We start from the raw sequence: 57,671 nt of genomic DNA, 5'->3' as shown, positions 1-57,671 counted from the left end.
ATAGGCTCATAGCAGGATCTCCGCCGCCAGGGGTGCGTGGTCCGAAAGCTTGTCCCAGGGCTTGCGCGGCAGCGACAGGGGCGCATGCACGGCCGCGTTGCGCACGTAGATGCGGTCCAGCGCGAGCAGCGGCATGGACGCGGGGAAGGTGCGCACCGCCCGGCCGAAGGCCTGCACGAACACCTCCTGCAGGCCCGCGCCCCGCTGCAGGATGTCGTGCGCGCGGTGGCGCCAGTCATTGAAGTCGCCGGCCAGCACCACGGGCTCGCCGGGCGGGAAGGTCTTGAGCAGCTCGCACACCCGCTGCAGCTGGCGCTGGCGGTGGGCCTCCTGCAGCCCCAGGTGCACGCACACGGCATGCACGGGCAGGTGGTGGCCGGGCGGCTGCAGCACACAGTGCAGCATGCCGCGCCGCTCGGGCCCGCTGATCGAGATGTCATGGTTCTCGTAGTGCGTGATGGGGAACTTGGACAGCAGGGCGTTGCCGTGGTCGCCGTTGTCATACACGGCATTGCGCCCGTAGGCGTACTGCGACCAGATGGTGTCGGCCAGGAACTCGTAGTGCGGCACCTGCGGAAAGTTGGCGAGCCGGCTGGCATGGCGGTGGTGCGTGCCCTGCACCTCCTGCAGAAAGACCAGGTCCGCCGCCACGCTGCGCACCGCCTCGCGCAGCTCGTGCAGCATGAAGCGCCGGTTGAAGGTGGTGAAGCCCTTGTGCACGTTCACGGTGAGCACCTTGAACGCGATGGGTTGTGAGGGGAGGGTGTCCATGGGCAAACAATCGTTGTGGGGCCCTCCGGCGCGGGGCGCCGCCAGGGGCGGGCCGAAGGGTGAAACGATTGTTGGGGCCGCAGTGCGCCGCCGCTGTAGGACGGCTGGCCGTGGGTGTGTGCTGCGCTGGCCGAAAAAGGCTTTCGGCCCTGAACCCGTGCCTTGGCTACGTGCTGGGTTCAGGGCTGGCACCAGGGGCCGGCCGCCCCGCAGCACCTTGGAAACTGGCGCGCCCCAGGCCAGCGCACCCGTGGAACTGGCTCTGCCAGGCCACCGGGTGCGTCCCCCTGGGGGCTGAGACGCCGCGGCTCCAAGCCTGCCTGCGCAGGCTTGGACGGCATCGAAGAGACACCGCCTCTGGCGGTGGCACCAAGCGGTTGCGCCTCAGGGGGGCAACTTATGCAGGCAGGAACCCCTCCACCGACAGATAACGCTCGCCCGTGTCGTAGTTGAAGCCCAGCACCTTGGCGCCCGCAGGCAGCTCGGGCAGCTTCTGCGCAATGGCGGCGAGCGTGGCGCCCGACGAAATGCCCACCAGGATGCCTTCTTCACGCGCGCAGCGGCGTGCGTATTCGCGGGCGGGTTCGGCATCGACCTGGATCACGCCGTCGAGCAGGCTGGTGTCGAGGTTCTTGGGGATGAAACCCGCGCCAATGCCCTGGATGGGGTGGGGCGCCGGCGCGCCGCCCGAGATCACCGGCGATGCCGTGGGCTCCACCGCGAACACCTTGAGGTTCGCAAACCTGGCCTTGAGCACCCGCGCCACGCCCGTGATGTGGCCGCCCGTGCCCACGCCCGTGATCAGCACGTCGATGCCGTCGGGGAAGTCCGCCAGGATCTCCTGCGCGGTGGTGCGCACATGCACGTCGATGTTGGCGGGGTTCTCGAACTGCTGGGGAATCCACGAGCCCGGCGTCTGCGCCTGCAGCTCCTGTGCGCGGGCGATCGCGCCCTTCATGCCCTTTTCGCGCGGGGTCAGGTCGAACTGCGCGCCGTAGGCCAGCATCAGGCGGCGGCGCTCGATGCTCATGCTGTCGGGCATCACCAGGATGAGCTTGTAGCCCTTGACGGCCGCCACCAGCGCCAGGCCGATGCCGGTATTGCCCGAGGTGGGCTCGATGATGGTGCCGCCGGGCTGCAGGGCGCCGGACTTCTCGGCGTCTTCCACCATCGACAGCGCGATGCGGTCCTTGATGGAGCCGCCGGGGTTGCTGCGCTCGGACTTCACCCACACGTTGGCCGCCGGGCCAAACAGGCGGTTGATGCGTACGTGGGGCGTGTGGCCGATGGTTTGCAGAATGTTGTCAACTTTCATGGCGTCTCCTGTGAGGTGCAAAGAGGGGTGTGACGCGCATTCTGAACCACTTGTTCTGCTGTCTGGGTGATATGGATATGCCGGGCCCTGTGGTTTGCGGGCGGCCGGCAGGGGTTGTCCCCGGCCCCGGCCGCGCGGCGGGCTACGCCGGTGTGATCTCGACCCGCATGGCCCCGTCCACCGGCGTGGTCTGCACCCGCACCGGCAGGCCCAGCGCGATGGTCTGCGCATTGGTGGCCGTGTGCTGCGTCACCTCGGTGCAGGTGTAGCGCGCGGCTTGCCCGCTGCGCCACACCGCCAGGGCCAGCGGCAGCATCCACTGGTCCGCCAGGTGCGGGCCCAGGGCGCCCGCGCTGCGCTGGTAGGCGCGCACCTCGTCCACCAGCCGCTTGGCGACCTGCTCGGCCGACAGGCTGCGCGCGCCCAGCTGGCAGAACACCTCGGTGACGTGCTCGTACTCCAGCGTGGCGATCAGCGCATTGCCCGGCCCCTCGTTCTGGCGCGTGGGCGGCTGGCGCAACTGGCCTGCTTCAAAGGTCCAGCCCATCCGCTGGCCCAGGGTCTCCAGCTCCCGGTAGGGAATGTTGCGGGCCAGGCCGGGCGCCAGCGCATCGGCCCACCCGGTCTTCAGCGTGCCGCGCTCCAGCACGTCCACCGGGGCCAGGGTCTGGACTGGGGGCGTGATGTGCGCCAGCACCTCGCCGCCCCCGGCGGGGTAGAAGCCCCGCCGCTGCAGCTGCAGATCCAGCCCCACCCCCAGCCGCCGCACCAGCGGCGCAAACGCCCGTTCCAGAAAGTCAAACGGCGGCGCCATCGGGTTGTGCGTGCCGCCCGACAGCTGCACACGGCTCTCGCCGTCGGCCAGCATCAGCGCGGGCAAGACCGTTTGCAGCACCAGCAGGCAGCTGCCCGCCGTGGCGATCTGAAAGCGGTAGTCGCCCGCACGCACCGCGTCGGGTGTGAACCGCAGCGTCTGGGAGCCCAGCTCCGCCCCCTCGGCCTGCCCGCCGCACACGGCTGTGGCCGCCTGCACGCAGGCCAGGTGCTGTCGCATCAGTCCCGGCTTGGGCCGCCCGGCGCGGATGCGCGTGATGTGCAGCGGCCGGCCGGTGGCCATGGAAAGGGCCAGGCCGGTGCGCAGGATCTGGCCGCCGCCTTCGCCGGTGGAGCCGTCGAGGGTGAGTGAGTGCATCTTCGTGAGATAGTTTTTTGTTTTTCCATCAAGGATCGTTTGAAGCCGATCACGTTAAGTCGGCACATCCTTGCGGGCTTCATACGTAGCAAGTAAATAGATAGCTAGCGCGCCTGAGAGATTGACTGCCAGTTCTGCATGCCTCGCTGCAGGTCGAATGCCTACTTTCCCCTTTCCGTGGGCATCGCCCAAGCGATTCCGAAGCGCTGCTAGGCCCTCAACGACTGCCGTGCACCCCCCCAAGATTTGTTTGAAAACTTGTTCGGTGTGTTGGGATGGCGCTATTCGCAGCTCCTCTGCTGTGAGCCGATACAGCTTGTTCATGTCTGGGTTGTCGTCATGCGCAACGTTGCACTCGTCAAGAATTTGCTTACATACCGACTCAAGAAGTGTTCGAGCCAGTGTGATAGCACCCTCTGGATCGGCCGCCCTCCGATCAAGTGCCTTCGACCATATCGCTTGGGCGTACGCTGAGTTCATTTTTTCGACGGCTCCAGAGACCAATGAATCGGCGGGATAGTCCTGATCTGATTCAATCCTCTCCAAAAGGGGGCGAAACTCGCCCCATATGTAGTCTCTTCGCTCGGCATATTTGGCGTATTTGCCTTTTACAAATTGCCAAAACTGGGGCAGGCTTCGGCAGGTTCTCACGAAGCTTGGAACCAGTGAGTCAAATCGCGTCTCGGACAACACGACCTGTCTGAGCCTCACATAGTCGGCGTCGTTTTCGTCGTTGCCGGTTGCTCGTGAAATCATCAGGTTCTGGAGTGTTTCCACCTGCTCTTTGTAGACGTTCATGCTTTTCACCCCTTCACACACACCACCTGCTTGAGCGTGTACACCACCTCCACCAGGTCCTGCTGCGCCGCCATCACCGCGTCGATATCCTTGTAGGCCATCGGGATCTCGTCGATCACGTCGGCGTCCTTGCGGCATTCCACGCCCTGGGTCGCGGCGATCTGGTCGGCCACGGTGTACATCTTCTTGGCCTTGGTGCGGCTCATGGTGCGGCCCGCGCCGTGGCTGCAGCTGTTGAAGCTCTCGGGGTGGCCTTTTCCGCGCACGATGAAGCTCTTGGCCCCCATGCTCCCCGGGATGATCCCCAGCTTGCCCTGCTCGGCACTCACCGCGCCCTTGCGGGTCACGAACACGTCCTGCCCGAAGTGCGTTTCGCGCTGCACGTAGTTGTGGTGGCAGTTCACGGCTTCCACGTGCGTCTCGAACGGCTTGGTGATCACCTTGCGCAGCGCGGCAATCACCCGGCCCATCATCACTTCGCGGTTGGCGGCGGCGAACTTCTGCGCCCACCCCACGGCCTTCACGTAGTCGCCGAAGTACCGCGCGCCTTCCTCGAAGTACGCCAGGTCCTTGTCGGGCAGGTTGCGCTGGTTCATCTCGGCGTCCTTCTTGGCCAGCTCGATGAAGTGGGTGCCGATGGCGTTCCCCACCCCGCGCGAGCCCGAGTGCAGCATCACCCACACGGATTGGTGTTCGTCCAGGCAGATCTCGATGAAGTGGTTGCCCGTTCCCAGCGTTCCCAGGTGCTTGTAGTTGTTGGTGTTCTTGATGCGCGGGTGCGCCTCGCAGATTTCCTCGAACTCGTCCACCAGCGCAGCCCAGGCGCGATCTGTCTCGGCGGGCGGGGTATCCCAGCTGCCTTTGTCGCGGCCAAAGCGCTTGGGCGTCATCCCCACCGGCACGGCGCGCTCGATGGCGGCGCGCACACCGGCCAGGTTGTCGGGCAGGTCGCTGGCGGTCAGCGTGGTCTTGCATGCCATCATTCCGCACCCCAGGTCCACCCCCACCGCGGCGGGAATGATGGCCTTGAGCGTGGGCACCACCGAGCCGATGGTGGCACCGATTCCCAGGTGCACGTCGGGCATCACCGCCACGTGCTTGAACACGATGGGCAGGCGCGCGATGTTGCGCAGCTGGTTCCGGGCTTCTTCTTCCACGGGCACACCGTTCGTCCACATCTTCACGGGCACGCCGTTCGGCACTTCGTATTGTTCGTAGTTGTTGTTGGTCATATTGTTCTTTCGCATTTTGTTGTTCATTGCACCATTCCGCGCGCTGCGGCCTGGGCGTAGTTCTTCAGTTCGTCGTCGTTCTTCACCTGGCGGATGAAGGCGTCCATGTGCGCCTGCAGTTCCTTGGGCCGCTTCAGGCGCACGCCCTCGTGGCCGATCCCGTGCAATGCGGACTCCTGTGCGGCCCTGAACGGCATCGCCAGCATCTCGCAGAACACCTGCCACATCGCGTCGCGCCATTCAGGGATGTCCTTGGCGTTCCAGAACGTGGGCCACACGTCAAACCACATGTAGCTCACGAAGTAGAGGCGGTCGCTTCGGCTCCCGATGGGGCTCGGCCCGGTGTCCAGGCGCGGGCCGAGGCAGTCGCGCCACAAGGTGGGCAGGGCCCGCATCATGCGCATCGCGTCGGACAAGGGCACCGAGGGGTCGTTCGCCATGTGCGGGATGTCGCCCGCGTTGTTGCTCATCACATGGTTCAGGCCCATGCCCACCTGCTCGTCGCTGTAGGGCGCCAGGTCGGTGCCCGCGTTGGCGAACAGCACGGTCTGGATGTGTGTCCATTGCAGTGGCGTGGCGTCGAACTCCGGCTCGTCGATCAGCCAATACCACTCCTGCCCGCTCTTGTCGGGCACGGGGCGGTCGAAGAGGTAGCGCAAGGCCGCGCTGTACACCGCCGGGTCCAGGCCGACGGATGCGCAGGTGGCGGATGCGGTGTCCCGCTGCAGGCGCTTTGCTCTCGCTGTCAGTTTCTTGTTTTTCATGGCAGTTCCTGCTTTTCCATTTTTTCCATTTTTCTCAGCGCATCTTCACGAGGCCGTTCAGCACCTGGTCCAGGCCTCCGAACACCGAGATCTTGTCGATGCGCTCGGCCACGCGCTCCAGCGTCTCCAGTTCTTTCATGCGCAGGGCGACGGGGTTGTCCTCCATCACCTTCGCCGTGTTGAGCAGCGAGCGCGTGGCAGCCGTTTCCTCGCGGCGGCGTATCACGTTGGCCTCGGCCTGCTTCTGGGCCTGCACCACCTGGGTCAGGATGGCCTTCATCTCGCCGGGCAGCACGATGTCCTTCACGCCCACGCTCTCCAGCTGCATGCCGAAGGGCTGCAATTTGGCGGCCATGTGCGCGGTCACCACGTCGTCGATCACCGTCTTGCTCTCCAGCAGCTCATCGAGCGTGCGGGTGCCCACGGCGGCGCGCAGCGCGAACTGCAGCTCGCGGTACAGGTAGTCGGCGGGCTTTTGCAGCTGGGCGAAGGCGCGCAGCACATCGGTGGTGCGAAAGGTGGCAGACAGGTTCAGCCGCAGGCTCACCTTGTCGCGGGTCATGATGTCCTGGCCCGAGACCTCCACGGCCTGCAGGCGCAGGTCCACCAGCTCCACGGCGATGGTGCGGCCGTACTTCCAGAACGCGTAGGCGCCTGCAGGCAGCAGCCGATCCACTTTGCCGTCGATGGAGAGCAGCGCGCACTGGCCCTCGGGCACCTGCACCTGCAGCACGCCGGTCAATCCGGCCACGCTGCGCTGGCGCAGTTGCGTTTGCGTCAGGCGCGCCACCAGGGCGGCGGGCAGCTCGGGGCCTGCCTGCAGGTCGATCACCTGCACGCTCACCTCCACCAGGCCTTTCCAATAGAGGCGGCGCGTGCCGGGCGGCAGCACCTCGACCAGCACGCCGTTCTCGCTGCGCAGGCCTACTTGCTGTTCCGACAGGTTCACTTGCACAAACTCTGCCGCCACCACGGCGGGTTCCTGCGCCATCAGGTAGTCGGCCAGGCCGTGGGTGAAGGCGGGTTGCTCCAGGGCGAAGGTCTCCACGCGCAGCTGGTCCATGCCGGCAAACAGCCAGTGCGTGCCGCTGTGGAGCACGCGGTCAAAGCTGCCGTTGCGCAGCAGCAGGGCGCGTTCGTTCTTCTTCACGGTGGTGCGTTGGATCAACTTCGTCATTTTTCTTCTCCTTGTTCTGTCGTTGTCGTTACTTCGCTGTCATTGCAATCAGGGTGCCGTTACAGCGATGGCGGGGTGCCAGGGGGCACAACCTCGGGCCTTGCAGTGCGCCGTGGCTGCTGCCCTGCAAGCAGGGCGGCAGCGTGGCTGGCTGCGGGCGCGGGCCGTGCCGGGTGCTGGCACAAACCGCCACCGGCTGACGGGGCCTTGCCTTGCGGTTGCGTCCAAAAACGCCACCTTGGGGCAACTCCCCGCGTTCGGCGGGTGGTCTTTCGACCGGTACTTCCAAGTGCTGGCCTTGCGGCCATGGGCAGGAATCGAACCTGCGACAACCCCTTTCGGGGGGCTCTACCAGACTGAGCTACCAGTGGTGGCAAGCCGGGAGTCGAACCCGGCACGTCCTCTTGCGAGGCGTCACCCGACCTTGCCGTTACCCAGCGTTTGCGGCGTGCGGCATGCGGGGAATCGACAAGAGCCCTGAGGCTCCGGATTCCCTGCACCGGCGGGGCGAACGTGTGTCCTAACCCCGGCCTGTGAGCGGTCACCGCTTGCGCTGGATGTCTTCTTTATTGCCAGATGCGTGCCAGCCTGTGGCTTGTGGTTCGATTGCTTTCAAGTCGTTGATTTGTAAGGGGAAATTTCTTCGATTGTTTTTTGGTCTATTCGAGGTGCATGAAGTAACTAGAATGAAAGCTAGTTGAATAGATAAATGGAATGCGCAAAAACAAAGTCGTCATCGGTTTCCTGGGCACCCAGCTCGACGCCGGCAGGGGCGCGGGGCGGTGGGAAAAGTGGCGCCCCACGGTGTCGCTGGTGCAGCATGAGGACGTGGTGATCGAGCGGCTGGAGCTGCTCTACACGCCGCCCCATCAGGACCTGGCGCAGCAGGTGCGCGCCGACATGGCCATCGCCTCGCCCGAGACCACGGTGAATCTGGCGCCCCTGCCCATTGCCGACCCGTGGGACTTTGGCGAGGTGTATGCCAGGCTGTTTGACTGGGCGCAGGCCTACCGCTTCGACACCGGGCGCGAGGAGTACTGGACGCACATCACCACCGGCACCCACGTGGCGCAGATCTGCCTGTTCCTGCTGGTGGAATCGCGCCGCATTCCAGGCGTGCTGGCGCAGACCTCGCCGCCCAAACGCCAGCAGATGGGCGATCCGGGCAGCTACACGCTGATCGACCTGGACCTGTCGCGCTACGACGGGATCGCCCAGCGCTTCGGCGCCGAGCAGCAGGACGCGGTGCAGTTCCTCAAGAGCGGCATCGCCACGCGCAACGCGCGCTTCAACGCGCTGATCGACGAGGTGGAGCGCGTGGCGGTGCGCTCGCGTGCGCCCATCCTGCTCACCGGGCCCACGGGCGCGGGCAAGTCGCACCTGGCGCGGCGCATGTTCGAGCTGAAGAAGTCGCGCCACCAGGTGGAGGGCGAGTTCGTGGAAGTGAACTGCGCCACGCTGCATGGCGACGGCGCGGCGTCCACGCTGTTCGGCCACAAGAAAGGCGCCTTCACCGGTGCGGCGGCCGACCGCGCGGGCCTGCTGCGCACGGCGCACAAGGGCGTGCTGTTCCTCGACGAGATCGGCGAACTGGGCCTGGACGAGCAGGCCATGCTGCTCAAGGCGGTGGAGGAAAAGCGCTTCTACCCCCTGGGCAGCGACCGCGAGGTGGTCAGCGACTTCGAGCTGATCGCAGGCACCAACCGCGACCTGCGCACCGAGGTGGCGGCGGGGCGTTTTCGCGAAGACCTGTATGCGCGCATCAACCTCTGGAGCTATGTGCTGCCGGGCCTGGCGCAGCGGCCCGAGGACATCGAGCCCAATGTGGACCACCAGCTGGCCCGCGCAGGCGCCGAGCTGGGCCGCGGCGTGCGCTTTTCCAACGAGGCGCGCGCGGCCTACCTGCGCTATGCCCAGTCGCCCGAGGCGCTGTGGACGGGCAACTTCCGCGACCTCTCGGCCAGCGTCACGCGCCTGGCCACGCTGGCCGACAGCGGCCGCATCGGCCTGCTCCTGGTCGAGGCCGAGATCGCGCGCCTGCGCTGGCTGTGGCAGCCCGCCAGCGATGCGCGCAGCGGTCTGGCGTCCATGCCCGGCGCGGTGGGCCGCGGCGATCTGGCGGACCTGCTGGGCGAAGAAGCGGTGCACGCCCTGGACCTGTTCGACCAGCTGCAACTGGCGGCCGTGCTGCAGGTGTGCCGCCAGGCCCGCACCCTGTCGGACGCGGGGCGCCAGCTGTTCCAGGCCTCGCGCACGCAGCGCACGGTGGTCAACGATGCGGACCGGCTGCGCAAGTACCTGGCGCGTTTTGGCCTCGACTGGGAGCGCGCCGCTGCCGCTGGGCAGTAATCCTAGAAACGGCAGTTGACCGCTTGGTTTCCTTCAACTTGCCATCTGAAGTCAGGTATGTGCTGCTTCGATGGCGTTCACTGGTTGGATGGGCACGCTATACACCCGCCAGCACCGCGCTCGGCGTGCCATGCGGCGTTGCTCCTCCTTGCAGGCAAGAGCCTGCAGCGTCGTCTCGCCTTGCCTGACGCACCGATCACGGCACTGACGGGCGCATTCAACTGCCGTTTCTAGGATAATCCACCCCGTGAAGCGCGCCAGACCGCCGCTGGTGCAATCTGGGAAACCAGGCACTGGAGGAACGTCCGGACTGCACAGGACAGCGTAGCAGCTAACGGCTGCCCACCGTGAGGTGAGGATCAGAGCAACAGAGACGAGTCCGGGTGGAAACTACCTGCCACGGAGTGTTCTGTGAGGCGCCAGCGCAAGCTGGCGAGAGGACAGCGAGAGCTGTCCGAACCCGGCGCAAGCCGGGTCCGAACAGCCACCCCGAGCGGGCAAGCCCGCTCGGGGTGAAACGGGCAATCTCTACGCGCAGCAATACCAAGTAGGCCAGCGTTGATGTGGTTCCGCAGAGCTGGCGGGTAGGTAGCACCGAGCCGTGGTGGCGACACCCGGCCCAGATTAATGGCGGTCACACTGCGGGCAACCGTGGTGCACAGAATCCGGCTTATCGGCGCGCTTCACACTTTATTTCCCCCAGCCTCAGCCTGGTGTAGGCGCCGATGTGCCGGTCGTGCCCGGCGCGGAGCACGCCATGGCGCGCTCAGCCTTTCGCGCAGTGGGGCGCATGCCCCTTCTCCAGCTCCGTGGCCCGCTCCACGGTGTCGGGGTGGCTGCTGAGCAGCGACCAGACCGGGTGCGACGCCATGTCTTCCGCCATCTTGCGCTTGCGCGAGCGCTCCGGGCTGCTGGCGCCGGGTTCGGCCGCTGTGGCGGTGGCCGCCTGGTCCTGGCCTGCTTTCTCCTTCTTCTTGTTGTCTTCTTCCTCTTCTGCTTCATCCTTCGCGATGGCCAGCAGCAGCTGGCCCATGGGCGCCGTGGGCAGGGCTGCCTGGCCCATCACCGCGATGGCGTAGCAGTCGGCTTCGCGCTCGTGGCTGCGGCTGTAGGCCAGCCCCGTGAGCACCGAGGCACCGGTGGAGACAATGCCGGACACATCGCCCAGCGCCAGCCCCAGGCCCATGCTGAGCACGCCCTGCTGCACCACCATGCGCGTGGTGTGCCGCTGCACCACATGGCCGATTTCGTGCGCCAGCACGCCCACCAGCGCGTTGTCGTCCAGTCCCTTGTCGGCGGCCGCCTTCACGATGCCGTCGGTCATCACCACCTTGCCGCCCGGCAGCGCAAAGGCGTTGGCGCCCATGCCCGAGCGGAATTCCAGGCTCAAGGGAGGCTGGTAGCCGGGGTAGCGCCGCAGGCCGGGGGGTGTGTGCTGCACCAGGGCGTCAAAGCGCGCCTTGAGCTGCTCCTGCCGCTCCCTGGGGAGCTTGCTGGGCTTGAGCGTGCCGCTGTCCATCTGGCGCAGCACGTTCTCGGCCACGCTGGTTTCCCAGGACAGGGGCACAAAGCGCGTGAGCTGCGTGGCGGCCCAGGGGGTGCCGTAGCGGTAGAACAGCGTGAGGCCGATGGCCGCCACCGCCACCACGCCCAGCAGCACGGGCCAGCGGGTCTGCATGCGCTGGGCCAGGCCCGGGCGTTCGCCAGCGGCGGCCAGGGCGGCGCGCCAGTCGTTCACGGCATCGATCTCCAGGCTGCCGTGGTCCCGCAGGTCCACGACCACGCGGGGCTGGGGCTTGCGCTCGTTCCAGGCCTCCGGCCAGCCCACATCCTTGCAGGCGAACACGGCCGGCGCGGCGCCTGGCTGCGAGAGCGGGTGCAGCACCAGCGACGGGCCCCGCGGCGTGGGGCGCAGGCCCACCATCACGGGGCGGGCTCTGCTGCTCTGGCCGTCGAACCAGCGGCCAGGCACGAGGGATGCAGCGTGAAGGGGGTCGTTCATGTCAGTCATCCATCACGTTGTAGGTGGCCCGGGGCCGGTGAAACTGGCGGCGGCACGGGCGAGCGGCCGCCCTGGCCGGACGCACCGGGGCGCGAAGCGCCTCTGGGGGATGCCCTCTACCCGCTATCCAATCAGGTCCAGGCCCGCCGCATCGGCCAGCGCATCGCCCAGGCCGCCTTGCTGCTGGCGCACCATGGCGCCCGCCACCTGTTCCACGCCGCCCTTGACATGCAGGGTGACGGAGTCGCATTTCATGCGGTATTCGCTCACCCGCGCAAACGGACGGTACAGCCCCAGCGTGAGCAGGGTGAGCAGCATGTTCTTGATGCGCAGCCACACGTAGCGCCCGCTCTTCAGGTGGCACTTGAACCGTGCCACGTGGCTCACGCCGGTGTTGTTCCACATCAGCTGGAACATGCGCGCCTCGCGGTACGCGCGGGCGGGGGCCGAGGCCAGGATCAGCATGAAGATGCCCGCCACGATGGACACAATGATCACCACGAACAGCCACAGACCCATGCGGTCGCTCTGGCTGGCCACCAGCGCGATGGAGCTGCCCGCCAGGATGCCGATCAGCGCCGAGATGCCGACCACGCACAGGATAAACACGGCCACCGTGGCCAGCCACACCTTCACGAAATCCATGTACACCGGCTTCCAGCGGCCTTTTTCTGCGCCCACCTGGGCCTTGAGCACCAGCAGGCTCTTGTAGTTGTATTCGAGGCGGATGAAGCACAGCACCGTCAGCACCAGGCCCAGCAGCAGCAGGCCGCCCATGGCGGGGGTGAAGGCGGGCAGGGACCGCTTGGTGGTTTCTTCCTCGGCGGCCTGGAGCGCCTCGGCCAGTCCGGGCGACAGCACCTGCATGCCGAAGAACACGCCGAACCACACCAGCGCCAGCGCGAACATGGGCCAGCTGGCGATGTAGACCTCTTTCCAGCTGGCGGTGAACTGCAGGCGCAGGCCGCGCCAGCGCGTGGCCCCGAGCCGAAAGCGCATGGCGCTGCCCCAGATCAGGGGCGAGAGCACGGCGCCGGTCAGCAGGAACACGCCCACGGCCGCGTCCTGCCCGGTATTGGCGGCGATGTTGTAGGCCAGCGTGAGCAGCACCAGCAGCACGAAGCCCATCACCATCTTGCGCTGCTGCGCGGTGAATTCCAGGGGGCTGCCCGCCACCAGCGTGTGGCTGTAGAAGTACTGCGCGGTGCGGCGCCGGGCCCAGGGGGTGTAGATGCCCAGCGTGACGATGGACAGCAGCACGTTGACGATCCACACCCGGAAATACTCGCCGCCGCTGCCGGTGAATTCGAGCGGATGCGCGTCGATGTTCTGCGGCATGAACGTGGACATCGGCCCGGCGGCGCCGTCTCTGTCTGATGGAACTTGGCTCATGGACTCCCTCCTGTTTGTGGCGCAGTGTAGCAGCGGTCTGTGGAAAAAATCTCGAGCCAGATGGGCCTCTGGCGCCTTTCCATCAAGCGCTGATAGCTATGTTTTTGGTAGCAATCGTTCTGGCGGTGGTTCGGCCCGCCCCGCCCGCCGCCGGCAACTGGCACACCTCTGCCAGCGCACCCGTGGAACTGGCTTTGCCAGGCCACCGGGTGCGTCCCCCTTAGGGGGATGGCGCCAAAGGCGACTCAGGGGGAGTCAGAACTTCTCCCAGGGCTGCAGATAGCGCCACTGCCCCTCGGGCACCTTGGCCAGCGGCACGCGGCCGATGCGGATGCGCTTCAAGGCGACCACGGCCAGGCCCACGGCGTCGCACATGGCCGGGATCTGGCCGGGGCGGATGCCCTTGAGCGCAAAGCGCAGTTTCGTCTCGCTTTGCCAGCTCACCTTGATGGGCGGCAGCGGGCGGCCGTTGAACGACAGGCCGTGGCACAGGCGCTGCAGCCCGTTCGGTGCGATATCGCCCTTCACCTCGACGATGCATTCCTGCTCCAGCGACTCGATGTCTTCCGCCAGCTTGCGCGCGATGCGCTTGTCCTGGGTGTAGACCACCAGGCCGCTGGCCTCGGTGGGCAGCGGCGTGAAGCATTCGAGCTGCCTGAAATGGCGCAGCAGCACGCGGATGCCCGAGGCGTCCTCGGCCAGGTGGGATGCAGCGCCCAGCAGCGTGCTGGCGGCCGTGGCGCCCTGGCTGCGGCTGGCGTGCGCCGCTGGCCCGGCGGGCAGGCCCAGGCCCGCTTCAAACCCCACCGGCTTGTGCAGCAGCAAGGTCACCGGGGTCAGCTCCAGCAGGCTGGCGTCCTTGGCCACCGCCACGGCCTGGTCGGGGCGCACGCGCGCGCCCGGGGCTTCCACCACCTGGCCGTCCACGCTCACAAAGCCGCCTTCGATGAATTGCTCGGCCGTGCTGCGCGAGCAGTTCAGTTGCTCGGCCACGCGTTTGGCCAGGCGGATGTGGGTGGGGTCAGGGTTTTTGTCATTCATGGGTGGGGGCGGCTTTCTTTGTTGGATGGATTGTGTGGGCATGCCTCTTGTTGTTCGTGGCGCGTGCAGCGGGCGCTCTCTCCGCCAGGGACGCCAAGCGAGGGCCGCCCCGCAGCGAGGGCGTCGTCCCCCGGATGGGGGAAGGCGCCGCAGGCGACTCAGGGGGCGAGCATTCTTATTCGCTCTACATGCGCCAGCAGCGAGCGCTGGGCCACGGGCCACATGCGCGGGGGCACGTCGTCATACGCATGCTGCACCCAGTCGTCCACGCTGCCCTGGGGCAGCGCCTGCATGGCGGCCAGCACCTTGGCCTCGCGCGCCAGGCGGTGGGCCTTGAGCCTGGCGATCGCGCCGCGCGCGTCGCCCAGCACATAGCCGTGCGCGGGCAGGATGAACTCCACGCCATGTGCGGCGCAGACCGCATCGAGCTTGTCCAGAGAGTCGAGGTAGTCGGCCATGTTGCCGTCGGGTGGGTCCACCACGGTGGTGCTGCCGTTGAGGATGTGGTCGCCGCTGAACAGCAGGGCGTCTTCCACGAGCAGCAGGCACAGGTGGTTGGCCGCGTGGCCCGGGGTGTGGATCACCTGTAGGGTGTGGGTGATTTTGCCCTCTGGCGCTTGTCCTTCCAGCGTGAGCAGCTCATTGTTTTGTAGCAAGCGGTCGGGCGTGAATGCGCTGGCAGCGCGCGCCGTGGGGGCCGATGGCAGGCCCAGGATGGGGGGGGCGCTGCGCCCGGCCCGGGTGCACATCGCTTGCAGCGGCGCGGCGCCGGGCGAGTGGTCGGGATGCGAGTGGGTGCACACGATCGTGCGGATGTCGCCGCCGGCGGCGCGCCAGAGCCTGTCCAGGTGCTCCGCGTCGGCCGGGCCCGGGTCGATGGCGATGTAGCCGGTGGCCGGGTCGCCCACCAGGTAGCTGTTGGTGCCGGGTCCGGTCATCACGCCGGGGTTGGGCGCGGTCAGGCGCTGCACGTTGCGCAGCAGCGGCACGGGCCGGTCGGTCTGCCAGTCGAGCGCGTGCACGATCTGGCCGTCGGGGCACACCAGGGCCAGCTCGCCAAAGGGGGCGTCGCCTTCCATGTAGCGCGCCTCCTGGCCCGCCAGCGTGCCGGCGCGCGGGCAGCTCACCCACAGCGGCTTTTCATCGGCCAGGGCGTCAAGAACCGCCTGCGCGCTGGCGAACAGGGCGAGCCGCTGCAGCGTGCGGATGGTGGGAAAGATCATGAAGAACTGCCCCGCCGCGTGCCGCGCCAGCGCATCGGCCGGGCGCACCCACACGGGCTCGAACTGCTCGGTTTCGTCGGCCACGGGCTCCTGGCCCTCGGGCATGCGGGCCACGAGGAACGGCACGTCGAAACGGCGCGGCAGGTCGCGGTCGGCCGTCCAGTGGGCCAGCAGGTACACGCTGTCGGCCGCCAGGCGCAGGCCGCGCGCGCCGCACTGGGCGGCCAGCGGCTGTTGGCGGTCGATGGCGGCGATGTCCCGTGCGTCGGCCATGCGCCCATCGGCATGGCGGGCCAGCAGGATGCCCAGCTCCTCGAAGCTTTCGCGGATCGCGGCGATGGCCTGCGTGAGGTGCTGGTCGCTCTGCGTGGGGCGGCGGTCGGCGGCGGCGTGCACCTGCGCGTCCAGCGCGTCGATGCCCCCGCCCGGGAACACGTAGGCCCCGGGCGCGAAGCTGGCCGTGGCCGAGCGCCGGGTCATGAGGACTTCCAGTCCGCCCGGTTCGCCCTGCGCATCGCGCAGCAGCAGCACGGTGGCGGCCGGGCGGGTGGCAACAGGTTCGCGGTGGGGGTGCAGTTGTTGGGTGGTGCGGGGCATCGGGCCATTATCGAGGCGCGCGGCGCGCCCCGCACGGGCGGGGCGGTTCAGTCCCAGGCGGGCGCCAGGCCTTCGGGGTTCACCAGCCGTTCGCCGCGGTCCAGCGCGGCGATGCGTGCCATGTCCTCGCCGGTCAACCGCAGCGGCCGGGCTTTCAGGTTGCTCGCCAGGTTGTCGCGCCGGGTGGACGAGGGAATCACGGCATACCCCAGCTGCATGGCCCAGGCCAGCGCCACCTGCGCGGTGGTGGCGCCGTGGGCCCGCGCGATGTCCGCCAGCACCGGGTCGCCCAGCACCTTGCCGTAGGCCAGGGTCATGTACGAGGTGGTGTGGATGCCCTGGCTGCGCGCGAAGTCCGCCACGGCGCGGTTCTGCAGATAGGGGTGCAGCTCGATCTGGTGCGTGGCGATGCGGTCGGCGCCGACGGCCGCGATGGCTTCGCGCAGCAGGGCGGTATTGAAGTTCGACACGCCGATCAGGCGCGTGAGGCCCCGGGCCTGGGCCTCGGCCAGCGCGCCCATGAACTCGGCCACGGGCACGGCGCCGCCGGGCGAGGGCCAGTGGATCAGCGTGAGGTCCACCTGGTCGGTGCGCAGCCTGGCCAGGCTGTCCTTCAGGCTCTGGACGAGCCGGTCGCCCGCCAGGTGCTCGGTCCAGACCTTCGTGGTGATGAAGAGCTCGCCGCGCGGCACGCCGCTGTCCGCGATGGCCTGGCCGACCTCGGCCTCGTTGCCGTAGATCTGCGCCGTGTCGATGGCGCGGTAGCCCAGGTCGAGCGCGTTGCGCACCGAGTCGATGACGACCTGGCCCTGGAGGCGGAAGGTGCCCAGGCCGAAGGCGGGAAGGGAAGGGGAAGAAGTCATGGCGATTCCTGAAACGAAGCAAAAAAAGGGGTGGGACAGAAAGAGTTGAGGGGGCGTGGGCTGCTCAGTGCCCCACGGGCACCGGCCCGCTGCCGCGCACCGGGATGCCGCTGCGCCGGTCCAGCACGCCGCTGTAGTGCGTGAGCGCCAGGGACACCAGCACCACCAAGGCGCCGATCCAGGGCGTGTGCATCAGGCCCAGGTGCGTCACGATCAGGCCCCCGGCCCAGGCGGCGCCGGCGATGCCCAGGTTGAACGCCGCGATGTTCAGGCCCGAGGCCACGTCCACCGCCTGGGGCGTGAAACGCTCGGCCTGCTTGACCACATACACCTGCAGCCCGGGCACGTTGCCGAACGCCACGGCGCCCCACAGCAGCACGGTGGCCAGGGCCAGCCAGGGGTGGGGCGCGGTGAACTGCAGCAGCAGCAGCACGGCGGCCAGCAGCGTGAAGATGATGCGCAGCGCGGGGATGGGCCCCAGCCGGTCGGCCAGGCGGCCCCCCCAGATGTTGCCCACCGCCACCGAGACGCCGTACACCAGCATCACCCAGCCCACGGCGCCGGCGCTGAAGCCCGCGATGTCGGTGAGGATGGGGGCGAGGAAGGTGAACGGGATGAACGTGCCGCCGTAGCCGATGGCCGTCTTGGCGTACACCAGCAGCAGGCGCGGCTCGGCCAGCACCCTGGCCTGCTGCACCAGCGAGGCGGGCGGGGTGTGGGCGATGTTGCGCGGCACGAAGATCGCGCTGCCGATGAAGGCCACCACGCCCAGTGCCGACACGGCCAGGAAGGTCTCGCGCCAGCCGAAATGCTGGCCGATGAACGTGCCCAGCGGCACGCCCGTGACCAGCGCCACGGTGAGGCCGGTGAACATGATGGCGATCGCACTGGCGGCTTTCTCGCGCGGCACCAGGCCGGTGGCGATGGTCGAGCCGATCGAGAAGAACACGCCGTGCGCCAGCCCGGTGAGGATGCGCGCGGCCACCAGCGTTTCGTAGCTGGGCGCCTGCCAGGCCAGCAGGTTGCCGGCGGTGAACAGCGCCATCAGCGACAGCAGCAGCGCCTTGCGGGGCACGCGGCCGGTGAGGGCTGTGAGCACGGGCGCGCCCACGGCGACGCCCAGGGCGTACAGGCTGACCAGCAGGCCCGCCGAGGGGATGCTGATGGACAGGTCGGCCGCCACGGTGGGCAGCAGGCCAACGATCACGAACTCGGTCGTGCCGATGGCGAAAGCGCTGAGCGTCAGCGCGAGCAAGGCAATGGGCATGGAAACACTCCTGTGGACATGGGAAGGAGTGTGGGCGCTTCAGTCTTGCAGAAAAATACCGTTACGCTCCATAGATACTTGATCCGAAGTCAACAATGGAGGCCCATGAAAACCACGCTCGAAGAACTGCAGGCCTTTGTGGCCGTGGTGGACGGCGGCTCCATCACGGCGGCGGCCGACCAGCTGGGGCAGACCGTCTCGGGCATCAGCCGGGCGCTGGCGCGGCTGGAGAAGAAGCTCGATACCACGCTGCTGCGCCGCACCACGCGCCGCGCCGCGCTGACCGAGGAGGGGCAGGCCTTCCTGCTGCGCACGCGCGCCATCCTGGCGTCCATCGACGATGCCGAAGAGCACATGGCCGCGCGCCGCCAGCAGCCCGCGGGCCGCCTGCGCGTGAACGCGGCCACGCCCTTCATGCTGCACGCGGTGGTGCCGCTGGTGCCGGCGTTTCGCAAGGCCTACCCGCAGATCACGCTGGAGCTGGACACGGACGAGCTGAACATCGACCTGCTCGAGCGCCGCACCGACGTGGCCATCCGCATAGGCCACCTGCGCGACTCGACCCTGCACGCGCGCCCGCTGTGCACCAGCCGCATCCGCGTGCTGGCCAGCCCGGCCTACCTGGCCGCCCGGGGGCGGCCGCGGGCGGTGGAAGACCTGGCGCGGCACACCCTGCTGGGCTTCACGCAGCCGGAATCGCTCAACCGCTGGCCCCTGCGCGGCGCGCATGGCGACGAGTGGCCCACCGTGCCGGAGATCGCCGCGTCCAGCGGCGAGACGCTGCGCCAGCTCGCGCTGCAGGGCGCGGGCATCGTGTGCCTGTCGGATTTCATGACCGCCGCCGACCGCGCGCGCGGCGATCTGGTGCAGGTGCTGGCCAGGGACACGGCGGACGTGCGCCAGCCCGTGAGCGCCGTGTACTACCGCAACACGCAGCTGGCCGCGCGCATCGCGTGTTTCCTGGATTTTCTGCAGGAGCGCATGGGCTGACCGGTGCCACGGCCCCTGCAGCCAGGGCCTGCTCAGCCGCGCGCCGGGATGTTCAGCCCCCTGGCCACGGCCGGGCGCGCCACGAAGGCTTCCAGCACGCGCTTTATTTCCTTGAACTGACCGAACTCCACCAGATCGCCCGCGCCGTAGAAGCCCACGAGGTTGCGCACCCAGGGCAGGATGGCGATGTCGGCGATGGTGTACTGCTCGCCCATCACCCATTGGCGGCCCTTCAGGCGCTCGTCCAGCACCTTCAAGAGGCGCTTCGATTCCGCCACATAGCGGTCGCGCGGGCGCTTGTCCTCGTAGTCCTTGCCCGCGAACTTGTGGAAGAAACCGAGCTGGCCGAACATCGGGCCCACGCCGCCCATCTGCCACATCACCCACTGCAGGGCTTCGTAACGCCCGGCCGTGTCCTGCGGGATCAGCTGGCCGGTCTTGCTCGCCAGGTACACCAGGATGGCGCCGGATTCGAACAGCGCCAGGGGCTTTCCATCGGGCCCGTTCGGGTCCAGGATGGCCGGGATCTTGTTGTTGGGGTTGAGCGACAGGAACTCGGGCGAGGTCTGGTCGCTGGTCTCGAAGCTCACCAGGTGCGGTTCGTAGGGCAGGCCCAGCTCTTCCAGCGCGATCGACACCTTCACGCCGTTGGGCGTGGGCAGCGAGTACAGCTGGATGCGCTCCGGGTGCCGGGCGGGCCATTTGCGGGTAATGGGAAAACTGGCGAGATCGGGCATGCGGGTCCTCGTTGGCGAATGGGGGGGTTGGGGAGGCGGCGGCCGGCGCGCGGGCGGGCCGCCACACGGCACAGCCTAAACCGGCGGAAAAACCGGTGCAGGCCGGGGTTCATTGGCGGGGTGGGGGTTCTGTCACAAGTTGCCCCGGGCGGGGTGCCGCGCACGCCGGCCCACCGACGATAATCCGGCCATGCAGATTCCCTTTACCAAAATGCAGGGCGCGGGCAACGATTTCGTGGTGCTCGACGAAACCCGGGGCCGCCTGGGGCTCGGCGCCGCCCAATACCGTTTCCTCGCCGACCGCCACTTCGGTGTGGGGGCCGACCAGATCCTCACGGTGCGGCCTTCGCCAGCGGACGGTATCGACTTCGAATACGTGATCCACAACGCCGATGGCGGCGAGGTGGAGCAGTGTGGCAACGGCGCCCGCTGCTTCGCGCGCTTTGTGCACGACAAGGGCCTGTCGGGCAAGGACACCCTGCGGGTGCAGACCAAAAGCGGCGTGATCGCCCCCCGCCTCACCCCCGATGGCCGCGTCACCGTGGACATGGGCCGACCGCAGTTCGAGCCCGCCCGGGTGCCGTTTGATGCCAGTGGTTTGACCGCCGTGGCACAAGGCTCAGGAAAAAAATGGCCGCTGGCGCTGGATGGTAAAGCGCTGACAGCTACTGTTTTGGTAGCGGTTGTCTCCATGGGCAACCCGCACGCCGTGCAGCTGGTGGACAACGTGGACACCGCCCCGGTGCTGGAAGCGGGCCCCCTGGTCGAGCGCCATGCGCGTTTTCCGCAGCGCGTGAATGCAGGCTTTTTGCAGATCGTGGACCGCGCCCATGTGCGGCTGCGCGTGTTCGAGCGCGGCGTGGGCGAAACCCTGGCCTGCGGCTCGGGGGCCTGCGCGGCCGTGGCGGCCGGCATCCGCCTGGGCCTGCTCGACAACGAGGTGCATGTGGACACGCGCGGCGGCCGCCTCACCATCGCCTGGAGCGGCCAGGAGGCCGATTCCGTTTTCATGACCGGCCCCGCCACCACGGTGTTCGAAGGCCGGATCGACATTCCTGACACCCTCCTATGACGTCCCACATCCCCCCGATCACCGAAGACGACATCGCCCAGTTCCTCACCAACACGCCGGGCTTCTTCGAACGCCATGCCGAGGTGCTGGCCAGCGTGCAGATCACCAGCCCCCACGGCGCGCGCGCCGTGAGCCTGCAGGAGCGCCAGGCCGAGATGCTGCGCGAGAAGATCAAGGGCCTGGAGCAGCGCATCATGGAAATGGTGCGCAACAGCACCGAAAACACCGCCATCGCCCACAAGGTGCACCAGTGGACGAGCGCGCTGCTGCAGGTGCGCGACCCGTTCGACCTGCCGCAGGCGGTGGTCGATGGCGTGCGCACCCTGTTCGACGTGCCCCAGGCCGCGGTGCGCGTGTGGGAGGTGGCCGCGCCGTACATCGATGCCGACTTCACCCAGGGCGCCAGCGAAGACGCCCGCGCGTTTGCCTCATCGCTCACCATGCCGTTCTGCGGCCCCAACCTGGGGTTCGAGCCCGCAGGCTGGCTCGCGGCCGAGGCGGGCGAACCCGCCCAGTCGCTGGCCCTGCTGCCGCTGCGCGAAGGCGCCATCGACAGCGCCACGCCCGCGTTCGGCCTGCTGGTGCTGGGCTCGCAAGACCCCCAGCGGTTTGATGCCACGATGGGCACGGAATTTCTGTCGCGCATGGCAGAACTCGCCAGTGCCGCCCTGCTGCGGCTGAAGTGATGCCCCCCTGTGCGGCTGCGCCGCTTCCCCCCTGCGGGGGGACGCCACCCCCGGCCCGGCAAAGCCGGTTCCACGGTGGCGCTGGCCTTGGGGCGCGCCAGTTGCCTGGGTAGTGCCCCGTGTCCGACATGCTGGCCACACAGACTCCCCCGGACCCGCACGTCCTGCGTTACCTGGAGCATGTGCGCGTCGAAAAGCGGCTGGCGGCGCGCACGCTCACGCTCTACACACTGGACCTTGAAAAGCTCGCGCAGTTTGCGGCGGGGGTCAGCGTGCCCCTGCTGCAGCTGCAGACCGCGCACATCCGCCGTTTTGTGGCGCAGATGCACAGCGGCGGGCGCAGCGGGCGGGGGATTGCGCTCATCCTCTCGGGCTGGCGCGGGTTCTTCATATGGGCGGGGCGGCAGGGGCTGATCCCGCACAACCCCGTGCAGGACGTGCGCGCCCCCAAGGCGCCCAAGCCCCTGCCCAAGGCGCTGGGTGTGGACGACGCCGTGCGGCTGGCCGAATTCGACAACACCGGCGCCGACCCCTGGCTGGAGGCGCGCGATGCGGCCATGGTGGAACTGCTGTATGGGTGCGGCCTGCGCGTGGGCGAACTCGCGGGGCTCGACGCCATCCCCAATGCCGACACCCAGCGCCAGGGCCGGGGCTGGGTGGACCTGCAGGCCGGCGAGGCCCATGTGTTCGGCAAGGGCAGCAAGCGCCGCAGCGTGCCCGTGGGGCGCGCGGCCACGGCGGCGCTGCAGGCCTGGCTGCGGCTGCGGGCCACGCCCTTCGGCGGCGAGGGCTCGGCGCGCCTTGACACGGCCCTGTTCGTCGGCCAGCGCGGCAAGCGGCTCACGGCGCAGTCGATCTGGCTGCGCCTGCGCCAGCGCAGCCAGCAGGCGGGGCTGACCACGCCGGTGCACCCGCACATGCTGCGCCACTCGTTCGCCAGCCACCTGCTGCAAAGCAGCGGCGACCTGCGCGCGGTGCAGGAGCTGCTGGGCCACGCCAACATCACCACCACGCAGGTCTACACGCGGCTTGATTTCCAGCACCTGGCCAAGGTGTATGACGCGGCGCATCCTCGGGCGAGAAAGAAGCCCCCCTGAGGCGCTGCGCGCCTTCCCCCGGAGGGGGACGCACCCGGTGGCCCGGCACAGCCGGTTCCACGGGTGCACTGGTGGGGGCGGTGCGCGCTGCGGGCGTTGGTGGCGTGTGGGCGGCTCCTGGCGCTGATCGGGCATGCCGGTGGGCTGCGGCCGGTCTCGTGGGCCGGTGCCACGGAACCAAGATGTGACGCCGTGCATCCGAGCAAGGGGTGCTTGCTGTAGGGCGCCTTGGAGTGTCTCGCCATGCTGCTGAAATGGATCAAATCGAACCGTGGGTTCCTCGTGCTGCTGCTGTGCTTCGGCATCTTTCGCACGGCGGTGGCGGACTGGAATCCGATTCCTTCGGGGTCCATGCGGCCCACGCTGCTCGAAGGGGACGTGGTGTTCGTCAACCGGCTGGCCTATGACCTGAAGCTGCCGCTCACCGATGTGGTGCTGGCGCGCCTGGGCGAGCCCGCGCGGGGCGATGTGGTCACGTTCTCGTCGCCGCGCGATGGCACGCGGCTGATCAAGCGCATCGCGGCGCTGCCGGGCGACACGGTGGAGATGCGCGACGAGGTGCTGTACCTCAACGGCGAGGCCGCACGCTACGACGCGCCCGAGGCGGTGACCGAACACCTGGCCGAGCTGGGCGCGCAGGTGCCCGCCACCCGCTGGACGGAGCACCTGCAGGGCCACGAGCGCCGGGTGCAATGGCTGCAGGGCGTGACGGCACACCGCAGCTTCGGCCCGGTGACGGTGCCCGAGGGCCAGTACCTGGTGCTGGGCGACAACCGCGACAACAGCGCGGACTCCCGCTACATCGGCTTCGTCCCGCGTCACCTGCTCATCGGCCAGGCGCGGCGCGTGCTGGTGTCGGCCGACATCCTGGAAAACTGGGCGCCGCGCCTGGGCCGCATCGGGCACGCGCTCTGACGCGCTGGCGCCAGCCCCGGGGCTGGCGTGGGGCCATTCACGCGACAATCGCCCCATCATGAAAACCCTTCGCCTTCGCCCTGGCAAAGAGCGCTCGCTCTTGCGCCGCCACCCCTGGATCTTTGAATCGGCCATCGCCAAGGGCGGCGGCGACAGCGGCGAGACCGTGCGCGTGGAATCGCACGAGGGCCAGTTCCTGGCCTGGGCGGCGTTCAGCCCCAGCTCGCGCATCCGCGCGCGGGTGTGGAGCTTTGACGAGGCGCAGCGTATCGATGCTCCTTTTTTCATAGCTGCTTGCGCGCGCTCCATCATCGCCAGAGCCCGTTTTGATGTACAAAGCGACGGTGTGCGCCTGGTGCACGGCGAGTCCGACGGCCTGCCGGGCCTCATCGTGGACCGCTATGGCGACACCCTGGTGGCGCAGTTCACCAGCGCCGGGACCGAGCGCTGGAAGGACGTGATCGCCGATGCCCTGCTGCGCGAGACGGGCCTGGCCAAGCTCTATGAACGCTCGGATGCCAGCGTGCGCGCGCTCGAAGGCCTCCCGCCCGCCACCGGCTGGCTGCGCGGCGGCCCCACGGGCGCGCCGGGCGACGGCGAAGGCCCGCCGCTCGAGCTCACCATCCACGAACACCAGTGGAACCTGACGCTGAACATCGCCGAAGGCCACAAGACCGGCTTCTACCTGGACCAGCGCGACAGCCGCAAGCGTTTTGCCGACTACGCGCAGCGCCTGGGCTTCAAGGATGTGCTCAACTGCTTTTGCTACACCGGCGGCTTCAGCGTGGCCGCGCTGGCCGGCATGCGCGCCAGCGGCGCATCGGCGGACGGGCATGTGACGTCCATCGACTCCTCGGGCCCGGCCCTGGAGCGCGCCCGCGCCCATGTGGCGCTCAACGGGTTCGACCTGAACCACGCGAGCTTCCTGGACGCGGACGTGAACGCCTCGCTGCGCCAGTTTCTCAAGGAAGGCCGGCGCTTCGACGCCATCGTGCTCGACCCGCCGAAGTTCGCGCCCACGGCGGCCCACGCCGAGCGCGCTGCACGCGCGTACAAGGACATCAACCGCCTGGCGCTGCAGCTGCTCACGCCGGGCGGCGTGCTGTTCACCTTCTCGTGCTCGGGCGGCATCAGCGCCGACTTGTTCCACAAGATTGTGGCGTCGGCCGGCGCGGATGCCGGCGTGGACGGCTTCATCCTGGAGCGCCTGGGCGGCGCGCCCGACCACCCGATGACCCTGGAATTCCCCGAAGGCGAGTACCTCAAGGGGCTGGTGGTGATGCGCAAGGGCTGAGCGCGGCAAGGGCTTGACAGCGTCGGTACACTGAAAACAACCCCTTGCGCCACGCACACCCGGCCCGCAGTGCCGGGTGCAGCGCATGGGTTCATCCCTTGAAGGACAAGAAACATGGCATTGATCCCCGTCACCATCCTCACCGGCTTCCTGGGCTCGGGCAAGACCACCTTGCTCAAGCGCCTGCTCTCCGAAGCCCACGGCCAGAAGATCGCCGTGATCGAGAACGAATTCGGCGAAGAGAACATCGACAACGACATCCTCGTGACCGAGTCCAAGGAGCAGATCGTGCAGATGAGCAACGGCTGCATCTGCTGCACCATCCGCGAAGACCTGCGCGAGACGCTGCAGCTGCTGGCCGCCAAGAAGCGCAAGAACCTGCTGGAGTTCGACCGCATCGTCATCGAGACCACCGGCGTGGCCGACCCCGGCCCCGTCGCGCAGACCTTCTTCATGGACGAGGAGATCGCCGAGACCTACCTCATCGATTCCATCATCACGCTGGTGGACGCCAAGCACGCGCCCCAGCAACTCAACGACCGCCAGGAAGCGCGCCGCCAGGTGGGCTTTGCCGACCAGATCTTTTTGTCCAAGACCGATCTGGTCAGCGCCGAGGAAACCGACGCGCTGATCCATCGCCTCAAGCACATGAACCCGCGCGCGCCCATCAAGGCCGTGCATTTCGGCGAGGTGCCGCTGTCGGAAGTGCTGGACCTGCGGGGCTTCAACCTCAATGCCAAGCTGGACATCGACCCCGAGTTCCTCAAGGAAGAGGGCGACGGCCATGACCACCACGACCATGACCACGAGCATGGCGAGCACTGCAGCCACCCCTCGCACCAGCACGACCACGGGCACGGCCATCACCATCACCACGATGACGACGTGAAAAGCTTCGTCTTCCGCTCCGAGCGGCCGTTCGATCCGGCCAAGCTGGAGGATTTTCTCGGGGCGATTGTCAACATTTATGGCCCGCGCATGCTGCGCTACAAGGGCGTCCTGAACATGAAGGGCACCGAGCGCAAGGTGATCTTCCAGGGCGTGCACCAGCTCATGGGCAGCGACCTGGGCCCCCAGTGGGCCGAAGGCGAGCCGCGCACCAGTAAGATGGTCTTCATTGGCATCGACCTGCCCAAGGACATCTTTCTGCAGGGGCTGGAGCAGAGCCTGGTCTGACCCCGGCGGGGCGGCCCGAGGGCAGGGGGTTGGCGGCTGGTTTGTGTTGTATCTGCAACGTTTCCGTTTGCGTCAGCCCAGGTCGATACAATCGCGCCCCGGTAAAACCCCGGAAGGCTTGCCACCCGCCCTTGGCTGCGAATGCGGCTGGGGCCCGCCCGTATTGCGAGGAGACCAGGAAGTGAAAGCCGACACCAGCAAATCCAAGGGGGCCACCAAGGCAACCCCTGCCGCGGCGAAAACCGCCGCCGCCCCTGCGGCAACCAAGGCTGGCGCGAAGGCCGCCGCCAAGCCGGCTGCAGCACCCAAGGTCGCCGCCAGCCCGGCGGCCGTGGCGACTCCCGCTCCAGCACCCGTGCTGCAGGCCGGTTCGCAGGTACCCGTGCGCACAACCCGGCCTTCTTCCCGATTGGCCCAATTGACCGTACCATCCATGGCACAGACAGTGGCTTCGACCGCTGCCAAAGCCAGTTATCTACATACCATGCCCACGACCGTGCAAGCGCAGCCCACCTATACGGCTGCCAAAAAAGACCCCAAGCTGGCGAACAACTGGAAGACCAAGTCCGCCGCCGAGCTGACCGACGCCGAAGTCATGGCCATGCCTGACAGCGAGTACATGAACGACAAGCAGATGGCGTTCTTCCGCCTGAAGCTCGTGCAGCTCAAGCAGGACATCCACAACAGCGCCGGCGAAACCACCGAGCACCTGCGCGAAGACACCGTCGTCGTGCCCGATCCCGCCGACCGCGCCACGATCGAGGAAGAGCATGCCCTGGAGCTGCGCACCCGCGACCGCGAGCGCAAGCTGCTCAAGAAGATCGAGCAGTCCATTGCCCGCATCGACGCGGGCGACTATGGGTACTGCGATGAGACCGGCGAACCCATCGGCGTGGGCCGCCTGATCGCCCGCCCGACGGCCACGCTGTCGCTGGAGGCGCAGCAGCGCCGCGAACTCAAGCAGAAGATGTTTGGTGATTGACCTGGCCGCCCGGCCTGATCCCCACGCGCGCCCTGAGCCATGAGCAAGGAAGAAACCACCCCTGGCGGACTGCTTTCGAAGGTGGTGCGGTTTGTGCGCAATCCCACGGTCAACTGGACGGAGCTGGACTCCGCGCAGAATGACCGGGAGAGCCAGTACAGCAAGCAGATGCTCAAGGAGATGATCGAGCGCAAGCGCCGCAACGATTTCGTGCGGCGCCGCGAGTTCGATCAGCTGCGCAAGCTGCGCCAGCGCGAGGTGCTGCAGGGGCAGCGCACCGAGGACCCCACCGCCAGGCCGTCGTTCTTCCAGAGCAGCATGGCGTCGCCCGACGAACGCGCCGTGACGCTCAAGAAGATCGACGAGATCGAGGCGCAGATGTCGCAGCAGTGGTGGAAGAGCAAGCAAGGGGCCGAGGCGCCCACCCAGCCGGGCGTCATGCCCGAGCCCCCCAGCGCGGCAACGACGGATTCCGCGCACGCCAGGGCCTACGCGCCCACCGCGCCCGGCAGCCTGCCTGCGCCGCTGGGCGACAACAACAACCAGGCCGCCGGTGTCCAGCCGCTGTTTGCCGATGACAGCATGGCGATTGGCCGGTTTGGCGGCACCGATGCGCAAATGCTCGCGGGCCCAGGCCCGGGCGAAGCGTCCTTCAGCCCTGCGGCGGCTACAGCGGCAACGCCAGCGCCGGCATCCGAACCGGAGGAATTCGTGCACGAACCCGATCTAGAAGAAGCCGCCATCCGGTTCGCCAATGGCGACCACGCGGGGGCAGAGTCCGGCCTGCTCGACGTGCTGGCCCAGCACCAGCAGGATGATCCCGAAGAGCAACTCGAAATCTGGATGACGCTCTTCGACCTGTACCGCGCAACCGGTCAGCACGACCGGTTCGACACCCTGGCCATCGACTTCGCCGCACAGTACAGCCGTTCGGCGCCGCTGTGGTTCTCCATGCCGCAGCAGCTGGGCATGGCGCCGGCTGCCGCCGCGGCGGGGCCTGGTGCCACGGGCGCCGTGCCGGCCGGCGCGGCGCGCCGCGATTTCAGCTGGAATGCCCCGGCCTCCCTGGCGGTGTCGTCCGTCGCCGCGCTGCAGGCCTCCCTGGCCCGCGCCGCGTCCCCCTGGACGCTGTCCTGGACGCGCCTGGCCGCCATCGACGAAGCCGCGGTGCCTTTGCTGGCCGACCAGTTCACCCAGTGGGCCGAGCGTGACGGGCAACTGGTGTTTTCGGGGGTCGAGAAGCTCAATGCGCTGCTCGACGCCAAGACCCAGTCCGGAGACCGTGCCACCAGCCCTGAGTGGTGGCGCCTGCGCATGGCGGCGCTGCGGCTCATGGGCAAGCCCGACGAGTTCGAACTGGTCGCGCTCGACTACTGCGTGACCTACGAGGTGTCGCCGCCCTCCTGGGTATCGCCGCGCTGCGGATATTCAGACAACGAGGGCGTGTCTTCCGGGGCCGCGCCGCTGTCGGTGGACAGCGACTTCATGGCGTCCGACCTGGGCGAGTCGGTGCCCGCGCCCGCGGACACGGGGCCCGTGGCCCAGCTCAGCGGCCACATCGACGGCGATGCCACGCCGCTGCTGGAGCCCTTCCAGGCCCTCCTGCGGCCCGGCGTGCCGCTCACCATTGCGTGCGACAAGCTCATCCGCGTGGACTTTGCCGCCGCGGGCTCGGTGCTCAACTGGGCGGCCGAGCAGCAGGGCCAGGGCCATGTGATCCAGTTTCACAACCTGCAGCGGCTGGTGGCCATCTTCTTCAATGTGATCGGCATCAACGAGCACGCCTGGGTGGTGCCCCGCAAGAACTAGGACCACGCCCTGGCCGGCTGCTCCGCTCGGTGCGGCCGCCAGAGACGGCGGCTCTTCGGAACCGCCCTGCCCGGGCAGCTATGCCTGGAACTGCGGCCTCCGCCCCTTCTGCCGCGCGCAGCGCCCGTGGTGGCGGTGTGCTTGCAAAATGGGGGCCTGTCCCCATCTGCGGCTGCTATGGACTCATCACCAAACCAATCCCCGGTGTTCCACGGCACCACCATCCTGAGCGTGCGCCGCGAGACCCCGGCAGGCATCCAAGTGGCCATTGGCGGCGACGGCCAGGTCACCCTGGGCAACATCGTGGTCAAGGGCACGGCCCGCAAGGTGCGCAAGCTCTACCATGGCAAGGTGCTCGCGGGCTTCGCGGGGGCCACGGCCGATGCCTTCACGCTGTTCGAGCGTTTCGAGGCCAAGCTCGAAAAGCACCAGGGCCACCTCACGCGCGCGGCCATCGAGCTCACCAAGGACTGGCGCACCGACCGCGTGCTGCGCCGCCTGGAAGCCATGCTGGCGGTGGCCGATGCGAGCGCGTCGCTCATCATCACGGGCAACGGCGATGTGCTCGAACCAGAGCAGGGCATCGTGGCCATTGGCTCGGGCGGCGCCTATGCGCACTCGGCCGCCAAAGCGCTGCTGGTGAACACCGATCTGTCCGCGCAGGACATCGTCAAGAAATCGCTCGAAATCGCCGGCGAGCTGTGCATCTACACCAACATGAACCACACCATCGAGACGCTCTGAGCGCGCGGGATGGTCCTGCCCCCGGGGGTGCCCCGGAGCGGTTTGCTCTGTTTTTTATAGCTGCTGGCGCTTGTTGATCATGCGCTGGAGCCTCATTTGATACCAGGAAGACCTGTATGTCGTCCATGACCCCCCAGGAAATCGTCTCCGAACTCGACCACCACATCGTGGGCCAGGCCAGCGCCAAGCGCGCGGTCGCCATCGCGCTGCGCAACCGCTGGCGCCGCCAGCAGGTCGAGGGCAGCCTGCGCCAGGAGATCACGCCCAAGAACATCCTCATGATCGGTCCCACCGGCGTGGGCAAGACCGAGATCGCGCGCCGCCTGGCCCGGCTGGCCGACGCGCCCTTCATCAAGGTCGAGGCCACCAAGTTCACCGAGGTGGGCTATGTGGGCAAGGACGTGGATTCCATCATCCGCGATCTCGCCGAAATGGCGGTGAAGCAGACCCGCGAGTCCGAGATGAAGAAGGTGCGCACCCGCGCCGAAGATGCGGCCGAGGAGCGCATCCTCGACGTGCTGATCCCGCCGGCCCGGGCCGCGGCAGGCAGCGAGCCCGCGGCGGACAACACGGCGCGGCAGGTGTTTCGCAAGAAGCTGCGCGAAGGCGCCCTGGACGACAAGGAGATCGAGATCGACGTGGCCGAGGGCCGCCCCCAGCTGGAGATCATGGGGCCCCAGGGCATGGAGGAAATGACCGAGCAGCTGCGCGGCATGTTCAGCCAGCTGGGGCAGGACAAGCGCAAGACGCGCAAGCTCAGGATCGCCGAGGCCCTCAAGCTGCTCACCGACGAAGAGGCTGGCAAACTCGTCAACGAGGACGAGATCAAGGCCCGGGCCGTCGCCAATGCCGAGCAGAACGGCATCGTCTTCATCGACGAGATCGACAAGGTGGCCGCCCGCCAGGAGACCAGCGGCGCCGACGTGTCGCGCCAGGGCGTGCAGCGCGACCTGCTGCCGCTGGTGGAGGGCACGACCGTGTCCACCAAGTACGGGATGATCAAGACGGACCACATCCTGTTCATCGCCTCCGGTGCCTTTCACCTGTCCAGGCCCAGCGACCTCATTCCCGAGCTGCAGGGGCGTTTCCCGATCCGGGTCGAGCTGGAATCCCTGTCGGTGAAGGACTTCGAGGCCATCCTCACGCAGACCCATGCCTCCCTGGTCAAGCAGTACCAGGCCCTGCTGGCGACCGAAGGCGTCACGCTCGAGTTCGCGACCGAGGGGATCACGCGCCTGGCGCACATCGCGTTCGAGGTGAACGAACGCACCGAAAACATCGGCGCGCGCCGCCTGTCCACCGTCATGGAGCGCCTGCTGGACGAGGTGAGTTTTGATGCCACGCGCCTGTCGGGCCAGACGGTCACCGTGGACGCCGCCTACGTGGACGCCCGCCTGCAGACGCTGAGCCAGGACGAGGACCTGTCGCGCTACATCCTGTGACCACTCGGTCAAGCCTTGAGAGGTCACTTTCATAGGCCTCTCTAAGTGCTTCTTTTTCAACGACTTTTGGCTTTTCTGTGTCTGCAAAGTCGCGCCTAAGTCGTTGATTTCATTGCAAAAGTTTGTTGGACACCCCCTTGTTCGGTGTGCTTTTCCTGCTACAGTGCAAAAAAGTGCAATTAAGTGGTGAAAAGTGCCCTCCAGGTCCATTGCACGGACCGGCGAGGCGCAATAACCGAGTTGGGAAATCCGTCCGTGTTTCAAGGTGCTTCGTCGCTGAGTCTCGATGCGAAGGGTCGGCTGTCCGTGCCGACCCGGCATCGTGACGTCCTCGCGGCCACGGCATCCGGCCAGCTCACCATCACCAAGCACCCGCACGGCTGCCTCATGGTCTTCCCCCGCCCGGAGTGGGAGAAGTTCCGCGAGCGCATCGCCCAGCTGCCCATGTCCGCCCAGTGGTGGAAACGCATCTTCCTGGGCAATGCCATGGATGTGGAGATGGACGCCACGGGCCGCGTGCTGGTTTCGCCCGAGCTGCGCGAGGCGGCCGGTATCTCCAAGGACACCATGCTGCTGGGCATGGGCAACCATTTCGAACTCTGGGACAAGGCCACCTACGACGAGCAGGAGGCCAAGGCCATGCAGGGCGAGATGCCGGATGTCTTCAAGGACTTCTCCTTCTAAGGCGCGCGGTGACATCCTCCTTGCAACACACCACCGTCCTGCTCGAAGAAGCCGTGGATGCCCTGCTGGGCGGCGCCGGCGCCACGCCCGCGGGCACCTGGGTGGACGCGACCTTCGGGCGCGGGGGGCATTCGCGCCTCATCCTGCTTCGCCTGGGGCCGCAGGGGCGCCTTGTCGCCTTTGACAAGGACCCCGAAGCCATTGCCGAAGCAACGCGCATCACCGATGCGCGTTTTTCCATTCGGCACGAGGGTTTTCGCCATCTGGCCGACCTTCCGCCCGCCAGTGCGGCGGGCGTGCTGATGGACCTGGGCGTGAGCTCGCCCCAGATCGACAGCCCCGAGCGGGGCTTCAGTTTCCGTTTTGACGGCCCGCTGGACATGCGCATGGACACCACGCGCGGCGAAAGCGTGGCCGATTGGTTGGCCACGGCCGAAGTCGGTCAGATTGCGGAGGTGATACGTGACTACGGTGAAGAACGGTTTGCTGGCCCCATTGCAAAGGCGATTGTTGCTCGGCGCGAAGAACGGGGTCCTCTTGCAACCACCGCCGAACTGGCCGACCTCGTGGCTGGCGCGGTCAAAACCCGCGAAGCGGGCCAGAACCCTGCAACGCGCACATTTCAAGCTCTTCGGATTTTCATCAACGCCGAGCTTGAAGAGCTGCAACAGGCGCTAGAGGCCAGCCTCTCGGTGCTGCAGCCGGGCGGGCGGCTGGTGGTGATCAGCTTCCATTCGCTCGAAGACCGCATCGTCAAGCAGTTCATCGCCAAACACTCCAAGGAGGTCTACGACCGCCGCGCGCCCTTTGCCGCGCCCCAGGCCATGAAGCTCGTGGCCCTGGACCGCATCAAGCCCGGTGCCGCCGAAGTGGCGGCCAACCCCCGTTCGCGCAGCGCCATCATGCGCGTGGCCGAGCGCACCGAGGTGCAGTGATGAAGCGCCGCCCGAGTCGCTTCGCGCCTTCCCCCTCCAGGGGGACGACGCCCTCGCTGCGCAACGGCCCTGGCCCGGTGTCCCTGGGTAGGGCCGTGGCGGTTTCATGCTGCGGCGTGGCAGGCAACTGACATGACAAGGCTCAACGTCGTCTTGCTGGTGGCCGTGCTGGCCAGCGCGATCTATCTCGTGCACACCCAGTACGAGTCGCGCCGCCTGTTCACCGAGCTCGACCGCGCCACCGCCGAGGCGCGCCGCCTGGAAACCGAACACCAGCGCCTGCAGGTGGAAAAGCGTGCGCAGGCCACGCCGCTGCGCGTGGAGAAGATCGCGCGCGCGCAGCTCAACATGCGCACGGCCACGCCGGCCATCACGCAGTATGTGTCCGACCCCCAAGGGGTGGCCGCCGCCACGGCCGCCGCGGCCGCCAGTGCGGCGCCGTCCCGGACCGAAGGAGCGCAGCCATGAGCCGCAGCGTGCTCTACACCTCCAGCCCGCTGCTGGCGAGCAAGACGCCCGTCTGGCGCAGCAAGTTCATCGTGGCGGCGATCGCGCTGGGTTTCATGGGGCTGGCGGGGCGCGCTGCCTACGTGCAGGTGTTTGGCAACGCCTTCTTCCAGCGCCAGGGCGAAGTGCGCTTCGCGCGCACGCTGGAGCTGCCGGCCAACCGCGGCAAGATCGTGGACCGCAATGGGCTGATCCTGGCGTCCAGCGTGCCGGCGGCCAGCATCTGGGCCATTCCGGAAGACGTGGAGCAGGACAGGCCCGAGGTCCGCGCCAAGCTCAAGCAACTGGCCAAGCTGCTCGACATGCCATTGGCCGAGCTGCAGCGCAAGCTGGCCGATGAAGACAAGACCTTCGTCTGGATCAAGCGCCAGCTCGACTGGGATGTGGGCCGGGAGATCGCGGCACTGGACATCAAGGGCATCTACCAGCGCAAGGAGTACAAGCGCCAGTACCCCGAAGGGGAAGCCGCGGCCCACGTGGTGGGTTTCACCAACGTGGAAGACCACGGGCAGGAAGGCATGGAGCTGGCCTTCGACAAGGAGCTGGCGGGCAAGGCGGGCTCGCGCCGCGTGATCAAGGACCGCCTGGGCCGGGTGGTCGAGGGCGTGGGCGAGACCGTGCCTCCAGTCGATGGCAAGGACATGCAGCTGTCCATCGACAGCAAGGTGCAGTTCTTTGCCTACCAGAAGCTGCGGGACCAGGTCGCGCTGCACAAGGCCAAGGCGGGCAGCGTGGTGGTGCTCGATGCCCACACGGGCGAGCTGCTGGCGCTGGCCAACTACCCGAGCTACGTCCCCGACAAGCGCCAGAACCTCACGGGCGAGCAGCTGCGCAACCGCGCGCTCACCGACGTTTTCGAGCCCGGCTCGACCATGAAGCCGTTCACCATCGGCCTGGCGCTGGAATCGGGGCGTGTGCGGCCCGACACCATCGTGGACACCAATCCGGGCCGGATCAACATCACGGGCTCCACCATCTCCGACACCAGCAACCACGGCGTGCTCACGGTGGAAGGGGTGATCCAGAAGTCGAGCAACGTGGGCACCACCAAGATCGCCATGCAGATGCCCGCGCGCGAGATGTGGGAGACCTTCTCGGCCGCGGGCTTCGGCCAGAAGCCGCAGCTGCATTTTCCTGGCGTGGTGACGGGGCGCCTGCGCCCCTACAAGACCTGGCGCCCGGTGGAGCAGGCCACCATGTCCTACGGCTACGGCCTGTCGGCCAGCCTGTTCCAGATGGCGCGCTCGTACACGGTGTTCGCCAATGGCGGCCGCGTGATTCCGGCCACCATGTTCAAGACCTCCGAGCCCGCCCTGGGCGTGCCCGTGTTCTCCGAACGCACCGCCGACCAGGTGCGCAAGATGCTGCAGATGGCCGCGGGCCCCGGCGGCACCGGCCAGAAGGCGCAGACCCTGGGCTACTCGGTGGGCGGCAAGTCCGGCACCGCGCGCAAGCAGGTGGGCAAGAACTACGCCTCGGGCAAGTACAGGGCATGGTTCACCGGCATGGCGCCCATCGACAAGCCGCGCATCATCGTGGCCGTGATGATCGACGAGCCCAGCAACGGCGTGTTCTACGGCGGTGCCGTGGCCGCGCCCGTGTTCAGCGAAGTGGTGCAGCAGACGCTGCGCATGATGGGCGTGCAGCCGGACATGGCGGTCAAGCCGCAGATCGTGGCCAAAGAGGTGGAGGAATCGCTATGACAACAGCCTTGCCTTTGCTCGCCTCGGTGCACGACGCCGTCGCCTGGCTGCGCGAGCGGGTCACCGGCACGCTGCAGACCGACAGCCGGCAGGTGCGCCCCGGCGACGGTTTCATCGCCTGGCCCGGCGCCGCGACCGACGGCCGCGCCCACATCGCGGACGCGCTGTCGCGCGGCGCCGTGGCCTGCCTGGTGGAGCATGAGGGCGTGGAGGCATTTGCGCTCGAAGGCTTGCCGGTGGCGGCGCTCCATGGCCTGAAGGCGGCCACCGGCCTCATCGCGGCCGACTGGTTCGGGCAGCCCACGCAGCGCCTGGATGTGTTGGCCGTGACGGGTACCAATGGCAAGACCAGCACGAGCTGGTGGCTGGCCGAGGCACTTAATGTGCTATCAAAAAATGAGCTTATTCCGCAAGGTGGATGTGCGCTGGTAGGCACTTTGGGTATGGGCACACCGCCCGCACTCACCAGCACGGGCATGACCACACCCGACCCGGTGCGGCTGCAGCGCGCGTTCCAGCAGTTCACCGATGCCGGCCGCACGGCCTGCGCCATCGAGGCCTCGTCCATCGGGCTGGCCGAGCACCGCATGGCGGGCACGCGCATCCGCGTCGCGCTGTTCACCAACTTCACGCAGGACCACCTGGACTACCACCCCGGCATGGCCGCCTACTGGCAGGCCAAGAGCATGCTGTTCGACTGGCCCGGCCTGCAGGCCGCGGTGGTCAACATCGACGACCCGCGCGGTGCCGAGCTGCATGCCTCGCTGGCGGACCGGCTGCTGGACCTGTGGAGTGTTTCCATCACCGGCCCCGCGCGGCTCGCGGCGCGTGACATCGCCATGGGCGAGGGTGGCCTCTCCTTCACGGTGGCCGAGGGCGTGCACACGCATGTGCTGCAGACGCGCGTGATCGGGCAGTACAACGTCTCCAACCTGCTGGGTGTGCTGGCCGGGCTGCGCGCCTTGGGCGTGCCGCTGGAGCACGCGCTCTACGCCTGCGCCCAGCTCTCGCCCGTGCCCGGCCGCATGGAGCGGATCCACCACCCCGGGCAACCCCTGGTGGCCGTGGACTACGCCCACACGCCCGACGCGCTGGACAAGGCCCTGCAGGCGCTGCGCCCGGTGGCCCGGGAGCGCGGCGGCAGGCTCTGGTGCGTGTTCGGCTGCGGCGGCGACCGCGATGCGGGCAAGCGCCCCCTGATGGGCGCCGTGGCGCAGCAGCAGGCCGACCTCGTGGTCGTGACCAGCGACAACCCGCGCAGCGAAGACCCCGCGGCCATCCTGCACCAGATCCTGCAAGGCACCATCGCCAGCAACGTGGTGCGTGCCGAGCCCGACCGTGCCGCCGCCATCGCCCTGGCCGTGGCCGAGGCCGCGCCCGCCGATGTGGTGCTGATCGCCGGCAAGGGCCATGAAGACACCCAGGAGACGGCGGGCGTGCGCGTGCCGTTCTCCGACATGGCCCATGCGCAGAGCGCGCTGCAGGCCCGTGGAGCACGCCCATGAGCGCCACCCCGGCCGTGATGATGACCCTGCAGCAGGCGCTGGCCCTGGTGCAGCCGCGCATTCCCGCCGCGCGCCTGGTGGGCGATGGGGCCACGCCGCTGGCCCGCGTGCACACCGATACGCGCAGCTTGCAGGCGGGCGACCTTTTCGTGGCGCTCAAGGGCGAACGCTTTGACGCCAACGCCTTCCTGGCCGATGCCCGCGCCGGTGGCGCCGCTGCCGCCATCGCCCATGGCGGCCTGCAAGCCGCCGGCCTGCCCGGCATCGAGGTGCCGGACAGCCTGGCCGCGCTGGGCGCGCTGGCCGCGGGCTGGCGCGCGCAGTTTGGCCTTCCGTTGATCGGCGTGACGGGCAGCAACGGCAAGACCACGGTGACGCAGATGATCGCGTCCATCCTGCGCGCCTGGAAAGGCGAGGCCGCGTTTGCCACGCAGGGCAATTTCAACAACGACATCGGCGTGCCTTTGACACTGCTGCGCCTGCGTGCCGGCCATGCGGCGGCCGTGATCGAGATGGGCATGAACCACCCGGGCGAGATCGCCACGCTGGCCGCCATGGCGCGGCCCACGGTGGCACTGGTCAACAACGCGCAACGCGAGCACCTGGAGTTCATGCACACGGTGGAGGCGGTGGCGCGCGAGAACGGCTCCGTGTTGGCCAGCCTGCCCGCCGACGGCGTGGCGGTGTTTCCTTCGGGGGATGCCTACACCGCCCTCTGGCGCTCGATGGCGCCGGGGCGCCGCACCGTCACCTTTGGCGAAGGCGGCGATGTGGCCTGCGCACAGGCTGCGTGGGGCCAGGGTGCCTGGGCCGTCACGCTGGCCACGCCGCGGGGCGAGGTGGCCACCCACCTGCACATTGCCGGGCGCCACAACGTGGCCAACGCGCTGGCGGCCGCGGCCTGCACGCTGGCGGCGGGCGCACCGCTGGCCGCCATTGCGCAGGGGCTGAACGATTTCGCGCCGGTCAAGGGCCGCTCGCGCGCCTTCAGCGTGCGCATCGCGGGCCGCGAGGTCACCGTGGTGGACGACACCTACAACGCCAACCCCGACTCCATGCGCGCCGCCATCGACGTGCTGGCCGAACTGCCCGGCCCGCAGCTGCTGGTGCTGGGCGACATGGGCGAGGTGGGCGACCAGGGGCCGCAGTTCCATGCGGAGGCCGGTGCGCATGCGCGCGCGGCCCGCATCTCCGGCCTCTTTGCGCTGGGAGACCAATCGGTGCACGCCACCACGTCCTTTGGCGAGGGCAACGGCGGTGTGGCCCGGCATTTCAACGATAGGGGCGCGCTGCTGGATGCGGTGCGCCAGGCCCTGCCCACGGTGGGCAGCGTGCTGGTCAAGGGATCTCGATTCATGAAGATGGAACAGGTGGTGGAGGCGATCGCCTCTGCCGCGCAAGCGCAGGACAACCAGGAACAACAAGAGCGACAACCGCCGACGCAGGCACGGGAGGGACACCATGGCGCAACGCATTGAGAGCGTGCTGGAAGCAGCAGTCGGAGCCTGCGTCCGTGGGGCGCGGCCGCCCGTGGGAGGTGCCGCATGCTGCTGATGCTGTCGCAATGGCTGCAGGGCCTGTCGCCCGAGTTCGGCTTTTTCCGCGTGTTCCAGTACCTCACGTTCCGGGCGGTGATGGCGGCCATGACGGCGCTGCTCATCGGCCTCATCGCGGGGCCCAAGGTGATCCGCGTGCTCACCTCGCTCAAGATCGGCCAGCCCATCCGGGGCTATGCCATGCAGACGCACCTGTCCAAGAGCGGCACGCCCACCATGGGCGGCGTGCTCATCCTGCTGTCGATCGCGATCTCGACCCTGTTGTGGTTCGACCTGTCCAACCGCTTCGTGTGGATCGTGCTCATCGTCACGCTGGGCTTTGGCGCGATCGGCTGGGTGGACGACTGGCGCAAGGTGGTCAACAAGGACCCCGAGGGCATGCGCTCGCGCGAGAAGTATTTCTGGCAGTCGGTCATCGGCCTGATCGCCGCGCTGTACCTCGTGTTCAGCATCTCGGAAAGCTCCAACGCCAAGGTGTGGGAGCTGTTCATGGGCTGGGTGCAATCGGGCTTCTCGCTCGATTTGCCGCCCAAGGCGGGGCTGCAGCTGCCGTTCTTCAAGGAAATCAGCTACCCGCTCGGAGTGCTGGGCTTCGTGATCCTGACCTATCTCGTGATCGTGGGCTCCAGCAATGCCGTGAACCTGACCGACGGGCTGGACGGCCTGGCCATCATGCCCGTGGTGATGGTGGGCTCGGCGCTGGGCGTGTTCGCCTACGTCACCGGCAGCTCGGTGTATTCCAAGTACCTGTTCTTTCCGCACATCCCGGGCTCGGGGGAGCTGCTGATCTTCTGCGCGGCCATGGCGGGCGCGGGCCTGGCCTTCCTGTGGTTCAACGCGCACCCCGCGCAGGTGTTCATGGGCGACGTGGGCGCGCTGGCGCTGGGCGCGGCGCTGGGCACCATCGCCATCATCGTGCGCCAGGAGATCGTGCTGGCCATCATGGGCGGCATCTTCGTGGTCGAGGCGCTGTCCGTGATGCTGCAGGTGACCTGGTTCAAGTTCACCAAGAAGCGCTACGGCGAAGGCCGGCGCCTGCTCAAGATGGCGCCGCTGCACCACCATTTTGAAAAGAGCGGCTGGAAGGAGACCCAGGTGGTCGTGCGCTTCTGGATCATCACCATGCTGCTGTGCCTCATCGGCCTGTCCACATTGAAACTGCGATGAACCCGGACGATCCTCTCATCCCGGCGGCACCAGCCGATCCTCCCGTGGCGGCCACGGGCATGGATGCGCCTGCCGGAACGCCGGAGGTGGAGCTGCCACCAGAGCGGTCCACGGCGGATGTGGTGCCGGGCGATCCAGGCGTGACCGACGTGGCTGGGCCCGGCGCGCTGTCCGTCGCCGAACCCATGGACGCCACGGCCGGCGCGACGGAACCTGCGGCAAGCGCCGATGGCACGGCCGGGGCTCCCGGGCCCGCCACAGGCGCACGCGCAGCCAACGCGGCGGCCAATGCCTGGGACCCTGAAAAGCCGCCCGCGGTCTCCGCCGCCAAGGCCGCCGCCGATTTCGTGGCGCAGATTTTTGCCGAGGTGGCGGCCCCCGAGGCCGCGTCTGCGCTGCCGCAGGTGGCTGATGAAGAAGAAGCCACGCAGGACGCTCCAGCCGATGGGCCCGCCGAGCCCCTGGGCCGGCCCGGCGAAGGCCTGCGTCCGCTGCTGGGCCAGAAGATCCTCATCCTGGGCCTGGGCGCCTCGGGCCTGGCCATGGCGCGCTGGTGCGTGCGCTGTGGCGCCGAGGTCACCGTGGCCGACACGCGCGCCGCGCCGCCGCAGCTCGCGGTGCTGCAGCAGGAGCTGCCCCAGGTGCGTTTTGTCGCCGGTGGCTTCGACGCCAGCCTGGTCGAAGGCCAGGACCTGCATGCGGTCTACCGCTCACCGGGTTTGAGTCCGCAGACAATTGCTCCTGTTTTGGTAGCTGCCAGCGCTTGTGGAATAAGCGCTGGTGGTGAATTGAGCTTGTATTCCATGGCGCTGGCTGCGCTCAAGGCCTCGCACGGCTACGCCCCGGCGGTGCTGGCGATCACGGGCACCAACGGCAAGACCACGGTGACCTCGCTCACGGGGCAACTCGTGGAGCGCTCGGGCCAGAGCGTCGCCGTGGCCGGCAACATCGGCCCCACGCTGCTCGACACGCTCGCCAGCCACATCGACGCGGGCACGCTGCCCGAGGTGTGGGTGCTGGAACTCTCAAGCTTCCAGCTCGACGGCGTGACCGGGTTCGAGCCCACGGCGGCCACCGTGCTCAACGTCACGCAGGACCACCTGGACTGGCACGGCGACATGGCGGCCTATGCGGCGGCCAAGGCGCGCATCTTCGGCCAGGCCGGGCTCATGATCCTGAACCGCGAGGACGCGGCCGTGATGCAGATGTTGCCGCCGCCGGTCAAGGTCAAGCTGCAAAAGCCCCAGGTGCGCGAGCACCTGACGTTTGGCGCCGACATGCCCCAGCGCCCCGGCGACTTCGGCATCGAGGTGGTGAGCGGCATGCCCTGGCTGGTGCGCGCCATGGATGCGGACGAAACCCGCAAGCGTGGCCGCAACGAGGCCGCAGAGGACCTCCACATCCAGCGCCTGATGCCCGCTGACGCGCTGCGCATCCGGGGCCGCCACAACGCCGTGAACGCGCTGGCCGCACTGGCGCTGGCATCGGCGGCAGGCTGCACGCTGGCGCCCCTGCTGTACGGGCTGCGCGAGTACCGGGGCGAGCCGCACCGCGTGGAGCCCGTGGCCATCATCCACGGCGTCGAGTACTTCGACGACAGCAAGGGCACGAACGTGGGCGCCACGGTGGCGGCCCTCACCGGCCTGGGCGCGGAGCGCCGCATCGTGGTCATCCTGGGCGGCGATGGCAAGGGCCAGGATTTTTCTCCGCTGGCCGCGCCCGTGGCGCGCCATGCGCGCGCGGTGGTGCTGATCGGGCGCGATGCGCCGCAGATCCGCGCCGCGCTGCAGGACAGCGGCGTGGCACTGGTCGACGCCGAGACCCTGCCGCAGGCCGTGGAACTGGCCTCGCAGCGCGCCCATGCGGGCGATGCGGTGCTGATGTCGCCCGCCTGCGCGAGCTTTGACATGTTCAGGGGCTACGAGCACCGCGCCCAGGTCTTCTGCGACACGGTGCATGCCCTGGCGGACGATGCGACAGGAGGCGCGGCATGAGTGCACCGGCCAGCAACTTCCTGCAGCGCGTGGCGGGCTGGTTCGGCGGCCTGCCCGGCAAGGCCGTGGACGTGCTGCCGGTGCGCGTGGGCGGCACCGACTACCGGCCCCGCACCACCAGCACGCCGGCGAGCGTGCTCGGGTTCGACCAGGCGCTGCTGTGGGTGGTGGTGGCGCTGCTCGCCTGGGGGCTGGTGATGGTGTATTCGGCCTCCATCGCGATGCCGGACAACCCGCGTTTTGCCAACTACGCCTCCACCCATTTCCTCACCCGCCACGTGATGTACCTCGTGGTCGGGTTCGTCGCGGCGCTGCTGGCCTTCCAGGTGCCCATGGCGCTGTGGGAGCGCATGGCGCCCTGGCTCTTCGTGGTGGCGCTGCTGCTGCTGGTGGCCGTGCTGATTCCCGGCGTGGGCAAGGTGGTCAATGGCGCGCGGCGCTGGCTGTCGCTCGGGCCCATCGGCTTTCAGCCCTCCGAGGTGGCCAAGTTCGCCGTGCTCATCTACGCGGCCGACTACATGGTGCGCAAGATGGACGTGAAGGAGCGGTTCTTCCGCGCCGTGCTGCCCATGGGGGCGGCCGTGGCCATCGTGGGCGTGCTGCTGCTGGCCGAACCGGACATGGGGGCCTTCATGGTGGTGGCGGTGATCGCCATGGGCATCCTGTTCCTGGGCGGCGTGAACGCCCGCATGTTCTTCCTGATCGCGGGCGTGCTGGTGGCGGCCTTCGGCATCATGATCGCCAGCTCCCCCTGGCGGCGCGAGCGCGTGTTCGCCTACCTGGATCCGTTCAGCGAGGAGCACGCCCTGGGCAAGGGCTACCAGCTCTCGCACTCGCTGATCGCCATCGGGCGCGGCGAGATCTTTGGCGTGGGCCTGGGCGGCAGCGTGGAAAAGCTGCACTGGCTGCCCGAGGCCCACACCGACTTCCTGCTGGCCGTGATCGGCGAGGAGTTCGGCCTGGTGGGCGTGGTCACGCTCATCGTGCTGTTCCTGTGGATGACGCGCCGCATCATGCACATCGGCCGCCAGGCCATCGCCCTCGACCGCGTGTTCGCGGGCCTCGTGGCGCAGGGCGTGGCGATCTGGATCGGCTTCCAGGCCTTCATCAACATGGGCGTGAACCTGGGCGCGCTGCCCACCAAGGGGCTCACGCTGCCGCTGATGAGCTTCGGCGGATCCGCCATCTTGATGAATCTGGTGGCATTGGCCGTGGTCTTGCGTGTGGACTATGAAAACAAATTGTTGATGAGGGGAGGGCGCGTATGACGCAAAAAACCGCCCTCATCATGGCCGGCGGCACCGGCGGCCACATCTTCCCCGGACTGGCCGTCGCCGAGGAACTGCGTGCACGCGGCTGGCGCGTGCACTGGCTGGGCGCGCCGGGCAGCATGGAGTCGCGCATCGTGCCGCAGCACGGCTTCGCGCTGGAGCTCATCGACTTCTCGGGCGTGCGCGGCAAGGGACTCGTCACGCTGGCCTTGCTGCCGCTGCGCCTGCTGCGCTCGTTCTGGCAGGCGCTGGCCGTGGTGCGGCGCGTGAAGCCGGATGTGGTGGTGGGCCTGGGCGGCTACATCACCTTTCCGGGCGGCATGATGGGCGTGCTGGCCGGCAAGCCCCTGGTGCTGCACGAACAGAACTCCGTGGCCGGCATGGCCAACAAGGTGCTGGCGGGCGTCGCGGACCGCGTGTTCACGGCCTTCCCCGATGTGTTCAAGAAGGGCCAGTGGGTGGGCAACCCGCTGCGCACCGCCTTCACCCGGCAACCCGGCCCGGCCGAACGTTTTGCGGGCCGCTCCGGCCCGCTGCGCCTGCTGGTGGTGGGGGGCAGCCTGGGCGCACGGGCCCTCAACGAGATCGTGCCGCAGGCCGTCGCGCTGATGCCCGCCGAACAACGCCCCACCGTGGTCCACCAGAGCGGCGCGACGCAGATCGACGCGCTGCGCGCCCACTATGCGGCCGCCGGGGTCGATGCGGAGCTGACGCCATTCATCGACGACACCGCCAGCGCGTTTGCGGCGGCCGACATCATCGTCTGCCGCGCGGGGGCGAGCACCGTGACCGAAATCGCGGCCGTGGGCGCGGCGGCCGTGTTCGTGCCGTTCCCTTCCGCCGTGGACGACCACCAGACCACCAACGCCCAGTTCCTGGTGAACGCCGGCGGCGGCTGGCTGGTGCAGCAACGCGACCTGACGCCCGAGGGGCTGTCCGGGATGCTATTGAATATGCAGCGTTCCACCCTGGTGGGTGTGGCGCTTAAAGCTAAAGACATGCAAAAAACCAACGCCACCCGCGAGGTGGTGACTGCCTGCGAGGAGCTTGCAACACCATGAAGCACGCCATTCGCCATATCCATTTCGTCGGCCTGGGCGGCGCCGGCATGAGCGGCATCGCCGAGGTGCTGTTCAACCTGGGCTACCGCATCTCCGGTTCGGACCTGGCCGACAGCGCCACCTTGCGCCGCCTGCAGGGCCTGGGCATCAAGACCTGCCTGGGCCACGCGGCGGCGCACATCGAAGGCGCCGATGCCGTGGTCACGTCCACGGCCGTCACGCCCGACAACCCCGAGGTGCTCGCAGCCCGGGAAAAGAAGATCCCGGTCGTACCCCGCGCGCTCATGCTGGCCGAGCTGATGCGCCTGAAGCAGGGCATCGCCATCGCGGGCACGCACGGCAAGACCACCACCACCAGCCTCGTGACCAGCGTGCTGGCCGAGGCGGGCCTGGACCCCACCTTCGTGATCGGCGGGCGGCTGAACAGCGCGGGGGCCAACGCCAAGCTGGGCAGCGGCGACTACATCGTGGTCGAGGCCGACGAGTCGGATGCCTCGTTCCTGAACCTGCTGCCCGTGATGGCCGTGGTGACCAACATCGACGCCGACCACATGGACACCTACGGGCACGACTTCGGCCGGCTCAAGGGCGCGTTCGTCGACTTCCTGCACCGCATGCCGTTCTACGGCACGGCCGTGCTGTGCGTGGACAGCCCGGCCGTGCGCGACATCCTGCAAAGCGTGACCTGCCCGATCACGAGCTACGGCTTTTCCGAAGATGCCCAGGTGCGTGCCATCAATGTGCGCGCCGAGGCGGGGCAGATGCGCTTCACCGTGCAGCGGCGCAACGGCGTCACCTTGCCGGACCTGGACATCGTGCTCAACCTCGCGGGCGAGCACAACGTACTCAACGCGCTGTCGGCCATCGCCATCGCCGTGGAGCTGAACATCCCCGACGAGGCCGTGCAGCGTGCGCTCGCCGGCTTCAAGGGCGTGGGGCGGCGCTTCCAGAGCTACGGCAACCTTCCCGCCCGGGATGGCGGCCAGTTCACCGTGATCGACGACTACGGCCACCACCCGGTGGAGATGGCCGCCACGTTGGCAGCGGCGCGCGGCGCCTTCCCGGGCCGCCGCCTGGTGCTGGCCTTCCAGCCCCACCGCTACAGCCGCACGCGCGACTGTTTCGAGGATTTCGTGAAGGTCATCGGCCATGCCGACACCGTGCTGCTGACCGAGGTGTACGCCGCCGGCGAGGCGCCCGTGGTGGCGGCCGACGGCCGTTCACTGGCGCGCGCGCTGCGCGTGGCCGGCCGCGTGGAGCCGGTGTTCATCGACAACGTGGCCGACCTGCCGCAGGCCATCGCCGACAACGCGAAGGACGGCGACGTGGTGATGTGCATGGGCGCGGGCTCCATCGGCGCCGTGCCCGGCAAGGTGGTTGATTTGCTACAAAATAATGAGCTTAAGGCGCTGGAGGGGAGCGCGCTATGACCCTTTTTGATTCGAATTTTGATGTGAAGTCCCTGGGCAAGGTGGCCGTGCTGATGGGCGGCGACTCGGCCGAGCGCGAGGTGTCGCTGATGTCCGGCAGCGGCGTGCTGCAGGCCCTGCGCTCGCGCGGCGTGGACGCGCATGCGTTCGACCCCGCGCAGAACCCGCTGGGCGATCTCAAGCGCGACGGCTATGCCCGCTGCTTCATCGCGCTGCACGGCCGCCATGGCGAAGACGGCACGGTGCAGGGCGCGCTCGAACTGCTGGGCATCCCCTACACGGGCCCGGGCGTGATGGCCTCGGCCATCGCGATGGACAAGGTCATGACCAAGCGGGTGTGGCTGGCCGAGGGCCTGCCCACGCCGCGCTACGTGTGGCTGGCGCCCGACCGCCAGCAGCGCGAGGTGGTGCGCACCGTGCCCGACGAGCTGGGCCTGCCGCTCATCGTCAAGCCGCCGCGCGAGGGCTCGTCCATCGGCGTGACCAAGGTGCGCGGCTATTCGGACATGCAGGAGGCCGTGCAGCTCTCCGCGAAATACGACCCCGATGTGCTCTGCGAGGAGTTCATCGACGGCGAGGAAGTCACCTGCGCCGTGCTGGGCCAGGGCGCCGGCGCGCGCGCGCTGCCCGTGATCCGCATCGTGGCGCCCGACGGTGCCTACGACTACCAGAACAAGTATTTCACCGACGACGTGAAATACCAGTGCCCGAGCGGCCTCCCCGAAGCGGAAGAGCGCGAGATCCAGCGCATCGTGCTGGACGCCTACCGCAGCCTGGGCTGCCGGGGCTGGAGCCGCGCCGACCTGATGCTGCGCGCCAGCGACCGCAAGCCCTTTCTGCTGGAGATGAACACCTCGCCGGGCATGACGGGCCATTCCCTCGTGCCCATGGCCGCGCGCGCTGCGGGCATCAGCTACGAGGAGCTGTGCCTGCGCATCCTGGCCGATGCCGTGCTCGACACGCAAGGAGCCGCCGCCAAATGAACTCCGCGCTGCCCGCACCGCTGGACGTCAAGCTCATGAACCTGACCGCGTCGGTCCTGTTCGTGGGCTGCGCCCTGCTCGTGCTGGCGGCGGGTGCCTGGTGGATGCTGCGCTATCCGGGCTTCGCGATCGCGCGCATCGTGGTGCAGGGGGAGCTGGTGCACAACAACGCCGTCACCCTGCGGGCCAATGTGGCGCCGCACCTCGCGGGCAACTTCTTCACGGTGGACCTGCGCGCCGCGCGCGCGGCGTTCGAGCAAGTGCCCTGGGTGCGCCGCGCCGAGGTGCGGCGGGTCTACCCCGGCAGCCTGCAGGTGGAGCTGCAGGAACACGAGGCCGTGGCGTACTGGGGACCGGAGAGCGGCTCGGCCATGGTCAACCGGCAGGGCGAGGTGTTCGAGGCCAACGTGGGCGATGTGGAGCAGGACGGCCTGCCCCGCCTGCTGGGCCCCGCGGGCAGCTCCCCCGAGGTGCTGCAGATGTTTGGGCTGCTGCAGCCGGTGTTCAAGCCCCTGGGGCTGGAGGTCGAGTCCCTGGAACTGACCGGCCGGGGCGGCTGGCGCGCCAGGCTCGACAGCGACGCGGTGGTGGAGCTGGGGGGCGGGGCACCGCAGGAGGTGGTGCAGCGCACGCAGCGCTTCACGCGCACCTTGACCCAGGTGGCGGCGCAGTACGGCCGGCGCGTGGAGTCCCTGGAATCCGCGGACCTGCGGCACGCCGGGGGGTATGCGCTGCGCATGCGCGGCGTGAGCACCGTGATCCCCGATGCCATGGGCGCCGCGGGTGGCGTGCGCAGGAGGTGACGGCATGCAACAGCAGCAGCAACAGCGGTGCGTGGCGTGGAGAGCGGGGCGGTTCGTGAATGAGGCCGGGGTGCGGCGGGACAGAACAGAGAAGGGCAGAGACTGATATGGCAAGAGAATACAAAGACGTCGTGGTGGGGCTGGACATCGGCACAGCCAAGGTCATGGCCGTGGTGGCCGAGGTTCTGCCCAATGGCGAGCTCAAGCTCGCAGGCCTGGGCGTGGCCCCGAGCAATGGCTTGAAGCGCGGCGTGGTGGTGAACATCGACGCCACCGTGCAGAGCATCCAGCAGGCGCTGAAGGAAGCCGAGCTGATGGCCGACTGCAAGATCCAGCGCGTGTACACCGGCATCACGGGCAGCCATATCCGCGGCCTCAATTCCAGCGGCATGGTGGCCGTGAAGGACAAGGAGGTCACCTCGGCCGACGTGGCGCGTGTGGTGGAAACGGCCAAGGCCATCAACATCAGCAGCGACCAGCGCCTGCTGCTGGTGGAGCCGCAGGAGTTCGTGATCGACGGGCAGGATGTGAAGGAGCCCATCGGCATGAGCGGCATCCGCCTGGAGGCCAAGATCCACATCGTGACCGGTGCGCAGAGCGCAGCCGAGAACATCATCAAGTGCGTGCGCCGCTGCGGCCTGGAGGTCGAGCAGCTCATGCTCAACCCCCTGGCCAGCAGCCAGGCGGTGCTGACGGACGACGAGCGCGAGCTGGGCGTGGTGGTGGTCGACATCGGCGCGGGCACGACCGACGTGGCCATCTTCACCGGCGGCGCGATCCGCCACACGGCGGTGATTCCGATCGCGGGCGACCTCATCACCAGCGACATCGCCATGGCGCTGCGCACGCCCACGAAGGACGCCGAGGACATCAAGGTCGAAAGCGGCTACGCCAAGCAGCTGCTGGCCGACCCCGAGGCGCAGGTGGAAGTGCCCGGCCTGGGCGACCGCAGCCCCCGCATGCTCAGCAAGCAGGCGCTGGCCGGCGTGATCGAGCCGCGCGTGGAAGAGATCTTCTCGCTCGTGCAGCAGGTGGTGCGCGAGTCGGGCTATGAGGAAGTGCTGTCGTCGGGCATCGTGCTCACCGGCGGCAGCTCGGTCATGCCCGGGATGATCGAGCTGGGCGAGGACATCTTCCTGAAGCCCGTGCGGCGCGGCATTCCGAAGTATTCCAGCGCCTTGTCTGACATGGTGGCACAGCCCCGGGCTGCTACCGTCATGGGCCTACTGGAAGAGGCGCGCCTGGCGCGGCTGCGCGGCTTCAAGGTGGCACAGAAAAGCGGCTCCATGAAGACGGCGTTTGGCCGTTTCAAGGACTTCATCGTGGGGAATTTCTGACCATGAAATTTCCTCTTTGGCTGGCGAGAGGCAGTCCGCACCGAATACCGCGTGGGCGATGGCGACGATGTACCGGACCGCCATCCCCGCTGCGCACGATGACATACCGAACAACCCATTGGCAGTTGCACACGAGATTGCAAACGAATTCAGTGAAAGAAACAGGAGCTCCAACATGACCATCGAAATGATCGAAGCCGAAGAATTCAACCAGGGCACCCAGATCAAGGTGATCGGCGTGGGCGGCGGCGGCAGCAACGCCGTCGAGCACATGATTGCCCGCAGCGTGCAGGGCGTGGAGTTTGTCTGCGCCAACACCGACGCGCAGGCATTGACCCGCAGCTCGGCCCACCGCCACATCCAGCTGGGCGGCAGCGGCCTGGGCGCCGGCAGCAAGCCCGACAAGGGCCGTGAAGCCGCCGAGGCCGCGGTGGACGACATCCGCCTGGCCATCGACGGCGCGCACATGCTGTTCATCACTGCCGGCATGGGCGGCGGCACGGGCACGGGCGCCGCACCCGTGATCGCCCGCGTGGCCAAGGAAATGGGCATCCTCACCGTGGGCGTGGTCACCAAGCCCTTCGACTGGGAAGGCGGCCGCCGCATGACCAACGCCGACAACGGCCTGGCCGAGCTCGAAGCCAACGTGGATTCGCTGATCGTGGTGCTCAACGAGAAGCTGCTGGAAGTGCTGGGCGATGACATCACCCAGGACGAAGCCTTCGCCCATGCCAACGACGTGCTCAAGAACGCCGTGGGCGGCATTGCCGAAATCATCAATGAATACGGCCACGTGAACGTCGACTTCGAAGACGTGCGCACCGTGATGGGCGAGCCCGGCAAGGCCATGATGGGCACGGCCACCGCCAGCGGCCCGGACCGCGCCCGCATCGCCGCCGAACAGGCCGTGGCCTGCCCGCTGCTGGAAGGCATCGACCTGTCGGGCGCCAAGGGCGTGCTGGTGCTGGTGACGGCCGCCAAGGGCAGCCTGAAGCTGTCCGAATCGCGCCTGGCCATGAGCACCATCAATGCCTACGCCTCGCCCGACGCGCACGTGATCTACGGCGCTGCCTATGACGACAGCCTGGGCGAGGAGATCCGCGTGACCGTGGTGGCCACCGGCCTGTCGCGCCCCAACGCGCGCCGCCAGCCGATTTCGGTGGTGCAGGGCGGCCTGCGCACCGGCACGGACAACGTGGCCTACCAGATGCCCATCGCGGGCACGGGGGCCCTGGGCTCGGCCATGGGCGTGCAGGGCGGCCATGCCGGCAGCGCGCAGGCCGACTACGGCAGCATGTCGGTGCCCAGCGTGTGGCGCACCAACCGCACCCAGGCCGCGGCGCGCGTGGACGCGCTGTCCTCGGGCGGCATGGACGACCTGGAGATTCCGGCCTTCCTGCGCAAGCAGGCGGATTGATTCGGTACTCCCCCTGAGCGGCTACGCCGCTTCACCCCCTCTCTCGCTGCGCGGGAGGGGGCGAGGTCTGCGGCTCCCAGCCCGCCTGCGCGGGCTGGGACAGACCGAGCGCCCCTTGACTCTGGCAAGGGGTTTCTCGACATGCGCGGCGGGGCGGCCCTTGCGCGGTGTCTCTGGCATTGGGCCGTGACGGTTTCCACCACCGCGCTTCCTATTTGGCTCGTATGCTCCTCAGCTGCGCAGTCACCGCCGTCTGGGTACGCGTGGCGCGCAATGCAGTCGCTGCGGGGCGCTACCTGCGTGTCTCTGACAGCTTGTACGCCGCCCCTGCGACTCTCCGTTTTCTATCAGGGTCATAGGCAGCAGTGGATGGTTTTTGCGGGGTCGCCCCACTAAAATCCCCGGATGCTCCAGCAACGCACCCTCAAGACGATCACCCGCGCCGTGGGCGTGGGCCTGCACAGTGGCCAGCGGGTCGAGCTGACCCTGCGGCCTGCGCAGCCGGACACCGGGATCGTGTTCCGCAGGGTGGACCTGCCGCAGCCGGTGGACATCCCCATCCGGGCGGAGGCCGTGACCGACACCCGCCTGGCGTCCACCATCGCCGTGGGCAATGCCAAGGTGCACACCGTGGAGCACCTCATGTCGGCCTGCGCGGGGCTGGGCATCGACAACCTCTATGTGGACATCACCGCCGAAGAGGTGCCCATCCTGGATGGCTCTTCGGCATCGTTCGTGTTCCTGCTGCAAAGCGCGGGCATCGAGCTGCAGAACGCCCCCAAGCGCTTCATCCGCGTCACCCGCCCGGTGGAAGTGCGCGAAGGCGAGGGCGCCGCGGCCAAGTGGGCTCGGCTTGCGCCCTACCACGGCTACAAGCTCAGCTTCGAGATCGACTTCGACCACCCCGCCGTGGATTCCACGGGCCAGCGCGTGGAGTTCGACATGGGGCAAGGCAACTACAGCCGCGACATCGCCCGCGCGCGCACCTTCGGCTTCACGCGCGATGTGGAGATGATGCGCTCCAACGGCCTGGCGCTGGGCGGCGGCCTCGACAACGCCATCGTGATGGACGACTACAAGGTGCTCAACAGCGACGGGCTGCGCTACGACGACGAGTTCGTCAAGCACAAGATCCTGGACGCGATGGGCGACCTGTACCTGATCGGCAAGCCCCTGCTCGCGGCCTACAGCGCCTTCCGCTCGGGCCACGCCATGAACAACCTGCTGCTGCGCGAGCTGCTGGCCCAGCGCGATGCCTGGGAGGTCGTCACGTTCGAGGACGAGCGCCAGGCGCCCGGCGGGTTTGCCCAGCCGGCGCGCGCCTGGTGAGCATGAAGCACCATTCCCGGGCCGCAGCCCGGAGCCTCCTGCCAGTGCCGCGCCCGTTTTCACGGCGCCGGGAGTCCCTGACATGCTGATCTTTCGCTGGCTGGCCATGCTGCTGCTCCTGGCGGCGGCCGTGTCGTTTGCCTTCTATGCCGGCACGGGGCAGGCGCGCTACAAGCGCCTGGGGCTCGTCATCCTCAAGTGGACGGTGATCGCGGCCGTCTTCTTCTTTGCGGTGGTCCTCATCGGGCGCCTCGCCTGACCGAGAGGCTCCGCGGCGCGGTTTTCTCTCTCTGGCCTATACTCGCGCCTGCTCCGGGGTGTGCGTAAGCGCTGAGATGCGAGGTGGCTGAAGAAATTCGGCAGGCCTTGCGAACCCGACGAACTTGATCCGGTTCATACCGGCGGAAGAAGAGCCGACCTCCTTGTCTCCGTGCCCGCAGTCCCTGCTGGCACGCCATGCCTCAGGTGCAGCCGCACCCGAGGGGCGCACAGGTCCATTCCGGAGCAGCACCCACCGCCACCGGAACCAGGAGACCTGCCCATGAACGCCCCCGACCCCCACGCCAAGCTGGCCACCCCCGAGAGGTTCGCCGAGTTGCTCGCACGCACGCGCGAACCCTTTCCTGCCTCACGCAAGGCCTACCTCCCCGGCCACCTGCACACCGATCTGCGCGTGCCCGTGCGCGACATTGCGCTGACCAACGGCGAACTGGTCAGCGTGTACGACACCTCCGGCCCGTATACCGACCCCGAGACTGCGATCGATGTGCGCAAGGGCCTGGCGGGAGTGCGCGGCGGCTGGATCACCGGCCGTGGCGACGTGGAGCACTACGAAGGCCGCGCGCCCGTGGCGCTGGACGATGGCCAGAAGAGCGAAGACGCCACCCGTCTGGCCCAGCTGCGCGCCGAGGCCGCGGCCCTGCAGCGCAAGCCCTTGCGCGCCAAGGCGGGTGCCAACGTCACGCAGATGCACTATGCGAAGAAGGGCATCGTCACGCCCGAGATGGAATACGTGGCCATCCGCGAGAACGGCAAGCGCGAGTGGATGGAGCAGTACATGGCCGACGCTGGCCGCGAGCAGCGGCTGATGGGCAACCCCATGGGCGCGAGCATCCCCAAGATCATCACCCCCGAATTCGTGCGCGACGAAGTGGCCCGGGGCCGCGCCATCATTCCCGCCAACATCAACCACCCCGAGGTGGAGCCCATGGCCATCGGGCGCAACTTCAAGGTCAAGATCAACGCCAACATCGGCAACTCGGCGGTCACGTCGAGCATCGAGGAAGAGGTCGAGAAGCTCGTGTGGGCGATCCGCTGGGGCGCCGACAACGTGATGGACCTGTCCACCGGCAAGAACATCCACACCACGCGCGACTGGATCGTGCGCAACTCGCCCGTGCCCATCGGCACGGTGCCGATCTACCAGGCGCTCGAAAAGGTGGGCGGCGTGGCCGAAGACCTGACCTGGGCGATCTTCCGCGACACGCTGATCGAGCAGGCCGAGCAGGGCGTGGACTACTTCACCATCCACGCCGGCGTGCGCCTGGCCTACATCCACCTCACCGCGCAGCGGCGCACGGGCATCGTCTCGCGCGGCGGCTCCATCATGGCCAAGTGGTGCATGGCGCACCACCGCGAGAGCTTCCTGTACGAGCACTTCGAGGACATCTGCGACATCATGAAGGCGTACGACGTGTCGTTCAGCCTGGGCGACGGCCTGCGCCCCGGCTGCGCATCGGATGCCAACGACGAGGCGCAGTTCGCCGAGCTGCACACGCTGGGCGAGCTGACCCAGGTGGCCTGGAAGCACGACGTGCAGACCATGATCGAAGGCCCCGGCCATGTGCCCATGCACATGATCCAGGCCAACATGACCGAGCAGCTCAAGACCTGCCACGAGGCGCCGTTCTACACCCTGGGCCCGCTGACCATCGACATCGCACCGGGCTACGACCACATCGCATCGGCCATCGGCGCGGCCATGATCGGCTGGATGGGCACCGCCATGCTGTGCTACGTGACGCCCAAGGAGCACCTGGGCCTGCCCGACCGCGACGACGTCAAGCAGGGCATCATCGCGTACAAGATCGCCGCGCACGCGGCCGACGTGGCCAAGGGCCACCCGGGGGCCCGCGCGCGCGACGACGCGCTCTCCCAGGCGCGTTTCGACTTCCGCTGGCAGGACCAGTTCAACCTGGGCCTGGACCCCGACACGGCCAAGGAATACCACGACGAAACGCTGCCCAAGGACAGCGCCAAGGTGGCGCACTTCTGCTCCATGTGCGGCCCCAAGTTTTGCTCCATGAAGATCACGCAGGAAGTGCGCGAATTTGCCGCCCAGAAGGGCGTGGCGGAGGCCGAGGCGCTGGCCCAGGGCATGCAGACCAAGGCGGCGGAATTCCAGCAGCGCGGCGGGCAGTTCTACATTCCCGTGACACCGGTGGCATAAGCCCGCCTACTGACCCCGGGGATTCCCTGCAAAGGGCCCCGGGGCGGTGCTTACCCTGTGCGGCGGGGGCGGCAGCCCGGCATATAGTCCGGCCACACTCGGTTCAGAAGACCGGGGGGAGGGCGTGGCACCAAATTTGCTATGCTGGATTGTCTGTTAAAAATTGTAAGGAAGAGCCATGAATGCTCTGGGCCGCTTCTCCATCCGCACGCGCCTTTACTTCGGAACCGTCTTTTCCCTGATCCTGCTTGTTGTCATCGGCGCCATGGGCTACGTGGCGCTGGACCGCACGCGCGGCACGCTGCAGGTGCTGTTCTCGCAGCGCGTACAGACCCTCACCGACATGTCGGAGCTGCGCACCACGCTGGGCGACCTGCGCCGTACCGAAAAAGACATCATCATCAACTTCAACAACTCGGTCGAGGTCTCCGCGCTGCGCGAGACCTGGGCCAAGACACTGGCCGCGCTGCGCAAGAGCCTGGCCGACGTGCGCCAGGTGCAGTCGGGCGATGCGGCCTTCGTCGAGTCCATCGACAAGTCGCTGGCCGAGATCAAGCAGTACGAAACCGGCATTTCCCCCATCTTCGAGAAGATCGAGGGCGCGCAGCTCGATGGTGCCGGCGGCGGCGCCTATGCCGACCGGCTCAAGGTCCACATGGAGGCCACCGACAAGCTGTTCTCCAGCCTGGCCACCACGGCCCGCACGCAGATGGACGAGGCCCGCGCGGGCGTGGAGTCGCGCACCTCCACCATGTCGGCCTTCATCGGCATCGGCCTGCTGCTGGGGCTGGCCGTGCTGATCCCGCTCACGTTCTTCAGCGTGCGCTCCATCACCGGATCGCTGCGCCAGGCGCAGGAGCTGGCCGACCGCATCGCCAGCGGCGACCTGTCGCGCGATGTGGAGGCCATGAACCAGGATGAGGTGGGCCAGCTGGTGGCCGCCATGGGGCGCATGCAGGATGCGCTGCGCGGCCTGGTGCGCCAGGTGCAGGACACGGCGGGCAACATCTCCACCGCCAGCTCCGAGATCGCCAGCGGCAACCACGACCTGAGCCACCGCACCGAGCAGACGGCGGCCAATCTGGAGGAAACCGCTTCGTCCATGGAGATGCTGACCAGCACCGTGCAGCAAAGCGCGCAGTCCTCGCGCCAGGCCAGCGACTTCGCCTCCACGGCCGCCGAGGTGGCCGCGCGCGGCGGCACCGTGGTGTCGCAGGTGGTGACCACCATGGACCAGATCACCACCAGCTCGCGCAAGATCGCCGACATCACGGGTGTGATCGACTCCATCGCCTTCCAGACGAACATCCTGGCGCTCAATGCCGCGGTCGAGGCCGCGCGCGCGGGCGAACAGGGCCGCGGCTTTGCTGTGGTGGCGAGCGAGGTGCGCAGCCTCGCGCAGCGCAGCGCGGAGGCGGCCAAGGAGATCAAGGGCCTCATCAGCTCCTCGGTGGAGCGGGTCGAGGACGGCTCGCGCCTCGTGAGCCAGGCCGGCCAGACCATGACCGAGATCGTGAGCAGCGTGCGCCGCGTGTCAGACATCATTGGCGAGATCACCGCTTCGTCGGCCGAGCAGAGCGACAACATCGGCCAGATCAGCCAGGCCGTCTCGCAGCTCGACCAGATGACGCAGCAGAACGCGGCCCTGGTGGAGCAGTCCACCGCGGCCTCGGAATCGCTGCGCGAACAGGCGGTGCAGCTGACCAGCGCGGTCCGCCAGTTCAAGCTGCAAGGGGGGGGCTCGGAGCTGCCCTCCTCGCCTTCATCGGCACCGCTGGCCTCGCCCGCGCCCGCCGTGTCACCGGCGGGCCGGCGCCCCGCGCTGCAGATCCGCTGATTCCAAGCGTTTTGGGCCGCTGGCGCTTGCTTGTCAAGCGCGGATTGCTATTAAAAAAGTAGCAAAATGATCCCGGTGGCGCACCGCCACCGAGAGGGCCTGTGGCGCGGCCGCCGGCCCGTGGGATCAGTCCCGCGTCACGCGCAGCACTTCCTCGCGGCTGGTGATGCCCGCCGCGATGAGCCGCTCGCCATCCTCCCGCATCAGCGCCATGCCATCGGCCAGCGCGGCGGTGCGGATGTCGGCCTCGGAGGCCTGGTTGTGGATCTGGGCGCGGATCGCGTCCGTGGTCACCAGCAGCTCGAACACGCCGGTGCGGCCGGTGTAGCCCGTCTGGCCGCAGTGATCGCACCCGCTGCCCTGGCAATGGCTGCAGTACTTGCGCACCAGGCGCTGCGCTAGCACTCCCAGCAGCGAGGACGACAGCAGGAAGGGCTCCACGCCCATGTCGGTCAGCCGCGTCACGGCGCTGGCGGCGTCGTTGGTGTGCAGCGTGGCCAGCACCAGGTGGCCCGTCAGTGAGGCCTGGATGGCGATCTGCGCGGTCTCGAAGTCGCGAATTTCACCGATCATGATGATGTCCGGGTCCTGCCGCAGGATGGCGCGCAGGGCCTTCGCAAAGGTCAGCTCGATCTTGCTGTTGACCTGGGTCTGGCCGACGCCGGGCAGCTCGTATTCGATGGGGTCTTCCACCGTCATGATGTTGTTGCGCGTGGCGTCCAGGCGCCCCAGGCCCGCGTACAGCGTGGTCGTCTTGCCCGAGCCCGTGGGCCCGGTCACCAGGATGATGCCGTGCGGCTGCGAGATGAGGCCTTCGAAGCGGCGCAAGGTGTCGCCCTGCATGCCCACGGCTTCCAGGCTGAGCTTGCTTTCGCTCTTGTCCAAAAGCCGCAGCACCGCACGTTCGCCGTGGGCGCTGGGCAGCGTGGACACGCGCACGTCGATGGCGCGGGTGCCCAGGCGCAGGCTGATGCGGCCGTCCTGCGGCAGCCGTTTTTCACTGATGTCGAGGTCGGCCATGATCTTCAGGCGCGAGATCAGGGCGGCGTGCAGCGCGCGGTTGGGCTGCACCACCTCGCGCAGCGTGCCGTCCACCCGAAAGCGCACGCTGGAATGGCGCTCGTACGGTTCGATGTGGATGTCGCTTGCTCCGTCGCGCGCGGCCTGCGTGAGCAGGGCATTGAGCATGCGGATGATGGGTGCGTCGCCGGCGGACTCCAGCAAGTCCTCCACGGCGGGCAGTTCCTGCATCATGCGCGAGAGGTCGGCATCACTCTCGACCTCGCTCACCACCGTGGCCGCACTCGATTCGCTGTGCGAATACACGGCACTGATGCGCTGGGCCAGTGCCGGGGCGTCGAGCGGCAGCAGCTGCTGCACGGCGTGCTTGCGCAGCACCTCCGACAGCGCCCCCGCGTCGGGGTGGGGGCCATGCCACAGCACCAGCTGGTGGCCGTCGTCCTCCAGCAGCAGCTGGGCCGTGCGGGCAAAGGCGTAGGGTAGGGGGTGGCGCATGGGGGCTCGGTCCTCAGAGCGCCTGGGCCGCCACCGTGGCGTTCAAGGCCGTCTGGCTGCGCACCGTGGCCGCAGCCGCCTGGGCGGCGTCTTCCGTGGCGAACGGGCCTACGCGCACGCGGGTGGCTTTGCCCCGGTTGGTTTCCACCGCCTGCAGGGACAGCGGCAGCGCGGAGTCGCGCAGCTTGGCCATCGCGCTCCTGGACTGGGCGTCCTGGCCCATCACGCCGACGTTCACGTAGTACAGGGGCACCGGCACCTTGGCCATGGGCGTGGCGGCGGTGCCGGGCTGGGCCGGGGCGCTGCTTTGTGGGGCCGTGGCGGGGTTGACTGGCTGGGGCGCGGGCACCGGGGTCAGCTGCTGCTGCTGTTGCTGCTGCAGGGGCGCCGGCATGGCGGCGGGGGCGGTGCGTTCGGGTGCCACGGGCAGTGCGGGCAGCACCGGGGCCCCCGATACCGTACCCATCATCAGGCTAGGGGCGGGCTGGGTGGCGTGCTGCAGCGCCCGGATGGCTTCGTAGCGGTCCACCACCAGGGCGTCGCTGGTTGCGTTGTCGCGCACCACGATGGGGCGCAGGAAGATCATCAGGTTGGTCTTGCGGCGCGAGCGGTTCTCGCTCTTGAACAGGTTGCCCACCACGGGCAGGTCGCCCATCACGGGCACCTTGTCTTCGCCCTGCGAGTAGGTGTCCTCCAGCAGGCCGCCGATGACGATGATGCTGCCGTCGTCCACCACCACGTTCGATTCGACAGCACGCTTGCTGGTGGTGGGGCCGGTGGCGTTGGACAGGGTGGAGCGGTCGATCTTGGAGATCTCCTGGTAGATCGCCATTTTCACGGTGCCGTTCTCGCCGATCTGCGGGCGCACCTTGAGCATCAGGCCCACGTCCTTGCGCTCCACGGTGTTGAACGGGTTCACGGTGCCGCTGTTGCCGGTGTTCGCATACGAGCCCGTGACGAAGGGCACGTTGTCGCCGATGAGGATGCGCGCCTCCTCGTTGTCCAGCGTCATCAGGTTGGGGGTGGACAACACGTTGGCGTCGCCGCTGTTCTGCAGGAAGTTGGCCAGCGCGCCCAGGTAGTACTGGCCGTTGATGCGCGGCGCGAGCGCCAGGTTCAGGCCCCCGCCCAGGCCGCCCGCGGCGGTGGCGATGCTGCTGGCACTGCCCGAGGCCAGCGCGGCGGTCAGCCCCAGGATGTTGGCGCCGGCCGCGCCGGAGTTGGTGCCGATCACACCCACGGTTCCATCGCCCTGCTTGCC

The 57,671-nt window shown here is 68.1% G+C and carries 48 protein-coding genes, 1 other RNA gene and 1 riboswitch (2 of these 50 running past the window's edge); of the genes, 32 read left to right on the top strand and 17 right to left on the bottom strand.

The genetic code is table 11. From position 1 onward, the window contains the following. The 8 genes from clsB to AC07OD_RS08550 all read right to left on the bottom strand — a co-directional run. Positions 1–10, bottom strand: partial view of a cardiolipin synthase ClsB gene (clsB, locus tag AC07OD_RS08585; RefSeq protein ID WP_494596141.1) — the 5' portion only. Its footprint begins 1,274 nt before the window's first position; 10 of the gene's 1,284 nt are visible here — the first part of the coding sequence; it begins with the start codon at positions 8–10; its stop codon lies beyond the left edge, outside the window. Continuing rightward, a complete protein-coding gene (locus tag AC07OD_RS08580) occupies positions 7–771 on the bottom strand; it encodes an endonuclease/exonuclease/phosphatase family protein (RefSeq protein WP_369641407.1) in 765 nt (254 codons plus the stop codon). Before AC07OD_RS08580 ends, clsB begins: the two co-directional genes overlap by 4 nt. A gap of 397 nt (positions 772–1,168) precedes the next feature. Continuing rightward, positions 1,169–2,086, bottom strand: a complete 918-nt coding sequence (gene cysK, locus AC07OD_RS08575; protein ID WP_369641408.1) for a cysteine synthase A — start codon at positions 2,084–2,086, stop codon at positions 1,169–1,171. A gap of 142 nt (positions 2,087–2,228) precedes the next feature. After that, complete coding sequence (gene rtcA, locus AC07OD_RS08570) at positions 2,229–3,278, bottom strand: RNA 3'-terminal phosphate cyclase (RefSeq protein ID WP_494596138.1); 1,050 nt, start codon at positions 3,276–3,278, stop codon at positions 2,229–2,231. Positions 3,279–3,332: 54 nt separating this feature from the next. Then, a complete protein-coding gene (locus AC07OD_RS08565; RefSeq protein ID WP_492254621.1) occupies positions 3,333–4,076 on the bottom strand; it encodes an abortive infection family protein in 744 nt (247 codons plus the stop codon). 5 nt (positions 4,077–4,081) lie between these two features. Then, entirely contained in the window at positions 4,082–5,323 is a 1,242-nt protein-coding gene (locus AC07OD_RS08560) for an RtcB family protein (protein ID WP_492254622.1), read from the bottom strand. 8 nt (positions 5,324–5,331) lie between these two features. Continuing rightward, complete coding sequence (locus tag AC07OD_RS08555) at positions 5,332–6,072, bottom strand: hypothetical protein (RefSeq protein WP_492254623.1); 741 nt, start codon at positions 6,070–6,072, stop codon at positions 5,332–5,334. 34 nt (positions 6,073–6,106) lie between these two features. Further along, entirely contained in the window at positions 6,107–7,249 is a 1,143-nt protein-coding gene (locus AC07OD_RS08550; RefSeq protein ID WP_492254624.1) for a slipin family protein, read from the bottom strand. 714 nt (positions 7,250–7,963) lie between these two features. Between AC07OD_RS08550 and rtcR the strand changes: the two genes are divergently transcribed. Both rtcR and rnpB read left to right on the top strand, forming a co-directional pair. Continuing rightward, entirely contained in the window at positions 7,964–9,598 is a 1,635-nt protein-coding gene (rtcR, locus tag AC07OD_RS08545; RefSeq protein WP_494596136.1) for an RNA repair transcriptional activator RtcR, read from the top strand. A gap of 249 nt (positions 9,599–9,847) precedes the next feature. Further along, an RNA gene (rnpB, locus tag AC07OD_RS08540) (RNase P RNA component class A) lies at positions 9,848–10,287 on the top strand. A gap of 77 nt (positions 10,288–10,364) precedes the next feature. Here rnpB and AC07OD_RS08535 read toward each other — a convergent pair. From AC07OD_RS08535 to AC07OD_RS08510, 6 genes are all read right to left on the bottom strand, one after another. After that, on the bottom strand, positions 10,365–11,600 hold the full coding sequence (locus AC07OD_RS08535; RefSeq protein ID WP_494596134.1) for a M48 family metallopeptidase: 1,236 nt from the start codon (positions 11,598–11,600) through the stop codon (positions 10,365–10,367). 123 nt (positions 11,601–11,723) lie between these two features. Beyond that, positions 11,724–12,992 carry a YjgN family protein gene (locus AC07OD_RS08530; RefSeq protein WP_370627811.1) on the bottom strand — a complete coding sequence of 423 codons (1,269 nt, stop codon included), beginning with the start codon at positions 12,990–12,992 and terminating at the stop codon, positions 11,724–11,726. 255 nt (positions 12,993–13,247) lie between these two features. After that, on the bottom strand, positions 13,248–14,033 hold the full coding sequence (locus AC07OD_RS08525; RefSeq protein ID WP_218293274.1) for an rRNA pseudouridine synthase: 786 nt from the start codon (positions 14,031–14,033) through the stop codon (positions 13,248–13,250). Between the two features lie 158 nt (positions 14,034–14,191). Further along, positions 14,192–15,853: an MBL fold metallo-hydrolase gene (locus AC07OD_RS08520; RefSeq protein ID WP_492244345.1), complete on the bottom strand. Its 1,662-nt coding sequence runs from the start codon at positions 15,851–15,853 to the stop codon at positions 14,192–14,194. A 47-nt stretch (positions 15,854–15,900) separates the two neighbouring features. Continuing rightward, complete coding sequence (gene dkgB / locus AC07OD_RS08515) at positions 15,901–16,716, bottom strand: 2,5-didehydrogluconate reductase DkgB (RefSeq protein ID WP_218293276.1); 816 nt, start codon at positions 16,714–16,716, stop codon at positions 15,901–15,903. 64 nt (positions 16,717–16,780) lie between these two features. Beyond that, on the bottom strand, positions 16,781–17,983 hold the full coding sequence (locus AC07OD_RS08510) for an MFS transporter (protein ID WP_494596130.1): 1,203 nt from the start codon (positions 17,981–17,983) through the stop codon (positions 16,781–16,783). Between the two features lie 105 nt (positions 17,984–18,088). Between AC07OD_RS08510 and AC07OD_RS08505 the strand changes: the two genes are divergently transcribed. Beyond that, the gene (locus AC07OD_RS08505; protein ID WP_494596128.1) at positions 18,089–18,973 is read left to right on the top strand and encodes a LysR substrate-binding domain-containing protein; all 885 of its coding nucleotides are present in this window, start codon (positions 18,089–18,091) and stop codon (positions 18,971–18,973) included. 32 nt (positions 18,974–19,005) lie between these two features. Here the strand turns inward: AC07OD_RS08505 and AC07OD_RS08500 are convergent, their stop codons facing one another. Then, positions 19,006–19,710 carry a glutathione S-transferase N-terminal domain-containing protein gene (locus AC07OD_RS08500; RefSeq protein ID WP_494596126.1) on the bottom strand — a complete coding sequence of 235 codons (705 nt, stop codon included), beginning with the start codon at positions 19,708–19,710 and terminating at the stop codon, positions 19,006–19,008. Between the two features lie 190 nt (positions 19,711–19,900). On the opposite strand from AC07OD_RS08500, the gene dapF reads away from it, so the two are divergent. The 29 genes from dapF to AC07OD_RS08355 all read left to right on the top strand — a co-directional run bounded on the left by dapF (position 19,901) and on the right by AC07OD_RS08355 (position 54,895). Further along, complete coding sequence (gene dapF, locus AC07OD_RS08495) at positions 19,901–20,782, top strand: diaminopimelate epimerase (RefSeq protein ID WP_494596124.1); 882 nt, start codon at positions 19,901–19,903, stop codon at positions 20,780–20,782. Continuing rightward, complete coding sequence (locus AC07OD_RS08490) at positions 20,779–21,468, top strand: DUF484 family protein (protein WP_494596122.1); 690 nt, start codon at positions 20,779–20,781, stop codon at positions 21,466–21,468. Before dapF ends, AC07OD_RS08490 begins: the two co-directional genes overlap by 4 nt. Positions 21,469–21,596: 128 nt before the next feature. Beyond that, complete coding sequence (locus AC07OD_RS08485) at positions 21,597–22,565, top strand: tyrosine recombinase XerC (protein ID WP_494596370.1); 969 nt, start codon at positions 21,597–21,599, stop codon at positions 22,563–22,565. 243 nt (positions 22,566–22,808) lie between these two features. Then, positions 22,809–23,480 (top strand): signal peptidase I, encoded by a 672-nt coding sequence (gene lepB / locus AC07OD_RS08480; protein ID WP_218293282.1) that lies wholly within the window; start codon positions 22,809–22,811, stop codon positions 23,478–23,480. Positions 23,481–23,538: 58 nt separating this feature from the next. After that, a complete protein-coding gene (locus tag AC07OD_RS08475) occupies positions 23,539–24,774 on the top strand; it encodes a class I SAM-dependent rRNA methyltransferase (RefSeq protein WP_369641422.1) in 1,236 nt (411 codons plus the stop codon). Between the two features lie 114 nt (positions 24,775–24,888). Then, positions 24,889–25,950 carry a CobW family GTP-binding protein gene (locus AC07OD_RS08470; RefSeq protein ID WP_369641423.1) on the top strand — a complete coding sequence of 354 codons (1,062 nt, stop codon included), beginning with the start codon at positions 24,889–24,891 and terminating at the stop codon, positions 25,948–25,950. Positions 25,951–26,131: 181 nt separating this feature from the next. Further along, positions 26,132–26,932 (top strand): RNA polymerase-binding protein DksA, encoded by an 801-nt coding sequence (gene dksA / locus AC07OD_RS08465; protein WP_218293285.1) that lies wholly within the window; start codon positions 26,132–26,134, stop codon positions 26,930–26,932. Between the two features lie 39 nt (positions 26,933–26,971). Then, entirely contained in the window at positions 26,972–28,741 is a 1,770-nt protein-coding gene (locus tag AC07OD_RS08460) for an STAS domain-containing protein (protein WP_494596119.1), read from the top strand. Positions 28,742–28,918: 177 nt separating this feature from the next. After that, positions 28,919–29,485: an ATP-dependent protease subunit HslV gene (gene hslV, locus AC07OD_RS08455; RefSeq protein ID WP_218293287.1), complete on the top strand. Its 567-nt coding sequence runs from the start codon at positions 28,919–28,921 to the stop codon at positions 29,483–29,485. A gap of 116 nt (positions 29,486–29,601) precedes the next feature. Further along, a complete protein-coding gene (gene hslU / locus AC07OD_RS08450) occupies positions 29,602–30,927 on the top strand; it encodes an ATP-dependent protease ATPase subunit HslU (protein WP_494596116.1) in 1,326 nt (441 codons plus the stop codon). Between the two features lie 255 nt (positions 30,928–31,182). Then, positions 31,183–31,611 (top strand): division/cell wall cluster transcriptional repressor MraZ, encoded by a 429-nt coding sequence (mraZ, locus tag AC07OD_RS08445; protein ID WP_218293289.1) that lies wholly within the window; start codon positions 31,183–31,185, stop codon positions 31,609–31,611. An 8-nt stretch (positions 31,612–31,619) separates the two neighbouring features. Beyond that, complete coding sequence (gene rsmH, locus AC07OD_RS08440; RefSeq protein WP_218293290.1) at positions 31,620–32,546, top strand: 16S rRNA (cytosine(1402)-N(4))-methyltransferase RsmH; 927 nt, start codon at positions 31,620–31,622, stop codon at positions 32,544–32,546. 132 nt (positions 32,547–32,678) lie between these two features. Beyond that, complete coding sequence (gene ftsL, locus AC07OD_RS08435; protein ID WP_218293291.1) at positions 32,679–33,014, top strand: cell division protein FtsL; 336 nt, start codon at positions 32,679–32,681, stop codon at positions 33,012–33,014. Next, on the top strand, positions 33,011–34,756 hold the full coding sequence (locus AC07OD_RS08430; protein ID WP_218293292.1) for a peptidoglycan D,D-transpeptidase FtsI family protein: 1,746 nt from the start codon (positions 33,011–33,013) through the stop codon (positions 34,754–34,756). The genes ftsL and AC07OD_RS08430 overlap by 4 nt, the downstream gene beginning before the upstream one ends. Further along, on the top strand, positions 34,753–36,261 hold the full coding sequence (locus tag AC07OD_RS08425) for a UDP-N-acetylmuramoyl-L-alanyl-D-glutamate--2,6-diaminopimelate ligase (protein WP_492805550.1): 1,509 nt from the start codon (positions 34,753–34,755) through the stop codon (positions 36,259–36,261). The genes AC07OD_RS08430 and AC07OD_RS08425 overlap by 4 nt, the downstream gene beginning before the upstream one ends. Then, on the top strand, positions 36,258–37,739 hold the full coding sequence (locus AC07OD_RS08420; protein ID WP_494596113.1) for a UDP-N-acetylmuramoyl-tripeptide--D-alanyl-D-alanine ligase: 1,482 nt from the start codon (positions 36,258–36,260) through the stop codon (positions 37,737–37,739). Before AC07OD_RS08425 ends, AC07OD_RS08420 begins: the two co-directional genes overlap by 4 nt. Positions 37,740–37,805: 66 nt before the next feature. Next, positions 37,806–38,984 carry a phospho-N-acetylmuramoyl-pentapeptide-transferase gene (mraY, locus tag AC07OD_RS08415; RefSeq protein ID WP_494596111.1) on the top strand — a complete coding sequence of 393 codons (1,179 nt, stop codon included), beginning with the start codon at positions 37,806–37,808 and terminating at the stop codon, positions 38,982–38,984. Beyond that, positions 38,981–40,978: a UDP-N-acetylmuramoyl-L-alanine--D-glutamate ligase gene (murD, locus tag AC07OD_RS08410; protein ID WP_494596109.1), complete on the top strand. Its 1,998-nt coding sequence runs from the start codon at positions 38,981–38,983 to the stop codon at positions 40,976–40,978. The genes mraY and murD overlap by 4 nt, the downstream gene beginning before the upstream one ends. Next, complete coding sequence (ftsW, locus tag AC07OD_RS08405) at positions 40,975–42,246, top strand: putative lipid II flippase FtsW (protein ID WP_494596107.1); 1,272 nt, start codon at positions 40,975–40,977, stop codon at positions 42,244–42,246. The genes murD and ftsW overlap by 4 nt, the downstream gene beginning before the upstream one ends. Next, complete coding sequence (gene murG / locus AC07OD_RS08400) at positions 42,243–43,310, top strand: undecaprenyldiphospho-muramoylpentapeptide beta-N-acetylglucosaminyltransferase (RefSeq protein WP_494596106.1); 1,068 nt, start codon at positions 42,243–42,245, stop codon at positions 43,308–43,310. Before ftsW ends, murG begins: the two co-directional genes overlap by 4 nt. Beyond that, on the top strand, positions 43,307–44,740 hold the full coding sequence (gene murC / locus AC07OD_RS08395; protein ID WP_494596104.1) for a UDP-N-acetylmuramate--L-alanine ligase: 1,434 nt from the start codon (positions 43,307–43,309) through the stop codon (positions 44,738–44,740). The genes murG and murC overlap by 4 nt, the downstream gene beginning before the upstream one ends. Beyond that, entirely contained in the window at positions 44,737–45,723 is a 987-nt protein-coding gene (locus AC07OD_RS08390) for a D-alanine--D-alanine ligase (RefSeq protein WP_218293300.1), read from the top strand. The genes murC and AC07OD_RS08390 overlap by 4 nt, the downstream gene beginning before the upstream one ends. Beyond that, positions 45,720–46,526, top strand: a complete 807-nt coding sequence (locus AC07OD_RS08385) for a cell division protein FtsQ/DivIB (protein WP_218293301.1) — start codon at positions 45,720–45,722, stop codon at positions 46,524–46,526. Before AC07OD_RS08390 ends, AC07OD_RS08385 begins: the two co-directional genes overlap by 4 nt. Positions 46,527–46,633: 107 nt before the next feature. Then, the gene (ftsA, locus tag AC07OD_RS08380; RefSeq protein ID WP_008903721.1) at positions 46,634–47,863 is read left to right on the top strand and encodes a cell division protein FtsA; all 1,230 of its coding nucleotides are present in this window, start codon (positions 46,634–46,636) and stop codon (positions 47,861–47,863) included. Positions 47,864–48,038: 175 nt separating this feature from the next. After that, complete coding sequence (gene ftsZ, locus AC07OD_RS08375; RefSeq protein ID WP_494596100.1) at positions 48,039–49,280, top strand: cell division protein FtsZ; 1,242 nt, start codon at positions 48,039–48,041, stop codon at positions 49,278–49,280. Positions 49,281–49,685: 405 nt separating this feature from the next. Continuing rightward, complete coding sequence (gene lpxC, locus AC07OD_RS08370) at positions 49,686–50,609, top strand: UDP-3-O-acyl-N-acetylglucosamine deacetylase (protein WP_218340434.1); 924 nt, start codon at positions 49,686–49,688, stop codon at positions 50,607–50,609. A gap of 82 nt (positions 50,610–50,691) precedes the next feature. Then, positions 50,692–50,868, top strand: coding sequence for a hypothetical protein (locus AC07OD_RS08365; RefSeq protein WP_218293304.1), 177 nt, complete (start codon positions 50,692–50,694; stop codon positions 50,866–50,868). 44 nt (positions 50,869–50,912) lie between these two features. After that, positions 50,913–51,036, top strand: a riboswitch (TPP riboswitch). 114 nt (positions 51,037–51,150) lie between these two features. Then, the gene (gene thiC, locus AC07OD_RS08360; protein WP_494596098.1) at positions 51,151–53,058 is read left to right on the top strand and encodes a phosphomethylpyrimidine synthase ThiC; all 1,908 of its coding nucleotides are present in this window, start codon (positions 51,151–51,153) and stop codon (positions 53,056–53,058) included. A gap of 178 nt (positions 53,059–53,236) precedes the next feature. After that, positions 53,237–54,895 carry a methyl-accepting chemotaxis protein gene (locus tag AC07OD_RS08355; RefSeq protein WP_494596096.1) on the top strand — a complete coding sequence of 553 codons (1,659 nt, stop codon included), beginning with the start codon at positions 53,237–53,239 and terminating at the stop codon, positions 54,893–54,895. 126 nt (positions 54,896–55,021) lie between these two features. On the opposite strand, the gene AC07OD_RS08350 is transcribed toward AC07OD_RS08355, so the two are convergent. Continuing rightward, a complete protein-coding gene (locus AC07OD_RS08350; RefSeq protein WP_494596094.1) occupies positions 55,022–56,410 on the bottom strand; it encodes a GspE/PulE family protein in 1,389 nt (462 codons plus the stop codon). A gap of 13 nt (positions 56,411–56,423) precedes the next feature. Further along, positions 56,424–57,671 carry the end of a type II secretion system secretin GspD gene (gene gspD, locus AC07OD_RS08345; protein WP_492254633.1) on the bottom strand. It continues 1,377 nt past the right edge of the window, so 1,248 of the gene's 2,625 nt are visible here — the last part of the coding sequence; its start codon lies beyond the right edge, outside the window; its stop codon occupies positions 56,424–56,426.

It is taken from the genome of Acidovorax sp. GW821-FHT10E03 (genome assembly GCF_059415205.1).
This window is presented reverse-complemented; position numbering and strand designations above follow the sequence as displayed.

Coding starts and splice junctions, on each gene's coding strand:
- ftsL (WP_218293291.1), top strand. CDS start 32,679: ATGACAAGGCTCAACGTCGTCTTGCTGGTGGCCGTGCTGGCCAGCGCG.
- AC07OD_RS08460 (WP_494596119.1), top strand. CDS start 26,972: ATGAGCAAGGAAGAAACCACCCCTGGCGGACTGCTTTCGAAGGTGGTG.
- AC07OD_RS08490 (WP_494596122.1), top strand. CDS start 20,779: ATGACGTCCCACATCCCCCCGATCACCGAAGACGACATCGCCCAGTTC.
- lpxC (WP_218340434.1), top strand. CDS start 49,686: ATGCTCCAGCAACGCACCCTCAAGACGATCACCCGCGCCGTGGGCGTG.
- AC07OD_RS08385 (WP_218293301.1), top strand. CDS start 45,720: ATGAACTCCGCGCTGCCCGCACCGCTGGACGTCAAGCTCATGAACCTG.
- AC07OD_RS08535 (WP_494596134.1), bottom strand. CDS start 11,600: ATGAACGACCCCCTTCACGCTGCATCCCTCGTGCCTGGCCGCTGGTTC.
- ftsW (WP_494596107.1), top strand. CDS start 40,975: ATGAGTGCACCGGCCAGCAACTTCCTGCAGCGCGTGGCGGGCTGGTTC.
- AC07OD_RS08565 (WP_492254621.1), bottom strand. CDS start 4,076: ATGAACGTCTACAAAGAGCAGGTGGAAACACTCCAGAACCTGATGATT.
- AC07OD_RS08560 (WP_492254622.1), bottom strand. CDS start 5,323: ATGCGAAAGAACAATATGACCAACAACAACTACGAACAATACGAAGTG.
- hslU (WP_494596116.1), top strand. CDS start 29,602: ATGTCGTCCATGACCCCCCAGGAAATCGTCTCCGAACTCGACCACCAC.
- mraY (WP_494596111.1), top strand. CDS start 37,806: ATGCTGCTGATGCTGTCGCAATGGCTGCAGGGCCTGTCGCCCGAGTTC.
- AC07OD_RS08470 (WP_369641423.1), top strand. CDS start 24,889: ATGGCATTGATCCCCGTCACCATCCTCACCGGCTTCCTGGGCTCGGGC.
- hslV (WP_218293287.1), top strand. CDS start 28,919: ATGGACTCATCACCAAACCAATCCCCGGTGTTCCACGGCACCACCATC.
- AC07OD_RS08510 (WP_494596130.1), bottom strand. CDS start 17,983: ATGCCCATTGCCTTGCTCGCGCTGACGCTCAGCGCTTTCGCCATCGGC.
- cysK (WP_369641408.1), bottom strand. CDS start 2,086: ATGAAAGTTGACAACATTCTGCAAACCATCGGCCACACGCCCCACGTA.
- ftsA (WP_008903721.1), top strand. CDS start 46,634: ATGGCAAGAGAATACAAAGACGTCGTGGTGGGGCTGGACATCGGCACA.
- lepB (WP_218293282.1), top strand. CDS start 22,809: ATGCTGCTGAAATGGATCAAATCGAACCGTGGGTTCCTCGTGCTGCTG.
- dapF (WP_494596124.1), top strand. CDS start 19,901: ATGCAGATTCCCTTTACCAAAATGCAGGGCGCGGGCAACGATTTCGTG.
- rtcR (WP_494596136.1), top strand. CDS start 7,964: ATGCGCAAAAACAAAGTCGTCATCGGTTTCCTGGGCACCCAGCTCGAC.
- rtcA (WP_494596138.1), bottom strand. CDS start 3,278: ATGCACTCACTCACCCTCGACGGCTCCACCGGCGAAGGCGGCGGCCAG.
- AC07OD_RS08500 (WP_494596126.1), bottom strand. CDS start 19,710: ATGCCCGATCTCGCCAGTTTTCCCATTACCCGCAAATGGCCCGCCCGG.
- murD (WP_494596109.1), top strand. CDS start 38,981: ATGAACCCGGACGATCCTCTCATCCCGGCGGCACCAGCCGATCCTCCC.
- AC07OD_RS08355 (WP_494596096.1), top strand. CDS start 53,237: ATGAATGCTCTGGGCCGCTTCTCCATCCGCACGCGCCTTTACTTCGGA.
- AC07OD_RS08365 (WP_218293304.1), top strand. CDS start 50,692: ATGCTGATCTTTCGCTGGCTGGCCATGCTGCTGCTCCTGGCGGCGGCC.
- murG (WP_494596106.1), top strand. CDS start 42,243: ATGACGCAAAAAACCGCCCTCATCATGGCCGGCGGCACCGGCGGCCAC.
- AC07OD_RS08550 (WP_492254624.1), bottom strand. CDS start 7,249: ATGACGAAGTTGATCCAACGCACCACCGTGAAGAAGAACGAACGCGCC.
- thiC (WP_494596098.1), top strand. CDS start 51,151: ATGAACGCCCCCGACCCCCACGCCAAGCTGGCCACCCCCGAGAGGTTC.
- murC (WP_494596104.1), top strand. CDS start 43,307: ATGAAGCACGCCATTCGCCATATCCATTTCGTCGGCCTGGGCGGCGCC.
- AC07OD_RS08485 (WP_494596370.1), top strand. CDS start 21,597: ATGCTGGCCACACAGACTCCCCCGGACCCGCACGTCCTGCGTTACCTG.
- ftsZ (WP_494596100.1), top strand. CDS start 48,039: ATGACCATCGAAATGATCGAAGCCGAAGAATTCAACCAGGGCACCCAG.
- AC07OD_RS08555 (WP_492254623.1), bottom strand. CDS start 6,072: ATGAAAAACAAGAAACTGACAGCGAGAGCAAAGCGCCTGCAGCGGGAC.
- AC07OD_RS08425 (WP_492805550.1), top strand. CDS start 34,753: ATGACAACAGCCTTGCCTTTGCTCGCCTCGGTGCACGACGCCGTCGCC.
- dkgB (WP_218293276.1), bottom strand. CDS start 16,716: ATGACTTCTTCCCCTTCCCTTCCCGCCTTCGGCCTGGGCACCTTCCGC.
- AC07OD_RS08350 (WP_494596094.1), bottom strand. CDS start 56,410: ATGCGCCACCCCCTACCCTACGCCTTTGCCCGCACGGCCCAGCTGCTG.
- AC07OD_RS08525 (WP_218293274.1), bottom strand. CDS start 14,033: ATGAATGACAAAAACCCTGACCCCACCCACATCCGCCTGGCCAAACGC.
- AC07OD_RS08420 (WP_494596113.1), top strand. CDS start 36,258: ATGAGCGCCACCCCGGCCGTGATGATGACCCTGCAGCAGGCGCTGGCC.
- AC07OD_RS08390 (WP_218293300.1), top strand. CDS start 44,737: ATGACCCTTTTTGATTCGAATTTTGATGTGAAGTCCCTGGGCAAGGTG.
- AC07OD_RS08505 (WP_494596128.1), top strand. CDS start 18,089: ATGAAAACCACGCTCGAAGAACTGCAGGCCTTTGTGGCCGTGGTGGAC.
- AC07OD_RS08475 (WP_369641422.1), top strand. CDS start 23,539: ATGAAAACCCTTCGCCTTCGCCCTGGCAAAGAGCGCTCGCTCTTGCGC.
- AC07OD_RS08530 (WP_370627811.1), bottom strand. CDS start 12,992: ATGAGCCAAGTTCCATCAGACAGAGACGGCGCCGCCGGGCCGATGTCC.
- AC07OD_RS08580 (WP_369641407.1), bottom strand. CDS start 771: ATGGACACCCTCCCCTCACAACCCATCGCGTTCAAGGTGCTCACCGTG.
- AC07OD_RS08430 (WP_218293292.1), top strand. CDS start 33,011: ATGAGCCGCAGCGTGCTCTACACCTCCAGCCCGCTGCTGGCGAGCAAG.
- AC07OD_RS08520 (WP_492244345.1), bottom strand. CDS start 15,853: ATGCCCCGCACCACCCAACAACTGCACCCCCACCGCGAACCTGTTGCC.